The 54,803-nt window shown below is 49.9% G+C and carries 68 protein-coding genes, 7 tRNA genes, 1 rRNA gene and 1 other RNA gene (1 of these 77 running past the window's edge); 70 read left to right on the forward strand and 7 right to left on the reverse strand.

Annotated features, from left to right (window positions below):
* The 30 genes from H581_RS0105585 to H581_RS0105735 all read left to right on the forward strand — a co-directional run.
* A 23S ribosomal RNA gene (locus tag H581_RS0105585) occupies nt 1–231 on the forward strand; the annotation flags it as partial.
* Between the two features lie 216 nt (nt 232–447).
* A tRNA-Met gene (locus H581_RS0105590) sits at nt 448–524 on the forward strand.
* 24 nt (nt 525–548) lie between these two features.
* Nucleotides 549–624 (forward strand) — tRNA-Val (locus H581_RS0105595).
* Nucleotides 625–644: 20 nt separating this feature from the next.
* Nucleotides 645–721 (forward strand) — tRNA-Asp (locus H581_RS0105600).
* A gap of 16 nt (nt 722–737) precedes the next feature.
* Nucleotides 738–813, forward strand: a tRNA-Phe gene (locus H581_RS0105605).
* Between the two features lie 36 nt (nt 814–849).
* Nucleotides 850–934, forward strand: a tRNA-Tyr gene (locus H581_RS0105610).
* Nucleotides 935–948: 14 nt separating this feature from the next.
* Nucleotides 949–1,021 (forward strand) — tRNA-Lys (locus tag H581_RS0105615).
* A gap of 433 nt (nt 1,022–1,454) precedes the next feature.
* Nucleotides 1,455–2,402: an MraY family glycosyltransferase gene (locus H581_RS0105620; protein WP_028609160.1), complete on the forward strand. Its 948-nt coding sequence runs from the start codon at nt 1,455–1,457 to the stop codon at nt 2,400–2,402.
* A gap of 123 nt (nt 2,403–2,525) precedes the next feature.
* A complete protein-coding gene (locus H581_RS0105625) occupies nt 2,526–3,668 on the forward strand; it encodes a PucR family transcriptional regulator (RefSeq protein ID WP_028609161.1) in 1,143 nt (380 codons plus the stop codon).
* A gap of 89 nt (nt 3,669–3,757) precedes the next feature.
* Nucleotides 3,758–4,879 carry an ABC transporter ATP-binding protein gene (locus tag H581_RS0105630; protein WP_028609162.1) on the forward strand — a complete coding sequence of 374 codons (1,122 nt, stop codon included), beginning with the start codon at nt 3,758–3,760 and terminating at the stop codon, nt 4,877–4,879.
* A 241-nt stretch (nt 4,880–5,120) separates the two neighbouring features.
* Nucleotides 5,121–6,059, forward strand: coding sequence for an HPr(Ser) kinase/phosphatase (gene hprK, locus H581_RS0105635; RefSeq protein ID WP_028609163.1), 939 nt, complete (start codon nt 5,121–5,123; stop codon nt 6,057–6,059).
* Between the two features lie 33 nt (nt 6,060–6,092).
* Nucleotides 6,093–7,118 (forward strand): prolipoprotein diacylglyceryl transferase, encoded by a 1,026-nt coding sequence (lgt, locus tag H581_RS0105640; protein ID WP_028609164.1) that lies wholly within the window; start codon nt 6,093–6,095, stop codon nt 7,116–7,118.
* 18 nt (nt 7,119–7,136) lie between these two features.
* Nucleotides 7,137–7,802, forward strand: a complete 666-nt coding sequence (gene ppaX / locus H581_RS0105645; protein ID WP_028609165.1) for a pyrophosphatase PpaX — start codon at nt 7,137–7,139, stop codon at nt 7,800–7,802.
* Nucleotides 7,795–8,328 (forward strand): acyltransferase, encoded by a 534-nt coding sequence (locus H581_RS33185; RefSeq protein WP_051250488.1) that lies wholly within the window; start codon nt 7,795–7,797, stop codon nt 8,326–8,328. The genes ppaX and H581_RS33185 overlap by 8 nt, the downstream gene beginning before the upstream one ends.
* 190 nt (nt 8,329–8,518) lie before the next feature.
* Nucleotides 8,519–9,748, forward strand: coding sequence for an ATP phosphoribosyltransferase regulatory subunit (locus H581_RS0105655; RefSeq protein ID WP_028609166.1), 1,230 nt, complete (start codon nt 8,519–8,521; stop codon nt 9,746–9,748).
* Entirely contained in the window at nt 9,745–10,389 is a 645-nt protein-coding gene (gene hisG, locus H581_RS0105660; RefSeq protein ID WP_028609167.1) for an ATP phosphoribosyltransferase, read from the forward strand. Before H581_RS0105655 ends, hisG begins: the two co-directional genes overlap by 4 nt.
* 324 nt (nt 10,390–10,713) lie before the next feature.
* Nucleotides 10,714–11,991, forward strand: coding sequence for a histidinol dehydrogenase (gene hisD / locus H581_RS0105665; protein ID WP_425414584.1), 1,278 nt, complete (start codon nt 10,714–10,716; stop codon nt 11,989–11,991).
* A gap of 98 nt (nt 11,992–12,089) precedes the next feature.
* Nucleotides 12,090–12,248 carry a hypothetical protein gene (locus H581_RS37680; protein WP_156889504.1) on the forward strand — a complete coding sequence of 53 codons (159 nt, stop codon included), beginning with the start codon at nt 12,090–12,092 and terminating at the stop codon, nt 12,246–12,248.
* A gap of 28 nt (nt 12,249–12,276) precedes the next feature.
* On the forward strand, nt 12,277–12,876 hold the full coding sequence (hisB, locus tag H581_RS0105675) for an imidazoleglycerol-phosphate dehydratase HisB (RefSeq protein WP_028609169.1): 600 nt from the start codon (nt 12,277–12,279) through the stop codon (nt 12,874–12,876).
* Nucleotide 12,877: 1 nt separating this feature from the next.
* Nucleotides 12,878–13,486 carry an imidazole glycerol phosphate synthase subunit HisH gene (gene hisH, locus H581_RS0105680; RefSeq protein WP_028609170.1) on the forward strand — a complete coding sequence of 203 codons (609 nt, stop codon included), beginning with the start codon at nt 12,878–12,880 and terminating at the stop codon, nt 13,484–13,486.
* A gap of 334 nt (nt 13,487–13,820) precedes the next feature.
* Nucleotides 13,821–14,579 (forward strand): imidazole glycerol phosphate synthase subunit HisF, encoded by a 759-nt coding sequence (gene hisF, locus H581_RS0105685; protein WP_028609171.1) that lies wholly within the window; start codon nt 13,821–13,823, stop codon nt 14,577–14,579.
* Nucleotides 14,576–15,262, forward strand: coding sequence for a bifunctional phosphoribosyl-AMP cyclohydrolase/phosphoribosyl-ATP diphosphatase HisIE (hisIE, locus tag H581_RS0105690; protein WP_028609172.1), 687 nt, complete (start codon nt 14,576–14,578; stop codon nt 15,260–15,262). The genes hisF and hisIE overlap by 4 nt, the downstream gene beginning before the upstream one ends.
* Nucleotides 15,263–15,710: 448 nt before the next feature.
* Complete coding sequence (locus H581_RS0105700; RefSeq protein ID WP_028609173.1) at nt 15,711–16,661, forward strand: ribose-phosphate diphosphokinase; 951 nt, start codon at nt 15,711–15,713, stop codon at nt 16,659–16,661.
* A gap of 165 nt (nt 16,662–16,826) precedes the next feature.
* The gene (locus H581_RS0105705) at nt 16,827–18,578 is read left to right on the forward strand and encodes a tetratricopeptide repeat protein (protein WP_028609174.1); all 1,752 of its coding nucleotides are present in this window, start codon (nt 16,827–16,829) and stop codon (nt 18,576–18,578) included.
* Nucleotides 18,579–18,599: 21 nt separating this feature from the next.
* Nucleotides 18,600–19,547, forward strand: a complete 948-nt coding sequence (gene trxB / locus H581_RS0105710) for a thioredoxin-disulfide reductase (protein ID WP_028609175.1) — start codon at nt 18,600–18,602, stop codon at nt 19,545–19,547.
* Nucleotides 19,548–19,757: 210 nt separating this feature from the next.
* Entirely contained in the window at nt 19,758–20,708 is a 951-nt protein-coding gene (locus H581_RS0105715) for an ROK family glucokinase (protein WP_028609176.1), read from the forward strand.
* Nucleotides 20,709–20,799: 91 nt separating this feature from the next.
* Entirely contained in the window at nt 20,800–21,687 is an 888-nt protein-coding gene (gene rapZ, locus H581_RS0105720) for an RNase adapter RapZ (RefSeq protein WP_028609177.1), read from the forward strand.
* A 12-nt stretch (nt 21,688–21,699) separates the two neighbouring features.
* Nucleotides 21,700–22,686 (forward strand): gluconeogenesis factor YvcK family protein, encoded by a 987-nt coding sequence (locus tag H581_RS0105725; protein ID WP_028609178.1) that lies wholly within the window; start codon nt 21,700–21,702, stop codon nt 22,684–22,686.
* Nucleotides 22,687–22,692: 6 nt separating this feature from the next.
* A complete protein-coding gene (gene whiA, locus H581_RS0105730) occupies nt 22,693–23,622 on the forward strand; it encodes a DNA-binding protein WhiA (RefSeq protein ID WP_028609179.1) in 930 nt (309 codons plus the stop codon).
* A gap of 106 nt (nt 23,623–23,728) precedes the next feature.
* Complete coding sequence (locus tag H581_RS0105735) at nt 23,729–23,998, forward strand: HPr family phosphocarrier protein (protein WP_028609180.1); 270 nt, start codon at nt 23,729–23,731, stop codon at nt 23,996–23,998.
* A 393-nt stretch (nt 23,999–24,391) separates the two neighbouring features.
* Here H581_RS0105735 and clpP read toward each other — a convergent pair whose 3' ends face one another.
* Together clpP and H581_RS0105745 are read right to left on the reverse strand one after the other, a co-directional pair.
* A complete protein-coding gene (clpP, locus tag H581_RS0105740; RefSeq protein ID WP_028609181.1) occupies nt 24,392–24,976 on the reverse strand; it encodes an ATP-dependent Clp endopeptidase proteolytic subunit ClpP in 585 nt (194 codons plus the stop codon).
* 164 nt (nt 24,977–25,140) lie between these two features.
* Nucleotides 25,141–25,215 (reverse strand) — tRNA-Arg (locus tag H581_RS0105745).
* A 233-nt stretch (nt 25,216–25,448) separates the two neighbouring features.
* Here H581_RS0105745 and H581_RS0105750 point away from each other — a divergent pair.
* The 11 genes from H581_RS0105750 to ssrA all read left to right on the forward strand — a co-directional run bounded on the left by H581_RS0105750 (nt 25,449) and on the right by ssrA (nt 37,866).
* Complete coding sequence (locus H581_RS0105750; RefSeq protein ID WP_028609182.1) at nt 25,449–26,486, forward strand: sugar-binding transcriptional regulator; 1,038 nt, start codon at nt 25,449–25,451, stop codon at nt 26,484–26,486.
* A gap of 117 nt (nt 26,487–26,603) precedes the next feature.
* Nucleotides 26,604–27,608 carry a type I glyceraldehyde-3-phosphate dehydrogenase gene (gene gap, locus H581_RS0105755; protein WP_028609183.1) on the forward strand — a complete coding sequence of 335 codons (1,005 nt, stop codon included), beginning with the start codon at nt 26,604–26,606 and terminating at the stop codon, nt 27,606–27,608.
* Nucleotides 27,609–27,760: 152 nt separating this feature from the next.
* Nucleotides 27,761–28,945, forward strand: coding sequence for a phosphoglycerate kinase (locus H581_RS0105760; RefSeq protein WP_028609184.1), 1,185 nt, complete (start codon nt 27,761–27,763; stop codon nt 28,943–28,945).
* Nucleotides 28,946–28,971: 26 nt separating this feature from the next.
* The gene (gene tpiA, locus H581_RS0105765; protein WP_028609185.1) at nt 28,972–29,730 is read left to right on the forward strand and encodes a triose-phosphate isomerase; all 759 of its coding nucleotides are present in this window, start codon (nt 28,972–28,974) and stop codon (nt 29,728–29,730) included.
* 1 nt (nt 29,731) lies between these two features.
* A complete protein-coding gene (gpmI, locus tag H581_RS0105770) occupies nt 29,732–31,270 on the forward strand; it encodes a 2,3-bisphosphoglycerate-independent phosphoglycerate mutase (protein ID WP_028609186.1) in 1,539 nt (512 codons plus the stop codon).
* Nucleotides 31,271–31,312: 42 nt separating this feature from the next.
* On the forward strand, nt 31,313–32,605 hold the full coding sequence (eno, locus tag H581_RS0105775) for a phosphopyruvate hydratase (RefSeq protein WP_028609187.1): 1,293 nt from the start codon (nt 31,313–31,315) through the stop codon (nt 32,603–32,605).
* 343 nt (nt 32,606–32,948) lie between these two features.
* Nucleotides 32,949–33,185 (forward strand): preprotein translocase subunit SecG, encoded by a 237-nt coding sequence (gene secG / locus H581_RS0105785; RefSeq protein ID WP_028609188.1) that lies wholly within the window; start codon nt 32,949–32,951, stop codon nt 33,183–33,185.
* A gap of 170 nt (nt 33,186–33,355) precedes the next feature.
* A complete protein-coding gene (gene rnr, locus H581_RS0105790; RefSeq protein WP_036717918.1) occupies nt 33,356–36,142 on the forward strand; it encodes a ribonuclease R in 2,787 nt (928 codons plus the stop codon).
* A gap of 260 nt (nt 36,143–36,402) precedes the next feature.
* Nucleotides 36,403–36,603: a cold-shock protein gene (locus tag H581_RS0105795; protein WP_028609190.1), complete on the forward strand. Its 201-nt coding sequence runs from the start codon at nt 36,403–36,405 to the stop codon at nt 36,601–36,603.
* 179 nt (nt 36,604–36,782) lie between these two features.
* A complete protein-coding gene (gene smpB / locus H581_RS0105800; protein WP_028609191.1) occupies nt 36,783–37,256 on the forward strand; it encodes an SsrA-binding protein SmpB in 474 nt (157 codons plus the stop codon).
* Between the two features lie 244 nt (nt 37,257–37,500).
* Nucleotides 37,501–37,866: a transfer-messenger RNA gene (gene ssrA / locus H581_RS36945) on the forward strand.
* A gap of 71 nt (nt 37,867–37,937) precedes the next feature.
* On the opposite strand, the gene H581_RS0105805 is transcribed toward ssrA, so the two are convergent.
* A complete protein-coding gene (locus H581_RS0105805; protein WP_028609192.1) occupies nt 37,938–39,362 on the reverse strand; it encodes a recombinase family protein in 1,425 nt (474 codons plus the stop codon).
* A 35-nt stretch (nt 39,363–39,397) separates the two neighbouring features.
* Entirely contained in the window at nt 39,398–39,583 is a 186-nt protein-coding gene (locus H581_RS0105810; protein WP_028609193.1) for a hypothetical protein, read from the reverse strand.
* Nucleotides 39,584–39,666: 83 nt separating this feature from the next.
* Between H581_RS0105810 and H581_RS39580 the strand changes: the two genes are divergently transcribed.
* Nucleotides 39,667–39,984, forward strand: coding sequence for a LytTR family transcriptional regulator DNA-binding domain-containing protein (locus H581_RS39580; RefSeq protein ID WP_028609194.1), 318 nt, complete (start codon nt 39,667–39,669; stop codon nt 39,982–39,984).
* Nucleotides 39,985–40,188: 204 nt separating this feature from the next.
* Here the strand turns inward: H581_RS39580 and H581_RS33190 are convergent, their stop codons facing one another.
* Together H581_RS33190 and H581_RS39245 are read right to left on the reverse strand one after the other, a co-directional pair.
* Nucleotides 40,189–40,410: a helix-turn-helix domain-containing protein gene (locus tag H581_RS33190; RefSeq protein ID WP_036717921.1), complete on the reverse strand. Its 222-nt coding sequence runs from the start codon at nt 40,408–40,410 to the stop codon at nt 40,189–40,191.
* A gap of 221 nt (nt 40,411–40,631) precedes the next feature.
* The gene (locus H581_RS39245; RefSeq protein ID WP_051250489.1) at nt 40,632–41,027 is read right to left on the reverse strand and encodes a helix-turn-helix domain-containing protein; all 396 of its coding nucleotides are present in this window, start codon (nt 41,025–41,027) and stop codon (nt 40,632–40,634) included.
* 163 nt (nt 41,028–41,190) lie between these two features.
* Between H581_RS39245 and H581_RS0105830 the strand changes: the two genes are divergently transcribed.
* From H581_RS0105830 to H581_RS0105900, 14 genes are all read left to right on the forward strand, one after another.
* Nucleotides 41,191–41,424: a helix-turn-helix domain-containing protein gene (locus H581_RS0105830; RefSeq protein ID WP_028609195.1), complete on the forward strand. Its 234-nt coding sequence runs from the start codon at nt 41,191–41,193 to the stop codon at nt 41,422–41,424.
* Between the two features lie 49 nt (nt 41,425–41,473).
* Nucleotides 41,474–42,247, forward strand: coding sequence for a phage antirepressor (locus tag H581_RS0105835; protein WP_245599934.1), 774 nt, complete (start codon nt 41,474–41,476; stop codon nt 42,245–42,247).
* Nucleotides 42,248–42,345: 98 nt separating this feature from the next.
* Nucleotides 42,346–42,525, forward strand: a complete 180-nt coding sequence (locus tag H581_RS0105845; protein ID WP_028609197.1) for a hypothetical protein — start codon at nt 42,346–42,348, stop codon at nt 42,523–42,525.
* The gene (locus H581_RS33200; RefSeq protein ID WP_036717924.1) at nt 42,501–42,704 is read left to right on the forward strand and encodes a sporulation protein Cse60; all 204 of its coding nucleotides are present in this window, start codon (nt 42,501–42,503) and stop codon (nt 42,702–42,704) included. The genes H581_RS0105845 and H581_RS33200 overlap by 25 nt, the downstream gene beginning before the upstream one ends.
* Before the next feature lie 253 nt (nt 42,705–42,957).
* Complete coding sequence (locus tag H581_RS0105855; protein ID WP_028609199.1) at nt 42,958–43,188, forward strand: hypothetical protein; 231 nt, start codon at nt 42,958–42,960, stop codon at nt 43,186–43,188.
* Nucleotides 43,185–43,433 carry a hypothetical protein gene (locus H581_RS0105860; protein WP_028609200.1) on the forward strand — a complete coding sequence of 83 codons (249 nt, stop codon included), beginning with the start codon at nt 43,185–43,187 and terminating at the stop codon, nt 43,431–43,433. The genes H581_RS0105855 and H581_RS0105860 overlap by 4 nt, the downstream gene beginning before the upstream one ends.
* Nucleotides 43,430–43,741: a hypothetical protein gene (locus tag H581_RS0105865; protein WP_028609201.1), complete on the forward strand. Its 312-nt coding sequence runs from the start codon at nt 43,430–43,432 to the stop codon at nt 43,739–43,741. The genes H581_RS0105860 and H581_RS0105865 overlap by 4 nt, the downstream gene beginning before the upstream one ends.
* Nucleotides 43,742–43,856: 115 nt before the next feature.
* A complete protein-coding gene (locus tag H581_RS0105870; RefSeq protein ID WP_028609202.1) occupies nt 43,857–44,489 on the forward strand; it encodes an ERF family protein in 633 nt (210 codons plus the stop codon).
* Nucleotides 44,486–45,289, forward strand: coding sequence for a PD-(D/E)XK nuclease-like domain-containing protein (locus H581_RS0105875; RefSeq protein WP_028609203.1), 804 nt, complete (start codon nt 44,486–44,488; stop codon nt 45,287–45,289). Before H581_RS0105870 ends, H581_RS0105875 begins: the two co-directional genes overlap by 4 nt.
* A 5-nt stretch (nt 45,290–45,294) precedes the next feature.
* Complete coding sequence (locus H581_RS0105880) at nt 45,295–45,621, forward strand: hypothetical protein (RefSeq protein WP_051250490.1); 327 nt, start codon at nt 45,295–45,297, stop codon at nt 45,619–45,621.
* Nucleotides 45,622–45,975: 354 nt separating this feature from the next.
* A complete protein-coding gene (locus tag H581_RS0105885) occupies nt 45,976–46,191 on the forward strand; it encodes a hypothetical protein (protein WP_028609205.1) in 216 nt (71 codons plus the stop codon).
* The gene (locus tag H581_RS0105890; protein WP_028609206.1) at nt 46,188–46,586 is read left to right on the forward strand and encodes a hypothetical protein; all 399 of its coding nucleotides are present in this window, start codon (nt 46,188–46,190) and stop codon (nt 46,584–46,586) included. Before H581_RS0105885 ends, H581_RS0105890 begins: the two co-directional genes overlap by 4 nt.
* A 141-nt stretch (nt 46,587–46,727) precedes the next feature.
* Nucleotides 46,728–46,907 (forward strand): hypothetical protein, encoded by a 180-nt coding sequence (locus H581_RS0105895; protein WP_028609207.1) that lies wholly within the window; start codon nt 46,728–46,730, stop codon nt 46,905–46,907.
* Between the two features lie 24 nt (nt 46,908–46,931).
* On the forward strand, nt 46,932–47,672 hold the full coding sequence (locus H581_RS0105900) for a DNA-methyltransferase (protein ID WP_028609208.1): 741 nt from the start codon (nt 46,932–46,934) through the stop codon (nt 47,670–47,672).
* Between the two features lie 8 nt (nt 47,673–47,680).
* Here H581_RS0105900 and H581_RS0105905 read toward each other — a convergent pair whose 3' ends face one another.
* Complete coding sequence (locus tag H581_RS0105905) at nt 47,681–47,899, reverse strand: helix-turn-helix domain-containing protein (RefSeq protein WP_028609209.1); 219 nt, start codon at nt 47,897–47,899, stop codon at nt 47,681–47,683.
* Nucleotides 47,900–48,036: 137 nt separating this feature from the next.
* Here H581_RS0105905 and H581_RS37685 point away from each other — a divergent pair, with 137 nt between their 5' ends.
* The 14 genes from H581_RS37685 to H581_RS33210 form a co-directional block, all read left to right on the forward strand.
* Nucleotides 48,037–48,198 (forward strand): helix-turn-helix transcriptional regulator, encoded by a 162-nt coding sequence (locus H581_RS37685; RefSeq protein WP_169507472.1) that lies wholly within the window; start codon nt 48,037–48,039, stop codon nt 48,196–48,198.
* An 11-nt stretch (nt 48,199–48,209) separates the two neighbouring features.
* Entirely contained in the window at nt 48,210–49,049 is an 840-nt protein-coding gene (locus H581_RS36280; RefSeq protein WP_028609210.1) for a hypothetical protein, read from the forward strand.
* Nucleotides 49,027–49,566, forward strand: coding sequence for a replicative helicase loader/inhibitor (locus H581_RS0105920; protein ID WP_028609211.1), 540 nt, complete (start codon nt 49,027–49,029; stop codon nt 49,564–49,566). Before H581_RS36280 ends, H581_RS0105920 begins: the two co-directional genes overlap by 23 nt.
* Complete coding sequence (locus H581_RS0105925; RefSeq protein ID WP_028609212.1) at nt 49,544–50,302, forward strand: hypothetical protein; 759 nt, start codon at nt 49,544–49,546, stop codon at nt 50,300–50,302. The genes H581_RS0105920 and H581_RS0105925 overlap by 23 nt, the downstream gene beginning before the upstream one ends.
* Nucleotides 50,303–50,428: 126 nt before the next feature.
* Entirely contained in the window at nt 50,429–50,824 is a 396-nt protein-coding gene (locus H581_RS0105935) for a BC1872 family protein (RefSeq protein ID WP_028609213.1), read from the forward strand.
* A gap of 58 nt (nt 50,825–50,882) precedes the next feature.
* Nucleotides 50,883–51,086, forward strand: a complete 204-nt coding sequence (locus H581_RS0105940; RefSeq protein ID WP_028609214.1) for a hypothetical protein — start codon at nt 50,883–50,885, stop codon at nt 51,084–51,086.
* A 206-nt stretch (nt 51,087–51,292) separates the two neighbouring features.
* Nucleotides 51,293–51,526: a hypothetical protein gene (locus H581_RS0105945; RefSeq protein ID WP_028609215.1), complete on the forward strand. Its 234-nt coding sequence runs from the start codon at nt 51,293–51,295 to the stop codon at nt 51,524–51,526.
* Nucleotides 51,523–51,672: a hypothetical protein gene (locus tag H581_RS37690; protein WP_156889506.1), complete on the forward strand. Its 150-nt coding sequence runs from the start codon at nt 51,523–51,525 to the stop codon at nt 51,670–51,672. Before H581_RS0105945 ends, H581_RS37690 begins: the two co-directional genes overlap by 4 nt.
* The gene (locus H581_RS0105955; protein WP_028609216.1) at nt 51,669–52,022 is read left to right on the forward strand and encodes a RusA family crossover junction endodeoxyribonuclease; all 354 of its coding nucleotides are present in this window, start codon (nt 51,669–51,671) and stop codon (nt 52,020–52,022) included. Before H581_RS37690 ends, H581_RS0105955 begins: the two co-directional genes overlap by 4 nt.
* Before the next feature lie 248 nt (nt 52,023–52,270).
* Nucleotides 52,271–52,594, forward strand: a complete 324-nt coding sequence (locus H581_RS0105965; protein WP_028609218.1) for a BC1872 family protein — start codon at nt 52,271–52,273, stop codon at nt 52,592–52,594.
* Between the two features lie 249 nt (nt 52,595–52,843).
* Nucleotides 52,844–53,080 (forward strand): hypothetical protein, encoded by a 237-nt coding sequence (locus H581_RS0105970; protein WP_028609219.1) that lies wholly within the window; start codon nt 52,844–52,846, stop codon nt 53,078–53,080.
* A gap of 36 nt (nt 53,081–53,116) precedes the next feature.
* Nucleotides 53,117–53,257 (forward strand): hypothetical protein, encoded by a 141-nt coding sequence (locus tag H581_RS37695; protein WP_156889507.1) that lies wholly within the window; start codon nt 53,117–53,119, stop codon nt 53,255–53,257.
* 379 nt (nt 53,258–53,636) lie between these two features.
* Entirely contained in the window at nt 53,637–54,659 is a 1,023-nt protein-coding gene (locus tag H581_RS0105980) for an AAA family ATPase (protein ID WP_028609220.1), read from the forward strand.
* Nucleotides 54,659–54,803, forward strand: the 5' portion of a protein-coding gene (locus tag H581_RS33210) for a hypothetical protein (RefSeq protein WP_051250491.1). Its footprint extends 191 nt past the window's final position; only the first 145 of its 336 coding nucleotides appear in the window; the start codon lies at nt 54,659–54,661; the stop codon falls past the right edge of the window. The genes H581_RS0105980 and H581_RS33210 overlap by 1 nt, the downstream gene beginning before the upstream one ends.

The following is a 54,803-nucleotide window of genomic DNA, read 5'->3' on the forward strand; positions in this document are numbered from 1 at the left end:
GAGGACCGGGATGGACGTACCGCTGGTGTACCAGTTGTTCCGCCAGGAGCACCGCTGGGTAGCCAAGTACGGACGGGATAAGCGCTGAAAGCATCTAAGCGTGAAGCCCCCCTCAAGATGAGATTTCCCAGTATGTAAGACCCCTTGAAGACGACGAGGTTGATAGGTTCGGGGTGGAAGCGCAGCAATGCGTGCAGCTGACGAATACTAATCGGTCGAGGGCTTATCCTAAGAAGATCTGCATGGACCCATACATCCGGCAGACAAACAGCTAAAGTTCAGCAGCAATTTCTTTCGTATCCGGTTTTCAGGGCGCAAACCCTGGCTGACAAGTTATCTAGTATGACTGCATCAGCTGGATTGCGAAGACATTTGGCGATGTCATATTACCTGATCTTGCATGCGTCCCCGAACGCTGCAAGCGACATTTATTCGGGGGACAAGCGTGGCGGTGTAGCTCAGCTGGCTAGAGCGTACGGTTCATACCCGTGAGGTCGGGGGTTCGATCCCCTTCGCCGCTACCATTACCTTTCTTTATAACCCAATTTGGAGGATTAGCTCAGCTGGGAGAGCATCTGCCTTACAAGCAGAGGGTCGGCGGTTCGATCCCGTCATCCTCCACCATGAACTTTATTCGGTATTTTGGAGCTGTGGTGTAGAGGCCTAACATGCCTGCCTGTCACGCAGGAGACCGCGGGTTCGAATCCCGTCAGCTCCGCCATTTTTCTTCAATGTTAGGCTCGGTAGCTCAGTCGGTAGAGCAGAGGACTGAAAATCCTCGTGTCGGCGGTTCGATTCCGTCCCGAGCCACCATTTCATTTTTTTGCTTAGGCAAAAAGAGTTCTATATGGAGGGCTAGTGAAGTGGCTAAACACGGCAGACTGTAAATCTGCTCTCTCTGAGTTCGGTGGTTCGAATCCATCGCCCTCCACCACTTCTTTACAATAAGAGCCATTAGCTCAGTTGGTAGAGCACCTGACTTTTAATCAGGGTGTCGAAGGTTCGAGTCCTTCATGGCTCATCACTTTACACAATGTTACCGCGGATCAGCCGATCTTCGGTTTTTTTGTTTTATCCACTAGTCTGCTGCAATCGCTCAATGAATAATCCTTTTTTTATTTACAGCGAAGAGCAAGCTCTTGAACCAATTCATTCACGGTATCCGTAAGTCGCTGGATCAAGTCATCATTTAATTCGAATATAGGCTCATCATTTGGCCCTTGCGAACGGTTGATCTGGGAATCGACCGCATACACGCCGCTGACGTAATGCTTAGCGCCTATGGAGGCCAGTAAAACGACTGTTATCAGACTGGAGGGAAATTCTTGTTCAGCTAACTTCTGTTGGACGTAACATAAAAGGGGTAGCCGGTCAATCGGTTTGAATTGATCCTTGTATTTTCACGATAAAAGGGAACAATATAGGCATACCGAACATAAAAAGGGGTAATTGTTATGGTTTACGCACTAGCGGCTTTAATCAGCTTTGCAATTGTATTTGCATGTGTTCCGCCGCTCCGTAAGCTTGCGCTGAACCTCGGTTTTGTCGATCGTCCGAATACTCGCAAAATACACAATAAGCCGGTTCCCCTTATGGGGGGAGCGGCTATTTTTGCCGGCTGTGTCCTAGTCATGTTTCTGTTCCTTGGGTTTACTCCGCTGACCGGCACCATTGCCGCAGGCGGTTTAGTGCTTGTAACGGTCGGCTTGGTAGACGATGCGGCTAAGTCGAAAGGCAAGGATTTTCCCGTGTGGCCGCGGGTCATACTCTATATGGGGGCAGCATCCATTCCGAGTTTGTTCCAAATTAAGATCGCCGGCATTGCGAATCCGATTAACGGTTTATTTATTTCCTTCCCGGATTGGTTCTCGTGGTTAATGACCATGCTTTGGGTGTTTGCCCTTATCAATATGATCAATTTTATCGACGGCGTCGACGGTCTTGCCGCCGGCGTAAGCATGTTATCGGCCCTCACTCTGCTTACGGCCGCTTTAATAAAGGGACAGCCGGAAACGGCTATTTTGGCCATTATTGTAGCGGGTGTTTCTTTTGGATTTCTGGTACATAACTTTTATCCGGCCAGGATATTTATGGGGGATGCGGGAGCAACCTTCTTGGGGTATACGTTAGCGGTTATCGCGGTACACGGCACGTTCAAGAAAGCGACATTTATAACGGTGCTAGTACCGCTGCTTGCCCTTGGCCTGCCTATTTTGGACACGACTTATGTAATGCTTCGCAGATTGATAAGCGGTAAGGGCTTGCACCGCGCAGATAAGCTGCACACGCACCATACCCTCATGAAATGGGGCTTAAATCAGGTGCAAACGGTCTCCTTTATGTACTTGATAGCGGCCCTGTTCGCGCTGATGTCGATCATTCTTTTATTGGCTGTAGGCTGAATTAGGCAAGCGCTTATGGTACAATGACGAAAAAAAAGCGTTAACATGATGCTGCGAATCGTCATCTGGGAAGCCTTTCAGAGCAGTAATCATTTAACGCTGTGGAGAATGGAGACCTGAGAAATGAGCACGACAGACTGGTTAAAGCCGCTGCAGCACATTTTGAATTGTCCTGTACATGTAGTTACGAAATCGTTAGCGGACTGGAATGACTTCGTCAAGGACGCCGATAACGTATGGCTGGGAGATAAGAAAAATTCCATTCCCGCAGAAGGCGCGCGAGTAGAGAAGAACGGAAAAACCTCTATTGTTTTGACGAGTACGGATTCCACAGTTGATTTGATTGAAATTGATCATCCATCGCTGCAAATCTCCGAGAAGGAGCTAATAAGTTGGACGCTACAATTAAACCGGGGCCAGTTTGCGCAGAAAGCGTCAACGGCAGTCTCGGAGACGGAGCGTAATTCACTCAAGCTTAGCGAGTGGATACAAAAGCAGCTTGAAGCGGATGAGCCCGCGTATTCGCTGCCTGATCATTTGACGGTTGGCAGCCGTCTGTTTAATGAAATGATTCCATTTTTACTGGTAACCGAGCAAACCAATACGAAGCAAACTGCTTTTACGGAGCTGGAGAAGCTTCTTCGCTCTTTTTTATCCGATGATATTATTCTTATCCCTCTCAAAAGCCAGGAATGGCTTATATGGGGCTCCATCTCGCTGCTGCGCGACGAGGATGTCGAAGCCTTCGAGGAACAAGAAGATGAGACGCTGGAGGACAGCCTGGCTTCGATAGGATCAGGATTGCATGAGATGCTTGCAAGCGAATGGATCGGGGAATGCCATCTGGCAGTCGCCTATCCGGCGGCACCGGCCAAAGGCATGGTGGAAACAACGATTCTGCTGCGCGAAACCTTGAATCTCGGCCGTAAGTTTCACGTCGGAACCAATATCCATCTGCCGTGGATGCTCCAGCTGGAGCGGCTGTTAAACGCGATTCCAGAGGCGCAGAGGTCGAAATATTTGGAGCAATCCCTAAAGCGGGCGGATTTGTTCGTAGAATCGGAGATGCTCAGTACGATCGAAACCTTCTTTGCGCTCGATTGCAATGTTAGTGAAACAGCGAAGAAATTATATATACACCGTAATACGCTTTTGTATCGCTTGGACAAGCTAAAACAAGAAACCGGACTGGATGTTCGGCAATTTCGCGATGCGGTTTTAGTGAAAATTATATTACTATTGTACAAAGTTACGAAAAGAAATTAGTTTTTTTGTAAAGTATGTGCATAGTCACAATCCCTTGTGTGGGATAAGATATAGGCATATCGAAATTTCTATCTAGGGGGAAAATTATCATGGCAGGCGTACGTTTAGAAGGCATTTACAAAAAATACCCGGGTTCCGACAAAGCATCGGTTACTGACGTTAACTTAGACATCAAGGACAAAGAGTTTCTCGTTTTGGTTGGACCATCCGGTTGCGGTAAATCGACAACTCTTCGTATGATTGCAGGTCTTGAAGAAATTTCCGAAGGTAAATTGTTCATCGGCGACCGTCTTGTAAACGACGTTGCTCCGAAGGACCGCGACATCGCGATGGTTTTCCAATCCTACGCGTTGTACCCGCACATGAACGTTTACCAAAACATGGCATTCGGCCTTAAACTACGCAAATTTAAAAAAGCAGACATCGACAAACGCGTTCGTGAAGCTGCTAAAATTCTTGATATCGAGCATTTGCTTGACCGTAAACCAAAAGCGCTTTCGGGCGGTCAACGTCAGCGTGTCGCTCTAGGACGCGCAATCGTACGTGAGCCGCAAGTATTCTTGATGGATGAGCCGCTCTCCAACTTGGACGCGAAACTTCGTGGACAGATGCGTGCGGAAATCTCCAAGCTTACCAAGCGTCTTGAAACAACTACAATCTACGTAACGCATGACCAAATCGAGGCTATGACGATGGGTGACCGTATCGTAGTTATGAAAGACGGTTTCATTCAACAAACGGCTTCCCCAGAAGAGCTTTACAACCATCCGGTTAATATTTTCGTTGCAGGCTTCATCGGCGCTCCTTCGATGAACTTCATCAGCGGAACGCTTGCTGAACAAGGCGGAGCACTTCGCTTCAAAGCTAGCGGCGTAGACGTTGTTGTTCCTGAAGGCAAAGCGGCTTCGCTTCGCTCGAAAGGTTACATCGGCAAAGAAGTTATCCTTGGCATTCGTCCAGAGGATCTTCACGAAGAGCCGGTATTCCTGGAAGCTTCTCCTCAAACGATCGTTAACGCGAATGTAGAGGTAGCAGAGAATCTTGGTCACGAAATGTACCTGTACTTGAACGGCATCGGCAATGACACGGTTATCGCTCGTGTTGACGGCCGCTCCGGCGTTCGCGACGGCGTAAGCGTGAAGCTTGCTCTTGACATGAACAAAGTACACCTGTTCGACAAAGAAACAGAACTTAACATTTTCGAAGCTTAATCTATAGTATGGCGAAAGAGCTGCTGGTTAATTCCGGCGGTTTTTTTGTGTTCGGAAAACCGTTTTGGCCGTTCGGGCGTCTAACCGTTAATGCCGATTAGCATCCCGATTAAATAAATGAGGCGCCGGGCGACGGAGGAAACGTTGCGTTCGGCGCCTTTTTCCTTTACGATGAAGACATTGGGAAAAAAAGCATACATACACGCAAATATAAGCAGTTGCCCTATGAGGAGGCCGTACGATGGCTAAAAAAGTGAAAGTGTCTGAGCTCGTCCAGCAATTTCAGCTAGAGATTGTCGCCGGTGAGGACGGACTGAAGCGCGCAATTACGGTCGACGATTTGTATCGTCCAGGCCTGGAGATGGCGGGTTATTTCCATTACCATCCAAGCGAGCGGGTACAACTGCTCGGACGGACGGAAATATCTTTCTTGCATATGCTGGGCAGCGAAGAACGGAAAGACCGCATGGTACGGCTTTGCAACGAAGATACGCCATGCGTTATTTTGACCAGGGGATTGGAAGCGCCTCAGGAGCTCATCGATCAATCGAATGAGACGAATATTCCGGTGCTGCGCAGCCAGACGGCAACGACCATCCTATCCAGCCGCATTACGGACTTTCTGGAGAGAAAGCTCGCCCCGACGGCAACGATACACGGCGTCCTCGTCGACGTCTACGGCGTAGGCATGCTCATTACCGGCGGAAGCGGCATCGGTAAGAGCGAGACGGCGCTCGAGCTTGTGAAGCGCGGACACCGGCTGGTCGCGGACGATGCGGTTGAAATTCGGCAGACATCGGATGGGCAGCTGCACGGCAGCGCTCCGGAGCTGATTCGGCATTTGCTCGAGATCCGCGGGCTGGGCATTATTAACGTGATGACGTTATTCGGTGCCGGCGCCGTACGCACGCAGAAGCGGATAGGCCTTGTTATCAAGCTGGAGAATTGGCAGCAGGATAAGCAGTACGACCGTCTCGGTCTCGACGAAGAGACAACGCGCATTATTGAAACGGATATCCCGCTCGTGACGGTTCCCGTTCGTCCGGGCCGGAACTTAGCGGTCATCATCGAGGTAGCGGCCATGAACTTCCGTTTGAAACGGATGGGCTACAACGCTGCGCTGCAATTTACGAATAAGCTGACTGAGACGATCGCCGACGATATGGACGATTACGATTGAGATTTGAGATTGAGCCAAAAGGGGATATAAAGAATGAAGACATTGATACTAAATCCAATTGCCTTCACGCTCGGTTCGATTGAGGTGCATTGGTACGGCATTATTTTGGGAACGGCGGCGCTGGTTGGGCTGCTGCTTGCGGTGCAGGAAGGAAAACGGTTCGGCATTAAGCCGGACTTCTTCATGGATTTGCTGCTGCTTGGCGTTCCTTCCGCAATTATCGGGGCGCGTATTTATTATGTAGCGTTCAAATGGGAAGATTACAGGGGAAGATTTCTCGATGTGTTTAAAATATGGGAGGGCGGTATCGCCATCTATGGCGCGCTGATCGGGGCATTTATTTGCGGGTTCTTCTATTTCCGCTATAAGGGCTACAATTTCTGGCGAATCGTAGATATTTGCGCGCCGTCGCTGCTTGCAGGCCAGATGATCGGACGATGGGGCAACTTCATGAATCAGGAAGCCTACGGCGGCGAAACAACAGAATCGTTTCTTCGTGATTCGCTTCACCTGCCATCATTTATCGTGGATCAAATGCTGATTGACGGCATCTATCGTCATCCTGCGTTTTTGTACGAGTCATTATGGAGTCTGGTTGGGATCGCGATCTTGTTCGTGCTGCGCAGACAGCGTTTCTTACGCGCGGGCGAGCTGGTAGCCAGCTACTTTATTTGGTACTCGATCGGCCGGTTCTTTATCGAAGCGCTTCGCACCGATAGTCTGGCTTTCATAGGACCGCAGTGGCTTGCATCATTTATCAATGCATTATGGTCACCGATGGAGCTCGTATTCCAGCAAGGATATTTGGATCCGGCTTACGGGAACGTTCGTATCTCTCAGGCGCTTGCCTTGCTCCTCATTATCGGGGCTATCGTTCTTATTATCGTTCGCCGCAAGACAGGCCTTGCATCCGCTTATTACCATGACCCGATTGTGTCGAGCAAGCCGGAGCGCAATGACGGCAAGGATGATACGGCTGCAAGCGAGAAGGAAGCGGCGAAGGCCATTTCTAAGACGGAGAGCGACCTAAGCACGGAGACTGGGAAAGGGAAAGAGTAACTTAGGAGGTCTTTAACAATGACGGGCAAAATCAAAACGATGCTGTTCGATTTGGACGGTACGATCTTAGACACCAATGAGCTGATTATCCGCTCGTTCATCGAGTCCTTGAAAGGTTATACGCCGGATGATTTCGGAAGAGAGCATATTATCCCGAGCATGGGTGAACCGTTGACCGACCAGATGAAGCGGTTCTCCGGACTCGAGGATGTAACGCATCTGGTGGCCGCGTATCGCGAAGTAAATCTTCGTTTGCATGATGAGTATGTCAAACCGTTCGAATACGTCAATGAAGTCATAGCCAAGCTGCATGATAACGGCATTCAAATCGGCGTTGTTACGACCAAAATGCGCTTAACGACGGAGCGGGGGTTGAAGTTTGTCGGATTGTTCGACTACGTCGATTCGATTGTAACGATTGATGACGTCAAAAATCCGAAGCCGCACCCGGAGCCGGTCAGCAAAGCGATCGAGCTGCTTGGCGCAGAGCCGGGTATGACGATGATGGTCGGCGACAGCATCGTAGATATTCAATCGGCTGTTGCGGCAGGCGCTATCGCGGTCGGCGTAGCCTGGTCGCTGAAGGGCGAGAAGATTTTGAAGGAAGCGGGAGCGGATCATGTCATCGATGATATGCGCGACCTGTATTCTTTTGTCGGATTGGAGCGGGAGACGCTTGCGTAAGGTTGAACGGTATCCGGTGGAAGGACCCAATGCGCTTTGGCAGGTGTATTCAACGGTGAGCCGGGTAAAGGCGGTTCGTAATTTCGTATTTATACAGCTGACCCGCTATTGTCCGAGTCTTCCGCTCAAAAATTGGATTTACCGCCGTATTCTCGGCATGAAGGTTGGAAAGCACACCGCATTCGCTTTAATGGTCATGGTTGATGTTTTCTTTCCCGAGCGCATCACGGTCGGCAACAATTCCATTATTGGATATAATACAACCATATTAACGCATGAATACCTGATCAAGGAGTATCGGCTCGGCGACGTCAAGATTGGATCTAACGTCATGATCGGCGCGAATTCGACGATTTTGCCTGGCGTATCGATCGGTGACCATGCCGTTGTGGCAGCCGGCTCCCTGGTCCACAAGGATGTGCCGGCTTATGCTTTCGTAGGCGGCAATCCGATGAAAGAGCTTAGGCGGGACGAAATAGCGGTGACAACTGGGCTTGACGATCATGTGAGCAATTTGTTGAATTAATGCGGCGAACGGCCTCATCCCAATCGAGTGCGGAGCACCTGGGATGGGGTTTCTTTGTGCCCGGTTAAGATCGATTAGCTGCTTGACGGAGGAGCGAATTTCATGCTAATATTACGACTAACTCTTTAATTTGTTAGTATGGTAACTTGGTAGTACTTTAATATACTAAAGCAATCGAAGGTGATAACGAATGTCCAAACCGAAAGTATTTGAGAAGCCGATAGGCGTTAAAGATTATTTGCCGGGCGCGGTGGCGAAGCTGCGTCATATTGAACGTCAGGTGCTCGCCTGCATGCAAGGCTGGGGCTACGAGCAGATTATGACTCCGACGATGGAATACTACGATACGGTAGGCGTTGCGAGCTCGACGTCTGACCAAAAACTGTTCAAGCTGCTGAACAACCGCGGTACGACGCTGGTGCTGCGGTCCGATATGACGGCTCCGATCGCGCGCGTGGTGGCATCGCTGCTGAAGCAAGCCGATTTCCCTCAGCGGCTGTCCTATCATTCGAACGTGTTCCGCGCGATTGAAGAGGAAGCCGGCCGCGAGGCGGAGTTTTTCCAAACGGGCGTGGAGCTTGTCGGCGATTCATCGGCTGAGGCCGACGCTGAGGTAGTCGCGCTTGCGATAGCGTCCTTGAAGGCGTCAGGCGTCGAGCGCTTCAAGATCGCGATCGGGCATGTCGGCTTCTTAAACGGCTTGCTGGAGGAGACGCTTCCGGGCCGCATCGAAGCGCAGGAGCAGCTCAAGGGCTGCTTGCTCGGACGCGATTACGTCGGCTACCGCCAGAAGCTGCGCGAGCTTTCTCTGGAGGAGCCGGTACAACGCGAGCTGGAGGGAATCCTCCGTCTGCGCGGCGGCCAGGAGATATGCGATCAGGCGCTGCAGTTGAGCGCTGACGTGACGGCACGGGCATCCATCCGCCATTTGTGCGAGATTTGGGATGTGCTGAAGGCATATGGCATAAGCGAGTACGTATTGATCGATCTGACGATGATCGGCGATTTCTCCTATTATACGGGCATGACGTTCGAGGGTTATGCGGCTGACCTTGGATTTCCGGTCGTAAGCGGCGGACGATACGATAATTTACTTGCTCAATTTGGCCGGCCGGCTCCGGCGACGGGGTTTGCGCTGAAGACGACGCGCATTCTGGAGCTCCTTGGCGATGACACGGAAGCCGCAGCGGAACGGACGCTTGTCATCTACAATGCTGCCGGGCGGTCAGATGCGCTGGCAAGAGCGCAGGAGCTGCGTTCGCAAGGCGTTCATGTTGTGACGGAGCGCGTGGATGGCACGCGCAGCACGCTGGAGACCGCAGAGATTGGAACGGATATACCATTCACGCATAAAGGGTTAACCTATACGTCATTGGTGTCTTTTCTTGGGAATGGAATGAAAGGAGGCGGTACCGAATGAGCGGAACGACGAAGGACATATTGAAAGTGGCGATGCCGAAAGGCCGCATTTATAAGCAGGCATCGAAACTGTTCCGTGAAGCCGGATTGCCGATTCCAAGCGATTTCGACGATACGCGGAAACTGATTATCGAGCTGCCCGAGGCAGGAATGGAATTTATTATGGCGAAGCCGGTCGATGTGCCGACCTACGTCGAGTATGGCGTGGCGGATATCGGAATTGTCGGCAAAGACGTCCTCATGGAGGAGAACAAGGATGTCTACGAGCTGCTTGATCTCGGGATCGCCAAATGCCGGATGTCGGTCATCGGCCTGCCGGACTGGAAGCCGACGATTCATCCGCGCGTAGCGACGAAGTATCCGAACGTTGCTTCGGCCTATTTCCGCGAGCAGGGGCAGCAGGTTGAGGTTATTAAGCTGAACGGCTCGATCGAGCTGGCGCCGATGATCGGACTTGCGGATCGGATCGTCGATATGGTGGAAACGGGACAGACGCTGCGGGAGAACGGACTTGTGGAGATGGAGTCCATCTTCGGCATCACGAGCCGGCTAATCGCGAACCGGGTGAGCTACCGGATGAAGAATGAAGCGATTCAGAGCTTGTGCGATCGGCTGCAGGAGACGCTGGCTGCCAGGGTGTAACAATCAGGCTCGCCGGGATGTAATGACAGTGGAGTTTGAAATAGGTTCGTAGAAACGGATTGACAGTGGGATTAGAAATAGGTTCGTGGGGACGGGAAATAACGGTAATCTGGATTAGAAATAGGTCCCGCAGAGACGGATTGACAGTGGATTAGAAATAGGCTCATAGAAACGGGATATGAAGGTAAATTCGGATTAGAAATAGATCCCGCAGGGACGGATTGATACAAAACGGTAATTTGGATTTGAAATAACAAAGCAGTTGCTTGATTCACGGTGATGGAACCAGGCAAGAAATTGGAAGGAGTGGGCAGTGTGCGGATAATGCGGGCGGAGCAGTTTGGTTTAAAGCGCGAGGTGGAGTATGGGACACCGGAGCAAAATGAAGCGGCCCTTCGAATCGTTGCAGATGTGAAGGCCGAAGGGGATGCGGCGCTGCTGCGATATACGGAGCAGCACGACCGGGTGAAGCTGGATGCGTCGTCGCTTCGCGTGACGCAGCAGGAGATCGAGGCGGCGTACGGGCAGGTCGACGCCGCGTTCCTTACGGCGATCCGCGAGGCGGCCGTGAACATTAGGGTGTTCCACGAGAAGCAGATGCGCACCTCGTGGATGGATCTGCAGCCGGACGGGACGCTGCTCGGGCAAATTATGCGGCCGCTGAAGCGGGTCGGCGTCTATGTGCCCGGCGGCAAGGCGGCGTATCCGTCGTCCGTGCTGATGAATGTGATTCCGGCACAGGTGGCCGGCGTACCGGAGATTGTGATGGTGACGCCGCCCGCTACCGGCGGCACGGAGGGCATCGACCCGTATATTCTCGTAGCCGCCGCCGAGGCGGGCGTGAAGGAGATGTACCGGGTCGGAGGGGCTCAGGCGATTGCCGCGCTTGCGTACGGCACCGCCTCGATTGCTCCGGTCGATAAAATATGCGGACCGGGCAATATTTATGTGGCGCTGGCGAAGCGCGCCGTGTTCGGCGCCGTCGATATCGACAGCATCGCCGGCCCAAGTGAAATCGTCGTGCTAGCCGACGATTCGGCAGATCCCGCGTACGTAGCCGCGGATCTGCTGTCGCAAGCCGAGCACGACGAGATGGCGTCGGCGATTCTGGTCACGCCGTCGCAGCAGCTTGCGGAAGCGGTCTCGGCGGAGGTGGAGCGGCAGCTGTCCACGCTGCCGCGTCAAGCTATCGCGCGCAGCTCCATCGACAGCTATGGCGCGGTATTGCTAGTCGACTCGCTGGAGGCGGGCATCGATGTGGTAAACCAGTTGGCACCGGAGCACCTGGAGGTGCTGACGGTTGATCCGATGCGTCTTCTCGGGCATATTCAGAATGCGGGAGCCATCTTCCTCGGGCCGTACAGCTCTGAGCCGGTCGGGGACTATTTTGCAGGTCCTAACCACATCATCCCGACGAACGGGACGGCACGCTTCTCCTCGCCTGTAAACGTGGATGACTTCTTGAAGAAGTCCAGCCTGATCTACTACAGCAAAGAAGCGCTCATGGCAAACGGCGATAAGATCATGACGCTGGCGCGTCACGAGGGACTGGAAGGCCACGCCCGAGCAATCGAGGTGCGATTGGAGAAGGAACGCGGATAAAGCTTACCTGGTGTAACACATGTAGTACGATAAGTTGCATTGCTCAAGTGAAGAGTGGAAATGCTCTTGAATTGACGGTATAAGGCGTATTAAGTGAAATGAAGGGCAAAAATGCTCTTGATTTGATGGTATGCGGAGAATCGAGCGAAACGAAGAGCAAATATGCTCTTGAATTGAACAAATGCGGCGCATCGGACAAAATGAAGAGCAAAAATGCTCTTGAATTTTTGATAAAAACGCGAAATGCGGCGGAATGAAATTTACTGAAGGAAGAAGGAAAAAAAATTGGCGGAGAATAGAGTGCGCAAAGCATCGGTGGCGCGGAAGACGAACGAGACGGATATTAAGCTTACATTTGCGGTTGACGGTACGGGCGAGGCGAAGTTCGATACGGACGTGCCTTTTCTGAATCATATGCTTGATTTATTTACGAAACACGGCCAATTTAACCTGGAGGTCGAAGCGCGCGGCGATATCGATATCGACGACCACCACACGGTGGAGGATATCGGCATTTGCATCGGGCAAGCGCTTCGCGAGGCGCTCGGCGACAAACGCGGCATTAAACGTTATGCCAGCGTATTCGTGCCGATGGATGAGGCGCTTGCGCAGGTTATCATTGACGTGAGCAATCGTCCGCACTTCGAGTACCGTGCGGAATATCCATCCGCGCAGGTCGGCAGCTTCTCGACGGAGCTCGTTCATGAGTTTTTGTGGAAGCTGGCGCTTGAATCGCGCATTACGCTTCACGTCATCGTCCACTATGGCATGAACACGCACCATATGATTGAAGCGGTGTTCAAGGCGCTGGGACGTGCGCTGGATGAAGCAACGAGCATCGATCCTCGCGTGCAAGGAGTGCCTTCGACGAAAGGGGTTCTCTAGTATGATCGCAATCATCGATTACGGCATGGGCAACCTGCACAGCGTTAGCAAGGCGGTTGAACGACTCGGCTGCGAGGCGGTCATTACGGCTGATCCGGGGACAATTGCGCAGGCGGACGGCGCCATACTTCCCGGCGTCGGCGCTTTCGGCGATGCCATGCAGAACCTGCGTCATACGAAGCTGGACGAGGTAACGAAATCGTTTGCTGCTTCGGGAAAGCCGATGCTCGGCATTTGTCTCGGCATGCAGCTGCTATTCAGCGAGAGCGAGGAGTACGGCACGCATGGAGGGCTTAACCTCTTGCCCGGTAAAGTCATCCGATTCAGCGGCGACTACAAAATCCCGCATATGGGCTGGAACAAGCTTTCGTTCCACAAGGCGCAATCGCCGCTTTTTGACGGCTTATCGGAAGGCCATGTATACTTCGTGCACTCGTTCCATGCGAAGCCCGAACAAGAGAGCGATTTGCTCGCCACAACCGATTACCATCAGCAGGTGACGGCTATCGTGGGACGCGGCAATGTGTACGGCATGCAGTTCCACCCGGAGAAAAGCGGGGAGCTTGGCATGCAGCTGCTGGGCAACTTTTTATCTCTCACGAAAAATTAAGGGATATGCTAAGTAATTTGGTTTTCACGAATAATCTATATAAGTTGAACGAAAGAAACGAAAGCGTGGAGCAGAGAGAGCAAATCGTTCCGGAGAAACGAAGTGGTCGCTTTTTGCAGTCCAAATGGTTACACAACAGGGTTTACCTATTCAGAACATTTGGCTGGAACAGCGATCGTAAGAATGATTTGCTCTCGCAGCGATAACAGCTAATGTAAATCAATCGTTCAACTTATATAGCTATATATTAAGCAAGTTGTCCCCACAGACCATCTGTTTCAATAAAATGAATATACAGTAAGCCCGGCATGACGGGGAAAAAGGAGAGGGTTACATGCTGGCGAAACGTATCATCCCGTGTCTCGACGTGAAGGACGGACGCGTGGTGAAGGGCGTTAACTTCGTTAACCTGCGCGATGCGGGCGATCCGGTCGAGCTCGCGGCGACGTATGATCAGGAGGGGGCGGACGAGCTCGTATTTCTGGACATATCCGCCTCGGTAGAAGGACGCGCCACGATGATTGAAGTCGTCAAGCGGACGGCGGGCGAGATTACGATTCCGTTCACGGTAGGCGGCGGCATATCGCATGTCGATGACATGAAGCGGCTGCTGCGCGCGGGCGCCGACAAGATCGGCATTAACACGGCGGCGATCAAGAATCCGGGGCTCGTCAAGGACGGAGCGCGCAAATTCGGCTCGCAGTGCATCGTCGTTGCGATTGACGCGAAATTCAATCCGGAATGGGGAGAGTGGGAGGTCTACACGCACGGCGGACGCCAAACGACGGGAATAAAAGCGTTGGAGTGGGCCCGCGAGGCAGAACGGCTGGGCGCAGGCGAAATTTTGCTCACGAGCATGGATGCGGACGGAACGAAGGACGGCTTCGATCTGAAGCTGACCCAGGCGGTTTCGGATTCGCTCGGGATCCCGGTTATCGCTTCCGGCGGAGCGGGACGGATTGGGCACTTTAACGACGTATTCCAATACGCGCATGCGGATGCGGCTCTTGCAGCGACCATTTTCCACTATAAAGAAATGACGATACGCGAAGTGAAGGATGATTTGCGGCGGAAAGGAGTAGAGGTGCGATGACGGATAACATTCAAAGCGAGCTTATTTCGAAGGTGAAATGGGACGACAACGGGCTGGTTCCCGCCATTGTACAGGATGCGCAAAGCAAAGAAGTGCTGATGATGGCCTACATGAATAAAGTATCGCTGCAGCTGTCCGTTGAGAGCGGGGTAACCTGGTTCTGGAGCCGTTCGCGGAACGAGCTTTGGAACAAAGGGGCGACGAGCGGAAATACACAGCGCATCGTCTCGATGACTTATGATTGCGACGGCGACACGCTGCTCGTGAAGGTGGAGCAGAAGGGGGCCGCTTGCCATACGGGAAAATACTCCTGTTTCTTCAATCCGGTCGAAGTGAACGGCAGCGCGCCCGCCGAATCCGCCGAAGCGTCCGCGGACCGTTTCGGTACGCTCGGCCAGCTGGAGGGCGTGATCGCCGAGCGTTACGCCGAGCGTCCGGAAGGGTCGTATACGACTTATTTGTTCGAGAAGGGCGTCGACAAAATTTTGAAGAAGGTCGGCGAGGAAGCGTCCGAGGTGATCATCGCTGCGAAGAACAAAGACAATGACGAGCTCCGCAGCGAAGTCAGCGATCTTATCTTTCACCTGATGGTGCTCCTCCGCGAGCGCGGGCTTCCGCTGGATGACGTGATCCGCGAGATTAACGGCCGTCACGGCAAGCCGACGACGAACAAAATGCGATAGCATAAGCTTCTACGCGGGCAGCCGACTTCTGTTGACATAGGATGGCGGCTGCTTCGCCATATTTTTTCAAAGAAAGGCCGGTATGCACATGTTAATCGATTATCATACCTACCATTCCCGCTGCGGCAATGCGGTCGGCAAGCTTATAGATGGAGAACGAGATCGGGCTCGTGCAGACCGGCTTTTCCGCCCGTATGCCGCTGCTTCATGCGGCTCCTGCATCCTATGACCCGGAGATAACCATGCCTTTGGACGCGCGCGGTGCTGCAAGAAGTCGTATATACGCGGCAGTCGACATGTAATTGTCGAAAATTATTGCTAATCAATTTTTGAATTATCGTAAATTCAATGTATAATATAAATGGACAAAACAAGCTTTGTCGAATGATGTGACAAGGACGAGGACACAGGTTCAAAATTAATTGGTTTTAACGCTCAGGAGGGTATCATGTTAAGCGACAAGGTGCGTATTTTTTCGGGTTCGTCAAATCCGGTATTGGCTCAGAAAATTAGTGCGGAACTTGGTCTGACGCTAGGTGCGATCAAGATGTCCCGTTTCAAAAGCGGAGAGATTTATGTGCATTACGAGGAAACGATCCGGAATTGCGACGTATTTCTCGTTCAGTCGTTCTCGCATCCGATTAACGAGCATTTTGTCGAATTGCTGGTCATGATCGATGCGGCGAAGCGCGCTTCCGCCCGGACGGTCAACATCATCATGCCGTATTACGGCTATGCGCGCCAGGAGCGCAAAGCGGCGCCGCGGGAGCCGATCTCCGCGAAAATGCTGGCAGACGTACTCACGACGGTCGGCGCGAACCGCGTCATTACAATCGACCTGCATGCACCGGCCATTCAAGGCTTCTTCAACATCCCGGTCGATCATATGACTGCGCTTGATCTCATCAGCGACTATCTGAAATCGAAGAACATCAAAAATCCGGTTGTCGTATCGCCGGACGCCGGACGCGCTTCCACTGCGGAGAAGCTGGCAAACTATTTAGATACGTCGTTCGCGATCATGATCAAGAAACGCCCTGCGCATAACGAATCGGTCATTACGCATGTTATCGGCGATGTCGAAGGCCAGACTCCGATTATCATCGAAGACTTGATCGACACAGGTACAACGATTGTTAACGTAGTGGAGAGCCTCAAGGAACGCGGCGCGGAGGATGTATACGTATGCGCGACGCACCCACTGTTCTCCGGTACGGCCATTGAGCGTTTGGATCATCCGAATATTAAAGAGGTTATCGTTACCGACTCGATCAGGCTGCCGGAATCAACGCCGGAGCGCTTCAAGGTTTTATCGGTAGCGCCTCTGCTCGCGGAAGCGACACGCATTATTTTGGAGGGCGGCTCCATCAGCACCTTGTTCAAAAGCAGTGGTGTCTAAGCGGAATCATATATGCCGTGCAAGCGAATAGAATAGTCAGGCTGCGGGAAATCGCGGGCGGTTCGTATGCCGTTCGCGATTTTCCCACATATTCTTTCGTGTTAGGATTGGCGTTGCTATGGTATAATCGTAGAAAAATCGGAAGTAACGGGAGGTGCCTTGCCAATGAAGGGGAAGAAACGTGTTGCCGTAGACCAACAGACTAAAGTCATACCGATTCAATGGGATGCAACGTTTTTTTTCGAGCGTGCGGTTCGGTCGCTGGATCGATTCCATTATGACAAGGCACTGAAATATTTTCGTCGCGCCGTCGAATACGAGCCGGAAAACCCGGTAAACCATTGCAATATGGCCGGCATCTTATCGGAAATGGGCAATTACGAGGAATCGAACCGGATTTTGGATTGGGTCGTGCAGGAGCTTGACCCGACGATGACGGAATGCCATTTTTATATGGCGAACAACTTCGCCAACATGGAGCAATATGAAGCGGCTGAGGGTTCGCTTATTCAATATTTGGAGAAAGACGAGGAAGGCCAATTTCTGGATGAAGCGGAAGACATGATGGATCTGCTCCATTTCGAATTGGAAAGGCCTACCCGTCTGACGAATATTAAGTCGCGCGAAGGTTTGGTCGAGCATGACCAAGCCCGTACGCTGCTGGAGGAAGGCAAGTTCACTGAGGCGGTACGCATTTTGGAGCAAATTATCGAAGGCCAGCCGGAATTCCTGGCGGCGCGCAATAATTTGGCGCTGGCTTATTATTATATGGGCATGTTCGACAAAGCGATGGAGACGATCCAAGAGGTGCTTCAGCTGGAAGCGGGCAATTTGCACGCGCTGTGCAACCTTGCGATTTTCTATCAGCATGCGAACGATGAAGAAAGCCTGCAGCCGTTAATCGAGCTGCTCTGCAAGACCGTGCCGTTCCATCAGGAGCATGTGTTTAAACTGGCAACCACAATGGGCATCTTAGGGAAGCATGGCGCCGCCTACAAGCATTTCATTCGTTTGCTGAAGGACAGCGAGCTTCATCAGGATCCTTGCCTCTACCATTACGCCGCGGTCGCGGCATGCAATATCGGCAGATGGCAGGAGGCGGAGCGGCTGTGGAAGCAGACGATTAAGCTGGATCCGGACTCGGGCATTCCCCACTATTATATGGACCAGCTTGAGCTCTTGCGGAGCGGAGAGCCATCGGCACAGATCAGCTATCACTACCATTTGCCGTTTGAAGAGCAGTTCAAGCTGTGGGAGAAATCGTCGGACGGCATTCCCGATCATTTGAAACGCGATCCGCTGGTCCGTTCATCCTTCTTCTGGGCGCTGCGCCACGGCGATCAGCATACGAAGCTTCAGGTGATCCAGGCGCTGGGCATGATTGCCGACAGCGAAGTGAAGGACGTGCTGCGAACCTTCCTGCTTGAGAAGGATGAGGATGACTATTTAAAGCGCATCGCGATTTTCGTTCTTCGGACGATCGGCGTTCAGGAGCCCCTTCATGTCATATTGGAAGGTAAAGGGACGATCATAGAGCCGAAGCGGGTCCCGTCGAGACTTCCCGTATGGGAGGATAAATGGCAGGCCGTCGTCGAGACTGCGCTTAGCAGCATGAGCAAGCAGTACGACCTCGTGCAGCAGCATGATTTAATGACGCTTTGGGTAGAGTTTCTATCGCGGGTGTACCCGGATGTTCCGAAGCTGACGAAGCCTGAGGGCTGGGCAGCCGCGCTTGAATATTTGACGGCCAAGATGCATCGGCGGGCGATTTCCTATCACGAGGTATCGGTCCGGTACGGCACCTCGATCGCAACCGTCAGCAAGTACGTCAAGACGATTGATGAGGTTTGCGGCATTAAGGAAAAAATGAAGTCGATCAGCTCCGTTTTTGCCGCGTCAGAGCTGAAGGGCGAATAACTTTAGTATGAGGTGAAAGATATGTACAAATCGATTATTATCGGTACCGGCCCTGCCGGACTAACCGCAGCCATTTACTTGGCGCGTGCCAACATGGAGCCGCTTATTATTGAAGGTCCCGAGCCGGGCGGGCAGCTTACGACGACAACGGAGGTCGAGAACTTCCCGGGCTTCCCGGAAGGAATAATGGGACCGGAGCTTATGGAGAATATGCGCAAGCAGGCTGAACGCTTCGGCGCCAAATTCATAACCGGCTGGGTGAACGGCGTGGATTTATCCGAGCGTCCATTCAAGCTGCAGGTGGAGGGCCATGGCGAGTTGATCGGCGAGAGCGTCATTATCTCAACAGGCGCATCGGCGAAGTACCTGGGCATTCCGGGCGAGAAGGACAATGTCGGACGAGGCGTAAGCACGTGTGCGACCTGCGACGGCTTCTTCTTCCGCGGCAAAAAAATTATCGTGGTCGGCGGCGGCGACTCGGCGATGGAAGAAGCGAACTTCTTGACCCGTTTTGCAACCAACGTGGAGCTCGTTAACCGGCGCGATGAGCTTCGCGCTTCGAAAATCATGCAGGACCGCGCCCGACAGAACGAGAAAATCGGCTGGAGCCTGAACCGTACGCCAATTGAGGTTGTTGCGACCGGCATGGGCGTAACCGGCCTTAAAGTTCGAAACAACGCGTCCGGCGAGGAAGAAGTCATCGACACGGACGGGATATTCATAGCCATCGGCCATACGCCGAATACGAAGTTCCTGAACGGCCAGATCGATACCGACGAACACGGCTATATCCGCGTAAAGCCGGGAACTTCCGAGACGAATGTCCCAGGCGTATTCGCTTGCGGAGACGTGCAGGACAGCAAATACCGCCAAGCGATTACGGCTGCAGGCAGCGGTTGCATGGCGGCGCTTGATTGCGAGAGATTCCTTGAAGGAAGCATCACGCATGATTGGAGCAAATCGAAGTAAATGGTTGGGGCAAGCATCATAAGTTTGCAGAAAGGGGCTATACCGGCAGAGCGTATGCTTGAAGGTATAGCCTTTTCAACTGATAAGCGGGATGGGTCTACGGCCTGCCGTTTCACTTGATTTGCCCGTTTTTCGCGATCTTGACCGCAAGGTAAAGGAAAGCTTATAGTGTTACAGAGAAGATTAACATATCGATGAGGTGGAATAGTGATGTCTGAGAAGATTTACGTTGGTGTCGATGTCGGCGGAACTGCTGTTAAGGTAGGCATTTGCAATGCGGATGGACAGCTGCTCCAGACGTACGAAGGGCCGACGGAAACGAGTAAAGGAACGGACACTATCCTTCAAAATATTGCAAAATACGCGAAGCAAATCGTAGTCGAATCCGACTATGAATGGGAGCAGGTTGGCGGCGTCGGCGTCGGCATAGCGGGATTCCTCGACATTCCGAACGGGATTGTCAAATTCGCGCCAAACTTGAAAATTGAAAACGTTAATTTAAAGGCCTATCTGGAGCAAGAGCTGAACACCACGGTGAAGGTCAACAACGACGCCAACGTGGCTGCGCTCGGCGAGGCTTGGGGCGGCGCGGGCAAAGGCATTGCCCACTGCGTCTGCTATACGCTTGGAACAGGCGTCGGCGGCGGCATTATTATAGATGGCAAGATCGTAGAGGGCTATGCGGGCATGGCCGGCGAACTCGGCCATATGGCGATCGTGCCCGATCTGGAAGCGATCCAATGCGGCTGCGGCAAGATGGGCTGCTTGGAAACCGTATCTTCGGCAACCGGCATCATCCGCATGGCGAAGGATGCCGTAAGCCGCGGCGACCGTACGTCGCTGTCGCAAGTAGAGAACATTATGGCGAAAGACGTGCTCGATGCAGCCAAAGCTGGAGACGAAGTATCCATTCGCATCGTTAACCGCGCCGCCTATTATTTAGGCAAATCGCTTGCGATGATCGCGATCGTGTTGAATCCGCAATATTTTATCATTGGCGGGGGCGTATCGAAGGCAGGCGACTTCCTGTTCGACCAAATTCGCGAGGTGTTCGAGAAGTATACGCAGGATCAAGCGAAGGAAGGCGTTAAGATCGTTGCGGCAACGCTTGGCAATAACGCAGGCGTAGTAGGTGCTGCCGGCCTTATTCTACGAGGCTAGCTTCATCTGAATCGCCGTTATTATCACCGCGGAACCGGCTCATGCCGCAAGGAGAGGGCTGCAGCCGTTCACGCAAGTGGGGGGATTATTCATGGAAACGGGAGCAACTGTAGCGAAGCTTGTCATCATTACCGGGATGTCGGGTGCGGGCAAGACCATAGCTGTCCAAAGCCTGGAGGATCTCGGCTTCTTCTGCGTCGATAACTTACCCCCGGTACTTATTCCGAAATTCGCCGAATTAATCGAGCAGTCGAACGGTAAAATAGGGAAGGTAGCGCTCGTAATCGATTTGCGCGGACGGGAGTTTTTTACGGCGCTTTCGGAATCGCTATCGTACATGAAAGAGCATTCTACAATTAGCTGTGAGATTTTGTTCCTCGACGCAACGGACGAGGTTCTCGTGCAGCGTTATAAGGAGAGCCGCCGCAGGCATCCGCTTGCGCCGGAAGGCTTGCCGCTTGAGGGAATCCGCAATGAACGCCGCCTTCTGGAGGACTTGAAGGGTTCCGCATCCCAGGTGATCGACACCAGCATTTTGAAGCCGGTGCACTTGAAGGAACGGATTATTACGCATTTCACCAATCAAGAGCAGAACAGCCTCTCGATCAATGTGACCTCCTTCGGCTTCAAGTACGGCATTCCGATTGACGCCGATCTTATCTATGACGTACGGTTTTTGCCAAACCCGCATTACGTAGAGCATCTGCGCCCGAATACGGGGCAGAATCCCGATGTGTATGACTATGTTATGAAATGGCCTGAAACCCAGCAATTTCTAACCAAGCTGTTAGACATGCTGCAGTTCCTTATTCCTCTCTATCGCAAAGAAGGGAAGAGCCAGGTTGTTATCGGTATTGGCTGCACAGGCGGGAAACACCGCTCCGTCGCCATAGCCGAATATTTGGGCCGCATGCTCGGGAGCAGCGATACGGAACGTGTCCGCATCAGTCATCGTGATTCCGATCGTGACAAGCATTAACGGGGTGAAACGATGCAGACAAGACACAAAATATTGAGGCGTCCCAAAATCGTCGTCATCGGCGGCGGAACGGGACTTTCTGTCATGCTTCGCGGACTGAAGGAGAAGCCTCTCGATATTACGGCCATCGTAACGGTCGCCGATGACGGGGGCAGCTCCGGCATTCTGCGCAATGAGCTGCAGATCCCGCCGCCGGGCGATATCCGCAACGTCTTAATGGCGCTGGCCGATGCGGAGCCGCTGCTTACGGAGGTGCTGCAGTACCGGTTCAAAAGCGTACCCGGACTCGCCGGCCACAGCTTGGGCAATCTTATGCTTGCGGCGATGACCGACATTTCGGGCGATTTCGTTGCCGGCATTCGCGAGCTTAGCCGGGTGCTTGCGGTACGCGGAAGGGTGCTTCCGGCGGCTGAGAAAGCGATTGTGCTGAAGGCGGAGATGGCGGACGGCTCAATCGTAACGGGCGAATCCATGATTCCGAAGGCAGGGCAGGCGATTAAGCGTGTCTTTCTGGAGCCAGCCGACGTAGAGCCGCTGGAGGAGGCGGTCGAAGCGATCGAACAGGCGGATGCGATTCTGATCGGTCCCGGCAGCTTGTACACGAGTATCATTCCGAATCTGCTCGTGCCGAAGCTGGCGAGCGCGATCGTCGGTTCGGAAGCGGTTAAGCTGTTCGTATGCAATGTGATGACGCAGCCGGGCGAGACGGATAACTACTCCGTCGGCGATCATCTGGATGCGATCCATGCCCATATCGGCCATCATTTGTTTGATTACGTGATCGTGAACGACGGTGAAATTCCGCCTCAAATTGAGAGCAGGTACGCGGAGATGGGCGCGAAGGCGGTTCATCTCGATTTGGATGCGGTGACGCAGAAGGGCTACGAGGTCATCGCGGACCGGCTTGTGCTGTTCCGGACTTTTTTGCGGCATGATGCAGAACGATTAAGCCATCATATATATAAACTGGTAGAGAACTGGATGTTAAGAAAGAGGTGATAAACGATGTCATTTGCGGCGCAAACGAAGAAAGAGCTGACCCTAATTGAAGCGGATAGCTGCTGCGAGAGAGCGGAGCTGTCGGCGTTGATCCGGATGAACGGCTCTGTCAGCGTATCCAGCCGCAAAGTCGTTTTGGACATCTCAACGGAAAATGCAGCCATTGCCAGAAGGATTTATTCACTGCTCAAAAAGCATTATAAGGTGCATGTCGAGCTGCTCGTCCGCAAAAAGATGAGACTCAAGAAAAACAACGTCTATATCGTCCGTATTCCGGTCGGCGTTCAAGAAATTCTGAGCGAGCTCAAAATCGTATCGGAAGGCTTCATGTTCAACCTCGGCATCGACAAGGAGATTATTCGCAAGCCCTGCTGCAAGCGCTCCTACCTGCGCGGCGCGTTCCTGGCGGGAGGCTCCGTTAATAATCCGGAGGGCTCTTCTTACCATTTGGAAATCTCGTCGATGTACCAGGAGCATTGCGAGGCGCTCGTCGAGCTTGCGAACAAATTTGATTTGAATGCAAGATGCATCGAGCGGAAGAAGGGGTTTGTTTTCTACATCAAAGAGGGTGAGAAAATCATTGAACTTCTTAATATCGTTGGCGCGCATCAAGCGTTATTCAAGTTCGAGGACGTTCGAATTATGCGGGATATGCGTAATTCCGTCAACCGGATCGTCAACTGCGAGACGGCTAACCTGAACAAGACGATAGGCGCGGCCGTCCGGCAAATCGAGAATATCAAGCTGCTGCAAAGAGAAATCGGTCTCGACAATCTCCCGGAGAAATTGAAGGAGGTGGCCGAAATTCGGCTGCAGCATCCCGATATGAATCTGACGGAGGTCGGCGAGATGCTCCGGGGAAAGGTCAGCAAGTCGGGCGTGAATCACCGTTTGCGCAAAATCGACGAGCTTGCGGAAAAAATCCGCGGAGGTTGACCTTTTATCCTAGTGCATCGGCATGTATAATGTTATAATATTTCTAAACGACTTTATTTTAGGGTATACGCTAATGAATCAGTAAAATATAGGGGGTATGGTTTCCATGACAAGGCTTCCGGTTGTCGTTCGTCTTAAGACGGGACTTCATGCAAGACCTGCAGCATTATTCGTACAAGAAGCGAACAAATTTTCCTCCGAAGTTTTTGTAGAGAAGGACGATAAGAAAGTGAATGCCAAATCAATTATGGGCATTATGAGCCTTGCGATCAGCTCCGGCACGGAAGTATCGATAAGTGCAGAGGGTTCAGACGCAGAACAGGCTGTAAACGCTTTAGTCGCACTCGTCAGCAAAGAAGAGCTGGAAAACCAATAAACAAGATGCTTCTGGGAAGAAAGGGCAGTCGGGCAGGTTCGTTACGAGCTTGCGATGGCAGCTCTTTTTTTGTGCCGCTTATGAGACTGTGGGAGGAAGGCAGTGCGCTACTTGTTCCCATGGAAGAGCGCAATTACATCTATAATCAGTGGTGTCGCGTGAGCGGCATGGATGCTAACGGGAAAATCACCAGCTAATTTAATTAAAAACGTCTCGATTTTGAGTATAGTGGGGAAACCTCCGGTTACATACAATCGGATCTTGCGAAGAGACGAATTAGAGGGAGGTTTTTCCTATTAGGTGACTATTAGGAGCATATCAGGAGCAGTGAAAATGCAAAAAAACAGCAGGCGGAGTCTCCTCCGGCCTGCTGTTTCTGCGTTCATACGGCGATTAGCCCAGCTTCTCGATGACCTTATCGACAAGACCATACTCTCTCGCTTCTTCAGCGCTCATGAAGTAATCGCGATCGGTATCCTTCTCGATCCGTTCAAGCGGCTGTCCGCTGCGCTCGGCAAGAATGCCGTTCAGCTTGTCGCGCATCTTCAGAATGCGGCGCGCGCGAATTTCGATATCGCTCGCCTGTCCTTCGGCGCCGCCAAGCGGCTGATGAATCATGACCTCGCTGTTAGGCAGCGCATATCGTTTGCCCTTCGCTCCTGCGGTCAGCAGGAAGGCACCCATAGAAGCGGCCATGCCTACGCAAATCGTGGACACGTCCGGCTTGATGAATTGCATCGTATCGTAGATGGCCATACCTGCTGTGATCGAACCGCCCGGGCTGTTGATGTAGAGAGAAATATCCTTCTCCGGATCATCGGCGGCCAGGAACAGCATCTGAGCGATGATGGAATTTGCCACCACGTCATTTACGCCCGTACCGAGAAAAATAATGCGGTCTTTCAATAAGCGGGAGTAAATGTCATAGGCGCGTTCACCCCGATTGCTCTGCTCAATAACCATAGGCACGAAATTCATATCCAACGTAAGCCCCCTCCTCAACAACAATGAATGGTTAAAACGTAATCCTATAATAACGGATGAAAAGTCAAAAGTCAAAGATAGTCAAACTATCCTTCGCAGCGAAAAACAAAAAACCGTTCCAGCGAATAGGAACGGTTGGTATGTATCAATATAAAGGTTGGCGCGCCCGCTAGGAATCGAACCTAGATCTCAGGCTCCGGAGGCCTACGTCATATCCATTGGACCACGGGCGCAAAAACAGTAGCAAAAATGATTGTATAACATTTCGTAATCGAAAGCAAGTAGAGATAGAAAATTAAATTTGTGAAAATTGTGGCAGAAACCGTTTTCATCAGCAAAACGGCTCTTGCGTCCCATATGTATTTCCGCTAAACTAATGGTGGGACTTGAAATGATACCGCGGGACATAAACGGTCCAGGTCAATGCACCGAATACGCCTGAAGTCGATGGAGTGAAGGATGAGAGATGCGACAGATCGTTGAACTGCAGCAGCAGCTTGTGCCGGATCTGCTCGACGCCATGAAGAAACGGTATTCGATCCTCCACCAGGTGATGCTGTCAGATTTGATCGGACGGAGAACGTTGGCGGCGAATTTATCGATGACGGAGCGTATGCTTCGGGCGGAAACCGATTTTCTGAAGGCGCAGGGACTTCTCGAGACCCATTCGGGAGGCATGCGAATAAGCGATTCAGGCAAGCTTTTATTAGAGCAGCTTGAGCCCTTCTATAAGACGCTGTTCGGTTTATCCGAGCTCGAAGAGACGATCCGCAGTCATTTTGGATTATCGCAGGTCGTGGTCGTGGCAGGTGATTCCGATACGTCGCAGCAGACAAAGCGCGAGCTTGGCCGCGCCGGCTGTCAGGCGTTTATCAGGTACCTGCAGCCAAACGACGTAGTCGCGGTAACAGGCGGCTCTACGATCGCGCAGGTGTCGAGCCAGCTGGTGACGTCAGCTCCGCTGAAGACGAATTGGTTCGTGCCGGCAAGAGGCGGTCTGGGCGAGAGCTTGGATTATCAAGCGAATACGATCGCATCCACTATGGCGAAGAGGACGGGAGCGCATTACCGGCTCTTACACGTACCGGACCATTTGGGTGAAGAGGCTTTCGCCTCCATCATGCAAGAGCCGAATATCCGAGAAATTGTGGACGTTATCCGCAGTGCCCGCATCGTGATACACGGGATCGGAGACGCAATGGTGATGGCTAGACGAAGAAAGCTGGAGCAAGAGGTCATCGAGGCGATGCAGGCGGAGGGCGCGCTGGCGGAGTCATTCGGTTTTTACTTTGACCGGAACGGCGAAGTCGTGCACAAAATGCAAACCGTAGGGTTACGACTTGAGGATATTGTTAAAACTGAAGTTGTTATAGGCGTTGCCGGCGGAAAGAGCAAGGGCGAAGCTATAGCGGCGATCATGCGGTTCGGTCACAATGACGTGCTCGTAACGGACGAAGCTGCGGCTTTGGAAGTGGCGGCAATCATCGGGAATAATAGACCGTAATTTTTAAAACCGGAGAGCAGGGCAGGCATCATGATGGGATGCCGGCGGCATAAGCCGTTCCGGCAAAACATCTTGAAATATATATAATCTTTTAAAAACGCTTAGGAGGAAACAACAATGGTTAAAGTTGGTATTAATGGTTTTGGCCGCATCGGCCGCAACGTATTCCGCGCTTCGCTGGGCAACCCGAACGTAGAAATCGTAGCAGTAAATGACTTGACGGACACGCAGACACTGGCTCACCTTCTGAAATATGACACAACTCACGGCACGCTTGACGCTACAGTTGAAGCTAAAGAAGGCGCGTTGATCGTAAACGGCCGCGAAATCAAAGTATTCGCTGAGCGTAACCCTGCAGATCTTCCTTGGGCTTCCGTAGGCGCTGAAATCGTTGTTGAATCGACTGGTATTTTCACGGCCAAGGAAAAAGCCGAGCTTCACCTTAAAGGCGGCGCAAAAAAAGTGATCATCTCCGCTCCTGCTACTAACGAAGATATCACGATTGTTATGGGCGTTAATGAAGACAAATACGACGCTGCGGCCCACACCATTGTTTCCAACGCTTCCTGCACAACCAACTGTCTTGCTCCTTTCGCAAAAGTATTGAACGACAAATTCGGAATCGTTAAAGGTATGATGACAACGACTCACTCGTACACAAACGACCAATCCGTGCTTGACGTTCCGCATAAAGACCTGCGCCGCGCACGCGCCGCAGCTGAGAATATCATTCCTTCCTCCACAGGCGCTGCGAAAGCCGTTTCCCTTGTATTGCCTGAGCTGAAAGGCAAATTGAACGGTATGGCAATGCGTGTTCCTACGCCTAACGTTTCCGTTACCGACCTGGTAGCTGAACTGAAAGTAAACGTTACGGTTGAGGAAGTTAACGGAGCATTCAAAGAGGCTTCCGAAGGTCCTTTGAAAGGCATCTTGAACTACAATGAACTTCCGCTTGTATCGAGCGACTACAATAGCGACCCTGCTTCCTCCACAATCGACGGTCTGTCGACAATGGTTGTTGAAGGCAACATGGTTAAAGTCATTTCCTGGTATGACAACGAGTGGGGCTACTCGAACCGCGTAGTTGATCTTGCTGCTTACATCGCAAGCAAAGGTCTGTAAGCAAAGAAGGCCGATGGACCGCGGCTCTGCATGTAGAGCTCAGGTCCTTGGTCCGGCGGCTCAGATGAGACCGCGGGCCTGAAGGTCGTTCCTTCTTTGAAGGAACGACCTTCTTTTTTTGAATTCCAACAATATCCGGGAGGTCTTCATCGATGAATAAGAAAAGCGTGCGTGATGTGGCAGAATTAGCGGGTAAACGGGTATTCGTTCGCGTTGATTTCAACGTGCCGCTCGAAAATGGTAAAATTACCGATGACAAACGGATTCGTGAAACGCTGCCGACGATCAATTACTTAATTGAGAAGGGCGCAAAAGTCATTCTTGCGAGCCATCTGGGCCGTCCGAACGGTCAAGTCGTGGAAGAGCTTCGCCATACGGCTTCCGCAGCGCGTCTGTCCGAGCTGCTAGGCAAGCCGGTCACTAAGGCTGACGAAGCTATCGGCGCGGCGGTAGAAGCGCAAGCAGCTGCTCTAAACAACGGCGATGTATTGCTTCTTGAGAACGTTCGTTTCTACGAGGGCGAGGAGAAGAATGATCCGGCTCTTGCGAAAGAGTTCGCCAAGCTTGCCGACCTGTTCGTCAATGACGCTTTCGGCGCCGCGCACCGCGCGCACGCTTCGACGGAAGGCATCGCGCATCTGCTGCCGGCCGTATCCGGTCTTTTAATGGAAAGAGAGCTCGAAGTACTGGGCAAAGCTCTTCACAATCCGGAGCGTCCGTTCACAGCGATCGTAGGCGGTTCTAAAGTGAAAGATAAAATCGCGGTTATCGACAAAATGCTTGAAATTGCCGACAATATCATTATCGGCGGCGGCCTTTCTTATACCTTCTTCAAAGCGCAAGGCCATGAAATCGGCAAATCGCTGGTGGATAACAGCAAGCTGGATCTGGCGCTTGAATTTATCGAGAAAGCGAAGAAGCTGGGCAAAAACTTCCTGATTCCGGTTGATATTGTCGTCACGGACGATTTCAGCGCTACGGCGAACACGAAGATCGTTGACGTCGACAGTATCCCTGCCGAATGGGAAGGCATCGACATCGGACCGAAGACTCGCGAGCTATACGCCGACGTTATTAAGAGCTCCAAGCTGGTCGTATGGAACGGACCGATGGGCGTATTCGAAATCGAGCCATTCTCGCACGGTACCAGGGCCGTTGCGCGCGCATGCGCAGATACAACAGGCTACACGGTAATCGGCGGCGGCGACTCTGCTGCGGCAGCCGAGAAATTCGGCCTTGCCGACCAAATGGACTTCATCTCGACAGGCGGCGGCGCTTCCCTGGAATTCATGGAAGGCAAAGTGCTTCCCGGCGTTGTAGCTCTTAACGATAAATAAATCCGATCCCATAGGAGGAACTATACATGAGCACGAGAACACCTATTATTGCAGGTAACTGGAAAATGTTTAAAACGGTGTCCGAAGCGGTATCCTTCTTCTCCGAAGTAAAAGGAAAAGCTGAGGTTGCCGGCGTGGAGAGCGTTATCTGCGCGCCGTTCACAACGCTTCCTGCGCTTGTTGAAGCGGCAAAAGGAACTCAGATCGCAATCGGAGCGCAAAATGTCCACTTCGAGGACAACGGCGCTTTCACGGGTGAAATCAGCGGCGTTATGCTGAAGGATCTCGGCGTTAAATACGTCATCATCGGTCACTCCGAACGCCGCGCTTATTTCACGGAAACCGACGAGATCGTAAACAAGAAGGTTCACGCTTCGTTCAAGCACGGCCTGCTGCCGATCGTCTGCGTAGGCGAGAAGCTGGAAGAACGTGAAACCGGCCAGACGAAGGCTGTATGTAAGGTGCAAACGGAAGCTGCTTTCGCGGGTCTGTCTGCGGCTCAAGCGGCTGAGGTTGTAATTGCTTATGAGCCGATCTGGGCGATCGGAACGGGCAAATCTTCGACTTCCGAGGATGCGCAGGATGTTATCGGCTACATTCGCAGCATTGTTGCAGCCCTTTATGATCAAGCGACCGCAGATGCGGTACGCATTCAGTACGGCGGCAGCGTGAAACCGGGCAATGTAGCGGAATATATGGGCCAAACGGATATCGACGGCGCGCTTGTAGGCGGCGCGAGCTTGGAGCCTGCTTCGTACATCGCTCTGGTCGAGGGGGCCAAGTAAGATGGCTTCAAAAAAACCTGTAGCGCTTATCATATTAGACGGTTTCGGCTTGCGCGACGATGTAACGGGCAATGCCGTTGCTCAAGCGAAGAAACCGAACTATGACCGTTACTGGTCAACCTACCCGCATACGACGCTCACGGCTTCCGGAGAAGCGGTCGGCTTGCCGGAAGGCCAAATGGGCAACTCGGAGGTCGGTCACTTGAATATCGGCGCCGGCCGTATCGTTTATCAGGATTTGACGCGGATCAGCAAATCGATTCGCGACGGCGAGTTCTACGATAACGAGACACTTCTCGGAGCGGTCAAGCATGCGAAGGTTAACAGCAAGAAGCTGCACCTGTACGGCTTGCTGTCCGACGGCGGCGTGCACAGCCATATTGAGCATTTGTTCGCCTTGCTTGATCTGGCGAAGAAGGAAGAGCTTGAGGAAGTGTATATTCATGCCTTCCTCGACGGACGCGACGTGTCCCCGGACAGCGCGAAAGGCTACCTGGAACGGCTTCAAGCGAAGATTGAAGAGGTTGGCGTAGGGCGTATCGCAACGGTACAAGGCCGTTATTACGCAATGGACCGCGACAAGCGCTGGGAACGTACGGAGAAATCTTACCGCGCCATGGTTTACGGCGAAGGGCCGCAGTATACGAATCCGGTTCAAGCGGTAGTTGAATCCTACGAGAAATCGGTTTATGATGAATTCGTTATGCCAACGGTTATCGTGGATGAAGACAACAAGCCTGTAGGCCTTGTGGAGTCGGAGGATGCGGTTATCTTCTTCAACTTCCGTCCCGACCGTGCGATTCAATTGTCGCAGGTGTTTACGAACACGGATTTCCGCGGCTTCGACCGCGGCGAGAAGTGCCCGGCGAACCTGTACTTCGTCTGTCTGACGCTGTTCAGTGAATCCGTTGACGGCTTTGTTGCGTATTCTCCCAAGAATCTCGATAACACGCTTGGCGAAGTGCTTGCACAGAACAACAAGACGCAGCTGCGTACGGCCGAAACGGAGAAATATCCGCATGTCACGTTCTTCTTCAGCGGCGGCCGCGATCAGGAGCTTCCAGGCGAGACGCGCGTGCTGATTAACTCGCCTAAGGTTGCCACCTACGACCTGAAGCCGGAGATGAGCGCGTACGAGCTTGCGGAATCCACCGCTCGCGAGATCGAAGCAGACAAGTATGACGCCATTATTCTGAACTTTGCCAATCCTGATATGGTTGGGCACTCCGGCATGCTGGAGCCGACGATCAAGGCGGTTGAAGCGACGGATGAGTGTTTGGGGAAGGTTGTGGAAGCTATACTTGCCAAAGGCGGCGTATGTATTATTACAGCCGATCATGGCAACGCGGATATGGTATTCGACGAGAACGGCCGTCCTTTCACCGCGCACACCACTAATCCGGTTCCGCTTATCGTGACGAAAGCGGGCGAGACGCTGCGCGAAGGCGGTATTCTAGCCGATATCGCGCCGACGTTCCTGGATTTGATGACGCTGGCCAAGCCTGAAGAAATGACTGGCAGCACCTTAATTAACAAGTAAATCCAACTATTAAAAAAACCATCTAAAAGGAGTGTTTTCCTCATGTCAATGATCGTTGATGTTTACGCACGCGAAGTGCTCGATTCCCGCGGGAATCCAACTGTTGAAGTAGAGGTTACCCTGGAGTCCGGCGGCAAAGGCAGCGCAATCGTTCCTTCCGGCGCTTCCACAGGCGCTTACGAGGCTGTTGAGCTTCGTGACGGCGACAAATCCCGTTTCCTGGGCAAAGGCGTTCTGAAAGCCGTAGACAATGTGAACTCGGTAATCGCTCCGGAAATTATCGGCCTGGACGCGCTTGATCAAGTATTGATCGACCGCAAAATGATCGAGCTTGACGGTACGCCGAACAAAGCGAAATTGGGCGCAAATGCGATTCTGGCTGTTTCGATGGCTGTAGCACGCGCTGCGGCAGACGCGCTTGACGTACCTCTGTATACTTACCTTGGCGGTTTCAACGCGAAGACGCTTCCGGTTCCAATGATGAACATCATCAACGGCGGCGAGCACGCGGACAACAACATCGACGTACAAGAGTTCATGGTTCTTCCGGTCGGCGCAGCCGACTTCAAAGAAGCGCTTCGTATCGGCGCTGAAATCTTCCACAACCTGAAAGCTGTATTGCATGACAAAGGCCTTAACACTGCTGTAGGCGACGAGGGCGGCTTCGCACCGAATCTTGGTTCCAACGAAGAAGCGATTACGACGATCATCTCCGCGATCGAGCGCGCTGGTTACAAGCCGGGCGTAGACGTATTCCTCGGTATGGACGTTGCTTCGACGGAATTCTTCAAAGACGGCAAATACGTGCTTGCGGGCGAAGGCAAATCGTTCACATCGGCTGAGTTCGTCGACCTTCTCGCTTCGTGGGTAGATAAATACCCGATCGTATCGATCGAAGACGGCTGCTCCGAAGATGACTGGGACGGCTGGAAGCTGCTTACTGACAAGCTTGGAAGCAAAGTGCAGCTCGTCGGCGACGATTTGTTCGTAACGAACACAGAGCGTCTGTCTGACGGTATCGATAAAGGCGTAGGGAACTCCATCCTTGTAAAAGTTAACCAAATCGGTACGCTTACCGAAACATTCGACGCGATCGAAATGGCAAAACGCGCCGGTTACACAGCGGTTATCTCCCACCGTTCCGGCGAGAGCGAAGACAGCACAATCGCTGACATCGCGGTAGCTACAAACGCCGGCCAGATTAAAACAGGCGCTCCGTCCCGTACGGACCGCGTTGCGAAATACAACCAATTGCTTCGCATCGAGGACCAGCTTGGTTCGACGGCTCAATACGGCGGTAAACAAGCATTCTACAACCTGAAAAGCTTTAAATAAACCGGAATAAGCGCTTTATGAGAAGAGCATCCCTCCTGACAGGGCATGCTCTTCTTTTTTTGGTATTGACCGCCTGATATTGAGGTTCTAGTAAGGATAGACCGGCGGCATCTGAGAACCTGATTGATGCGTTGGAGCCGGCTGACGTGAAGTACGTCATCGTGGAGCAGGAGCAGTTCCAAAAGAGCTCGCTTGAGAGCGCGGCGAACAATTATCGGTTTTTGAAGGAGCACGGAATCGTTTGAATGAGGGAATTACTGGTTGTCCTATTGAAAAGTGAATCCGGCTATGGTACAATCGGTTTACGTGTTTTTACGGAGCTCCTATGCTGGAGGTGGAATAAATGGAAATCTTTTTGAAGATCTTGCTCGTTGTATTCTCGGTCGGCCTAATTGCGGTTGTATTGCTGCAAAAAGGGAAAAGCGCAGGCCTATCCGGAGCGATTACGGGCGGTGCCGAGCACTTGTTCGGCAAAACGAAGGCGCGCGGATTGGATTTGTTCTTGCAACGTCTGACAGTTGGACTTGCGGTGGGCTTTTTCGTTTTGGCGCTAGTTGTTTCTTACTTCGTGCAACAATAATGCGTATGACATGCGGAAAGCGGGGCGAACCCCCGCTTTTTTTGTATTTTAGGCATAATCGCGGATGCGCTGCATCCATTTCGTGTATACTACATGGTATATGGTAATCTATCAACCTGCCGCAAATGAAGATAGGCTCGGCCGCAGGCGAATGAGGAGAAAATGCGATTATGATAAATAACGAGCAGGAACTGCTTGATTTCATGCGTGAAACGGCATATAAGCCGATGACTTATCAAGAACTGGAACGGCATTTCGGCATCGAGGATGCGCAGGAATTTAAGGAGTTTCTCAAGCTGCTGAACAAGCTGGAGGACGAAGGGAAGATCATCCGGACCCCAAATGAGCATTACGGCGTGCCTGAACGGATGAACCTGCTCAGAGGCCGGCTGCAGTCGCACGCGAAGGGCTTCGGGTTTCTTATTCCCGACGTGAAAGATCATCCGGACGTCTATCTGCATGCCAATGATTTAAAAAGCGCAATGAACGGCGATACCATTCTCGTTCGCGTGACGTCGAGGAGCGAGCACGGCGGACGAATGGAAGGCGAGGTTGTCCGCATCGTGGAACGGGCTGTTACGCAGATCGTCGGGACCTTCGAGGATCATGAGGCGTATGCCTTTGTCATGCCGGATGACAAACGGATTAATCGGGATATTTTTATCCCTAAAGGCGGCTATCAGGGAGCGGTTTCCGGCCAAAAGGTTGTCGTGCGAATCGTGTCGTATCCGGAAGGGCGTTCTGCGGCCGAAGGAGAAATTGTCGAAATTTTAGGACATAAGAACGATCCCGGCGTCGACATTTTGTCGATTATCCGCAAGCATCAGCTGCCTGAGGGCTTCCCGGACGAAGTCATGGCCGAAGCGGAGTCGGCTCCCGATTCGATCACGGAAGAAGAGATCGTCCAACAGGGCAGGAGGGATCTGCGCGGCGAGGTCATCGTGACCATCGACGGCGAGGACGCCAAGGATCTGGACGATGCGGTGCATGTGAAACGACTGGAGAACGGCAATTATTTATTGGGCGTTCATATCGCGGACGTCGGTTATTACGTCAAGGAGAATTCGCAGCTCGACCAGGAGGCGTTCCGCCGAGGCTGCAGCGTTTATTTGGTCGACCGGGTTATTCCGATGCTGCCGCACCGGTTGTCGAACGGGATCTGCTCGCTGAATCCGAAGGTTGACCGGTTGACGCTCTCCTGCGAGATGGAATTTGACGCGCAGACGTTGAAGCGGGTGCGGCATGATATTTTTACAAGCGTCATACGCACGAAGGAACGCATGACCTATTCCAACGTGCGGAAGCTTCTGACGGCGACAGAGGAGGAGCCTCACACCGAGCTGAAAGAGCGTTATGCCGATCTGCTGGATATGTTCGGCATGATGGAGAACCTCGCCATGCGGCTTCGTTCGAATCGGATGAAGCGGGGCGCAATCGATTTCGATTTCCAGGAGTCGAAGGTTCTTGTTGACGAGAACGGCAAAGCCGTCGATATTGTGAAGCGCGAGCGGTCGATTGCGGAGCAAATTATCGAAGAGTTCATGCTGGTGGCCAACGAGACGGTGGCGGAGCATTTTCATTGGCTGCGCGTACCGTTCCTCTACCGGATTCATGAGGATCCGGATCAGGAGAAGCTGCTGAACTTCATTCGGTTTGCCGCTAATTTCGGCTACGCGGTGAAGGGAACAGGCAATTCGGTACATCCCCGGGCGCTGCAAACGCTGCTGGAGGAGATCCGGGGGACGAAGGAAGCAACGGTGATCTCCACCGTTATGCTGCGCTCCATGAAGCAGGCGAAATATGATTCGGAAAGCCTAGGCCATTTCGGACTTGCGGCAGAGTTTTATTCGCACTTTACGTCGCCGATCCGCCGTTATCCCGATCTGGTCATTCATCGGATCATTCGCGAGGTGGTTGAAGGCGGCGGACAGCTGACGGAAGCGCGTCACGATTACTTGGCTTCGCGGATGGCGGATATCGCTCAGGTCTCCTCGGAACGCGAGCGCGTGGCCGTCGATGCCGAACGCGACGTGGAGCAGCTGAAAAAATGTGAGTACATGCTCGATAAGGTCGGCGAAGAATTTGAAGGCATCATTAGCAGCGTGACGAGCTTCGGCATGTTCATTGAGCTCGATAATTCGGTTGAAGGCCTTATCCGGCTGAGCGACTTGACGGATGATTATTATCACTTCCATGATCAGCACATGCAGCTCATTGGCGAACGCACGTCGCGCGTGTATAGGATCGGCGACGAGGTGAAGATCCGCGTGTCGCGGGTCAGCATGACCGATCATACGATCGACTTCGAGATGGTCGATATGAAGCCGCGCAGCGGCTTTAAAGGCGCTGGCGACGCCGGCGTCGGCGGCGGACGCGGAGGCAAGGCGCGCGGCGGAAATGGCGGCCGCGGGGATGAGCGCGGCGGTCGCGGGCAGGGCGGCGCGCAGCGCACTGCCGCGGGACGCGGCGGCAAGGGCGGAGGCGGGCGCGGAAGCGCGGGACGCGGCGCTGCAGGCGGAGGCGGGCAGGGGAACCCGTGGCTCGCGGACGCGCCAGGCGGGCGCGGCGGAAAGCGACGCGGCCGTGGCGGCGCCGGCGGTGGCGTGGGCCGTGCCGGCGGAGCCGGGGCTGGAGCGGCCGCAGGCGGCGGGAACGCGCCTGCGGAGCAGGGTCCCGGGCCGGAGGCGGCGGCCGATGCGGCGCCGGGCCAAGGCCGTGAGCAGCAGCGCGGCGGCAGCGGCGGGGCACGCACGGATATGTGGGGCCTGCCCATCCGCGGCGGCGGCGGGGCTGGCGGTGAGGGCCGCGGGTCGCGGCGGAAGAACGCGACGCCGAGCGGCGTTTTCACGGCGCCGGACAGCGGCGGCGGAGGCCGGGGGCCTGTTAAGCCGAAGAAGAAGAAAAACGGAGGCGGCGGGAACGCTACGGCTGCTTTTGTAAGGAAAAAACGGAAATAACCCGTCACGGCGGCGGTTTCTAAAACGGAATCGAAATAGAAACCGCCGCATTCAGGGTGATTTGACAAAATATATTTTAGGCTTGTCGCTTGCTTTTTAATTGCGGGTATAGTAAACTCAAGGCAATCGATAATATGAACCTGAATTCACATATTGAAAAGGGTGTCATTATAGTCATGAAACCCTTTCCAATGTGTGAATTTTTTGTTTAAAGACAAACCAGGCGCATATTAATATTATTTTTTTGGAGGTTTTTACACATGCAACAAGGTACAGTGAAATGGTTTAACGCAGAAAAAGGTTTTGGCTTCATCGAAGTTGAAGGCGGCAACGATGTATTCGTACACTTCTCCGCAATCACTGGCGAAGGCTTCAAAACTCTTGAAGAAGGCCAACGCGTTGAGTTCAACGTTGTTCAAGGCAACCGTGGACCACAAGCAGAAAACGTAGTTAAGCTGTAATAGCTTACCATCGTTGACGAAACCGCTCTTGACCCTTTGGGTTGAGGGCGGTTTTTTTGCTTATGGTAAAGCTGACATCGGCCTGATCTTCTTGATTTTCAAGCCTAAAGTTGTTACAATGAGTTTCTGTAAAGTCTGTTTGAAGCGTAAAATTAAGCTGTAAGATTGAGGTGATTAGCATGGCGAAGAAAAATGACGGCAAGCAGCTCGCCCAGAACAAAAAGGCTTCCCATGACTACTTCATCGAAGAAACGTTCGAGGCAGGCATGGTGCTTAAGGGGACGGAGATCAAGTCGCTTAGAAACGGCAAAGCCAATATAGGCGATGCGTTTGCGACTATAAGGAACGGCGAAATCTTCATTCATAACATGCACATTAGTCCGTTCGAGCAAGGCAATATCCATAATCCTACCGATCCGACACGGGCACGCAAGCTTCTCCTGCATAAGCAACAAATTCATAAGCTGCTCGGGCTGTCCAAGCAAGAAGGATATGCCATTGTTCCCTTGAAGATTTATGTGCGTAACGGCTATGCAAAGCTGCTGATTGGACTTGGTAAAGGGAAGAAGCAGTACGACAAGCGGGACACTGCCGCTAAACGAGATGCGCAGCGGGACATTCAGCGTGCGCTTCGGGAGAAGCAGAAGGTCTGATGATTTCCATGGATGAGAGCATCCAACGCTGGCAATAACAATTACGCGCAATAGATTGGGTTTCGTGTTATACTAAGACAGTAGCAACGCAGTACAAGTTAGGTAATAAGCAAGCGTGCTGTAACATTCCGGTAGCGGCTTTATCTCATGAGTTATGATGCTCATTTTGCTGCTCCTTAATCCTGAGGCTTCATTTGATGCTAAACATTAGTGCCGCATGGCAGCTAATCGTTTATGCGAGAATGGGGGCGTTTATGGATTCGACGGGGATTGGACGAGCGCGGGTTGCGGGTAGCAGGGAGTCGTCTGCTTCATCAACGCTAAAGCCAATTAAATGGCAAACAACAACCAACTTACGCTTTCGCAGCTTAATAACCTGTGAGCGTGCTCCTACCTAGCATCGCCCATGTGACTAGACTAGGGGCTAACAAGTAGTGGGATACGCCGCTTCGGTCTCCGCCTGGGGTCGACGGAAGAAGATAATCAGGCTGACCCAACGCAGAGCCGGTTACGGGGCGCTGCTCGGGTGACATCAAAACTGTGACTACACCCGTAGAAGCCTGTGTGGCGTGATCTTCGGACAGGGGTTCAAATCCCCTCGCCTCCACTTAAATACAGACATTCTGTATATGGGAATGCCTTTATCTAAGTGGAGAGTGAAGGATTAAGAATCGTAAGTCCCTAAACGGTTAGTAGGTCGTTGACCTGCCAGCCGTTTTCTTTTTTATCTATCGTGATTTTTCGGAACATGGATTGAATCAATTCCTTCTGTGTTCCTTCCTCAAGCAAGCTCCAATGCTCCTTAAGCGTGATTAGCATCTGAATGAGATCCTCTGCCGGTATTTCGCTCTCATAAACATCCTCTTGCTTCGCCTTCGAGTAAATGTCGTTCATGCGCTGTTCTTCTTCCTCGATCAGCTGCGCGTAGTCTCCGGATGAAAGGTTTCCGTCTCCTAATGCGATCATCCAGTTCTTACGCCGGCGGTTGGATATCTCAACTTCCTTCTGCAGATCAAATTGCTCCTTTCGCTTCTTCTTGCGCTCCTGGACCGAGTTACCACTTACCATTACCCGTTCAAATACCAATTGATTAAGTGCGGGTTCCGATATCGTAGGCGTATCGCAAGTCTTATATAGATAGTTGTTGTGGCATCGGTATCCCTTGTACACCTGATAAGATCCATCGGCCATTCTCTTTTTTGAGCTATTCCCATTGAAGTTAGCTCCACATTTCGCACACTTCAAAATACCGGAATAGGCGTATGCGTAGCTGTTATTGCTCATTTCCCCAGCTTTGCGACGGTTGACCATTTTTTGCACCTTTTCATACTCTTCGATGGTTACTATCGGTTGGTGTGCCCCTTGTGTGAGGATCCGCTTACTATCATCCCAATGCGATGGCTTGAAATGGTTATAGCCGGCATAGGTGGGATTCATGACAAGCGTTTTAATCTCCTTAGCGCCCCATTTGCCGCCTTCCTTCATGCGAGAGTGTTCATTCATCATCTGCGCTATCTTGTTGCGTCCTAGGCCGCTCAGATACAGCGTGAATACCTCTCTGACGAGCTTTGCCTCTTCCTCGACTACAATTAGGTTCAAATCGCTATCGAACATGTAGCCGAGCGGTGGACGGCTCATATGCCTGCCGCCATTCTGCGCCTTCTTGGTCAATCCCTTTAGTGTTTCTTCGCGCAGGTTGTCCAGGTAAATCTCGGCCCATATACCGGAGAACATGAGGAACGCTTTACCCATTGGAGAACGTGTGTCGATTTCCTCTGATCCTTGAGCTGCAATTATCAGACGTACATCTAGCTTATTGATGAGGTTGATAAATCCGTATAAGTCACCTTGGTTTCGGGATAACCTGTCTAACTTGTGGATAATTACAGTGTCAAACTTTCCATCCTTCATGTCCTGCAGCATCATTTGTACACCCGGACGCTTGAATGTCTTACCGCTGACTGCTGGATCCGAATACACCTTATAGAGCTGGAGTCCCTTTCTCTCAATGACACTCATGAGAATGTCATGCTGGGCCTCCATAGAAAATCCTTCCTCGGCCTGCATCTTGGAGCTGACGCGTATGTAAAGTGCTGCTCTGTTCATGCTTACCTCCTAATAAATAAGCCCCGATAGAGGGGCTAATTGATTTCATTCCACTTAATATCAGGGTTTGCTTTCATTATCTCAGTTTTTCCAGTTATCCAATTATCTCGTACTGGGTATTTACCATTATACATGGAATAGTGGTACGGATTATAAAAAACAATAACTGCGGTTAAGCAAACAAAAAAGGTACAAATAACAGCTGCCCACCACTTATTCATTAACCTCACACTCTCCCTTTTATTATATATGTATTCTATCGGCGTCACATTGGAAATAATGAACATTGAGAAAGGAGTTCATTATGCCTATAGATGTATTCGACAATTTAAATAATTTGCACCATTTCCAAACTTGGGAAGTGTTCAGTATCTGTAAAGATGTGAATTCGAGACGGCATATCGCCCGGGTCGGGAATGATGAATATTACTTTCCGCATACGATTGAACAAAGAAGAATTATGACGGAGCCTTCAGGCTTTTATCAAATAAACCAAAATCAAATTGTGAATACGACACTAATCGACAAGTATAAAAATGGGAAAATTACCATTGGGGGAAGGGATTATTACCTTTCTGATCGAAGAATACGTGGGTTTGAGTCTTTTTATTTCCCATATTGAGAATCATTCGCGTAACGTCATCGCTTAAAATTACTTGCAAAAATCGACAGACAGATGAGAATTATGAGTTTATTATGAAAACTAAGACGAATGGATTATTGTTTGCCTGTCAAATGTGACATACAATGACAGTGATAGCGCTTCCAGCGTCATTATTTTGAGTAAAAAGTACGTAAATTTATGTACTCAATCCCGAGAGTAGAGTCATCTACTCCGCTGCCAGTTCCATTCATATAGGTCATCTATCACAACCTTGAGCGGGACTGCAATCCTTTTTGCAACAACAATGCCCATAATATGGCGCATCTTTATGTAATCATTTAATTGTTGCTTCGGGATTCCAGTTTGGTCGGACAACCATTGCTGAGATTGTTTTAGACGCTCTAAGTGTTCTGGAATTCGGCAGCTTATGGGTTTGAGATCCATAAACGTGCCACCTTATTTATTAGTAAAATAAAAACCCTTGTACGCGAACGTCCGTTCGTATAAAATGTTCGTATATCAACTTAGAGACAGGACGGTGTTGCTCATGGAAAAACGAGAGTTGATTATAGATGTTGCACTATTTAAGAAATACGGTATAGAATCTCAAGAAGTTATCGAATATCTCGAAAAAAAACAAGCAGTAACATTAAAACCTATACACGTTAACGCTTATCAGTATTTGAAGAACCAGACTGTTGTGTCTTCATGAATCTTTTGGCGCGTACAAATGCAATAAATTCCTTAACATCGTCCTCATCTAGTATCATATTATCAATTTTGAATGTCATTCTTTCTATTATTTCCTCATCAGTTAATTCCATTTCTAAGTAATCAAGAAATAAGTCCGCACTATCTTGTTCCTCTTTTCCAAGTAACCAATTTGGTGTAACTTCATACAGATCAGCAAGTTTTTTTAGGGTAACGGTATCTGGATCCCTATAGTCCCTTTCATATCCAGAGATAGCACCATTAGAAATATCCAACTTTTTCGCAACTTGAATTTGAGTATATCTTTTCTTCACCCTCGCGTGTTTTAATCTCTCTCCAAGCGTCCTCATTTTGATTAACACCTCCTTCTTACTAATAATCAATATACCAACATTAAGCGTTACGAATAAGTTGTTTAGCGATAAGCGCAAATTTGTTGTTGACTAAGCGTAACGCTTAATGTATATTTAACCCATAACTAAGCGTAACGCTTAATTTGAGGGGGTGAAGAACATGAATATAGTGGTTGCAAGAATGGAGCAATTACGGAAACAAAAAGGAATAACAAAGACTCATATTGCTAAACGGTGCGGCCATTCAGTATCTTGGTATGCTGATATCGCAAAAGGTCGCAGACGCGCATATTTGGATGATGTGTTCCTGATTGCTGAAGCGATGGACGTGCAGATAGAAAATTTTTTTGACTCCAAACTAAGCGTAACGCTTAATTCGGTACAAACTGCTTAACAGTCCTATTTTAATGGATTAACCAAATTTAGGGAAGGTGGTAATGAAAATGAAACTATTCAGCTTCGGTCAGAAAGAAATGAGGATTGTCGAGAAAGATGCAGAACCGTGGTTCATTTTAAAAGACGTGTGCGAAGTTTTGGAGATTGATCAAGTGGCCGGCATTAAACGGAGGTTGTCTGATGATGTGATTTCAAATCACCCCATCCCTGACTCACTTGGCAGAATGCAGGATACAACAATCGTAAATGAAGATGGCCTATATGATGTAATCCTTGAAAGTCGCAAACCTGAAGCACGAGCCTTTCGCAAATGGATCACAAGTGAAGTCATCCCATCCATCCGTAAGAATGGCGCATACATGACACCGGAAACAATCGAAAAGACGCTTACAGATCCGGACTTCATTATCAACCTTGCGACACGCCTTAAAGAAGAAACGGCACGAGCTGAAGCAGCAGAACGAGAACGTCAATTCATCCAGGCTCAAAGAGATGCCGATCGTCCTCTAATCGCCTTTGCCGAAACGTGCATGGACAGCGAGAAGAACATGCTTGTTCGTGAAGTGGCCAAGCTTGCTAGTAAAAACGGCGTGATGGTTGGCGAGAAACGACTTTACGACAAATTGCGGTCATGGGGTTTAGTGTGCCAGAACAGTACAGAACCAACGCAGCGCGGTATTGAAATGGGAATCTTCGAAGTAATCAAGGGCGTTCGACAGACGCCAAAAGGCGCGAGGGATTGGGAGACTACGAAAGTCACTCCAAAAGGACAAGCCTACATTATTGATCGCCTGCAGCGCGAACTCAAGAAAGGAGCATAACCCATGCAAAAAGCAATCATCGACCCATCGAAAATAAGCCGTGATCTCCTAGAGAAAGCATTCAAAGAGATCGAGAGCAAGAAGAAAGCAAAAGGCGCGTGAAATTCGCTTATTACGCCCATCATTACGCCTTACTAAGGGTGCTTAACGCTAAAACGATTGAAGAGAAGAAGGAAATAGCGCTCAACTACTTCCTGGTGGATGGCCGGATCGTGGACGAGGAAATGAAACGAAAAATAGAGGAGGAAACGCAATGTACGGAAGCGCAAAGCGAGTAAGAACCTTGTTTGTGCAAGAAAAACCAGACAAGAATCTAAGCATGGTGATTAACGAAATGTTGGAGGAATTGGCAAGTATCTCTGATGTTGATGTTATCGACATTAAATATGCTTCTGCAAATGATGAAAACGGATATGGCTGGCATTCGGCTCTTATCATATACAAAGGTTCTGAGTGATATGGACGAACTCCTACAACTCATCCTCCAAGAGCGCTCACAGCTAGAGGACCACATAAAGGACGGCGAACTCCACACCTACATTGAAGAGAACGCCGACGACCTGATGCACCTATTCAACCGCTTTATCCAAATCGCAAGCAAAGGAGCTGAGCAAGATGCTGCATAGAATACAACCCGTAAATGGTCCGCAGCCAATCGTTCGCAATCCCCAGCAAGGCCAACCATTTGAGCGTAAAGGAGAGGTTCGAGTATGACCTACTATCCAAATCCGGACAAGCCGGTAGAAGCAGACGAAATCAATCAGCACATTAACGTGCTCATGCAATGCAAGAAAACGGGAGTATGGGACATGGAGGGAGTAATGAAGTGGCTCCGCACTAACCTTCCACAGATGGCAGATGCAGCGGATTGCATGGCAGGGTACATCGATGATCAGTTCCCAGGTATGGAGATCAGTAAGAAGGAGAGTGACGCAGCGTGAGGTTATGGATTGAAGTATGGCGTAAGGACAACGAAGAGCAATATTACGGTTTAGACAGGGATGAAGTGAACGGAATCATTAACCATTATGAGAATGCGCTTTACGAGATCGAGGAACTACGCAAGGCGCTAGAATGGGCAAATCGCATTATTGGTAGTGGTTTAGATAACGGTTCCCAACTTCTCTATGATCCCATCGCATGGAATATTAAATACCACACTGAATGGAAGGAGCAAACGACATGACCGAACGCTACCGTTTCGATGAGTGGCTAAACATCTCAGCTAACGCCGACTTGTGCGCCGAGGAAATCCTATCATCCATTCGCTCCCGTGTCCGCATCTGGGCCGATAAAGAGATAGGAAATCTTGATACGCCAATCTATTACAACTTCATTCGGGAGTATCCGGAGTACATCCATGACGGTTGGAAATCAACTATTGAGAAAGAGATAGAACGGGCGGTGGAAACACATGAGAGTGAAAAACGAGGACGTGTACCGGGAATTGGCAAAGCTGTCCTCATCATCAGGAGCACGCTGGGTCTACGCTAAGAATCACGCTAGATGGTACAAGCAGGGAAAGAGAAAAGGCACGGTTGCACCCGCGCCAGTTAGATGAAGAAGAAAGGTTATACGGACAGTTTAAACCAAAAGGAGCGATTAGGCAATGAACATATATCAGAAATTGATTGAGGTACGTAAGGCTGTTCCATTCCTGCAAAAGGATGCTTCAGGTGGTCAGTACAAATACAACTCTAGCAGCCAAGTAATAGCAGCTGTACGAGCAAAACTGGATGAAATGGGATTGCTACTGATTACCGAGTTGGTAAGTCACAATCTGCTGAGCGAGACGATTGAATTTGTTGACAAGGACAAACCAAAGAAAACAACCACTTATTTCACCGAAGTTGATTTGCTTATGACATGGGTCAATGCGGAAAAGCCAGACGAACAGATTAAAATCCCATGGTACGCACAGGGCGTGGATATAGCTGGTGAGAAGGGTGTAGGAAAGGCACTCACATACGGTGAGAAAACATTTATGCTCAAGCAATTCAATATTGCTACGGATCAAATGGACGTTGATGCCTTCCAACAGCGCATGGAGAAATCGGTCGGTCGGATTACCTCTAATGCCATTTCTCAGCTGAAGTCTGCATGGATCGGGGCTGGGTACAACATAAATCAATTAGCTCCACGCATTAAGCAACTTTACAACTGTTCAATCAACGAGCTATCGGAACCACAGGTGGACGAGCTGTTGGCTAAGATTAAAGAGAAACGGAGTGAGCCGGCTTGAAGCTGACAGAAGAAAATTACTATTCAAGAGAAGCAAATCAGCATTATATGAGCGTCAGCCAGTTCAAGGACTTCGATAAATGCGAAGCAGCTGCACTTGCAAAGTTAAACGGGGAATACAGCGAACCAAAGGCTGATTGCTTCTTAATCGGTTCATATGTAGGAGCAACAATTGAAGGCGATTATGCCTTGCAAAAATTCATAGAAGATCACCCTGAGATTTTTTCGTCTCGGGGTGTCAATAAAGGCGAGTTGAAAGCTGAATATAAGCTAGGAGACAAGATGGTAGAAACATTACTAGACGATCCAGTTTGCCGCCAGATGCTTGAGGGAGACAAAGAGGTAATTGTAACCGCTGAACTATTTGGAGTGCTGTGGAAGGTGAAACTGGACGTTTACAACCCTGATGAGGGACGGATCATTGATCTCAAGACGGTAAAAGGCATTCATGAACGGTACTGGAAGAACGGCAAGTGGGTATCATTCGTTGAAAATTTCGGTTATGTGCTGCAGATGGCAGTTTATACAGAGCTTGAACGGATAGAGCATGGACGATTTACGACACTTGAACCTTTGATTGTTGCAGTCAGCAAGGAAGAAACGCCTGATAAGGCCGTCATTTGCTTTGATGAAGAATCTCTCAACTACGAATTATTGATGGTGAACGATAAATTGCCACGAATAATCGCAGTTAAAGAAGGAATCGAAGAACCAAAGCGATGCGAACGCTGCCGGTATTGCCGCTCAACAAAGAAGATTGACGGACTCATTCACTATCTCGAATTAACAATGGGGAGCTGATTGATATGGAAATCACACAAGTAACACAAGAAGTATATACCGCTTCTAAGCGCCTTGAGAAGGCCGCTAACGAGCTGTACAAGCTGGGGGAAGCTAAGGCTTCCTCTGAGCAAGTATACCGCGTAAAACTCGCTCAGGAGATTCTAAAGCTAAAGGCTGAGCATATGGCTGTCGGGATGATCTCAGACGTAGCGAAAGGCAACGTGGGAGATTTCCTTTTCAAACGCGATTACGACGAGGTACGGTTCAAAGCAGCTCTTGAATCAGTAGACGCAATTAAAAGCCAGCTAAGCGCCCTACAATCCATTTTAAAGTACCAGGTGGACGTATGACTATGAATCTATCATCCCAACCATTGCGATCCGTTCCAAAGCCAACGTTTAAACGGAATGCACCCACAGCCAAGCAGCGCGGAGACATATCCACCAAAGTGCGCCGACAGCTCAGAGATCGCAGCAACGGGGTATGTGAGAGGTGCCTTTACGAACTAGCAGTTCAAGCAGCGCATTCAATCAGACGGTGGAAGGTGAAGGGTGAAACGACAGTCAATGATGTCGCTCACCTTTGCCTTGAATGCCATACGCATTGTGACAATACGCACGATGGCCGATTGTTCCTTAAACAGTTTCGCATAGCACGATATAAAGCTGCTGGAGCAGCATATTACGAGTGATGGAGGAAATGAAATGATTGAGTGGATAGAATACGACAGTAACAGCCGGGAGATTGAGAGCCACAAAGACCATTTGATTACAGATGGACGTCACGTCTGGATTGCTCACCACGCTAAACTTCTAAATGCAACGGGGTATGGATGGCATGACCGCTATACTGGAAAGCCGCTTCTGCTACCTGTAACCCATTTATCAAAAATAAATCTACCTGCGGAGGAAATGAAATGATCGAACTTGAGCAAGTCGTACAGAGAGCAAAATCGGATATCGCTAAACAATATGTTTTCGTGCATATGCCTATTCCGCAGTTAGAAACCCTCCTATCAGGACTCGAAGAGGCACAGAGGGAGATAGAAAGGCTGAAGAAATCCAATAACGACATGTGGGATTGTCCGGACTGCGGTTTTGCATTTGATTCTTGCCATGTTGACGTAGACACCAATGAACACTCTTGCCCAGTGTGCTGCGAGGCAGAATTGACTAAAGAGAACAATCAGCTCCGTACCGAACACACCGCCATGAAGGAAGCGCTGGAATGGTATACACAACATTCAGAATTACCACTTGCGCATATTGTGCTTGCTTCTCTCACAAAGGAGCAATCCAATGAGACACCCAAATGAACAAGGTGTTGCCCAGTACCACAAAGTAACGCTACGTGACACTATGCGAATCCAATTTAAAGCAATCATTCTACGTGTTAAAAACTGGGATGCCGAGCGATGGTATCGCAGATACGGGAAATAAGACCTGGGAGGTGCAACGTGGATCAAGAAATGTTCCATATCTTCGCAATAGCTAAACGGCTACACGATTTAGAAGGCTTGCCTAAGCATCAACGTGACGCGTTAAAACGCAAGTATGATGCGTTGGATGAAGAGACAAGAGAAGAGATTACGTGTTATCTGCTGGGTACGAGGTTTGTCGAATCGGTGCTTAGTTAACTAATTTTAGGAGGAACAGAGATCATGCTAAACACCATAATTCATGGAGATTGCTTAGATGTCATGGAAGAAATAGATGCAGCTTCAATTGATATGATTCTCTGTGATTTGCCTTATGGTACCACTCAAAACGATTGGGATTCAGTTATCCCACTGGAAAAATTATGGACGCAGTACAAGCGGATAATTAAAGACAATGGCGCTATTGTTCTAACAGCACAAACGCCATTTGATAAGGTTCTAGGGTGCAGCAACCTTTCCATGTTGCGTTATGAGTGGATATGGGAGAAAACATCAGCAACAGGCCATTTAAACGCCAATCGGATGCCGTTAAAGGCGCATGAAAACATACTTGTGTTTTATAAAAGTCTACCGGATTACAATCCTCAAATGACAACAGGGCACAAGCCAGTAAACAGCTATACCAAGCATCAAGACGATGGAAGTAATTACGGAAAAACAAAAATAGGGATTAGCGGAGGAGGTAGAACGGATCGCTATCCCAGGAGTGTCATTTGTTTCCCGACAGATAAGCAAATCGAAGCACTGCATCCCACTCAAAAGCCTATCGAATTGTTCAAATACCTAATCGAAACATATTCGAATGTAGGTGACACGGTTTTAGATAATTGTATTGGATCGGGAACAACGGCAGCTGCAGCTTTGAGTTGCGGAAGGAACTTCATCGGGATAGAAAAGGAATGGAAGTACGTTCAGATCGCTAGAAACAGAATGGAGTATGTCCAACCAGTGATCAATTTCTAGCCGAGTTTCTACTCCCCTTCCTTATCCGGCACATATTCCAACAATTCGTCAACACGGCAGCTGAAACGTTTGCAGAGGGCGTTGAGGGTATCGTAGTCGATGCCGCCGCCCTCACCATTGTAAATCTTAGCCAGCGTTTTACGAGATATGCCGGTTTCCTTCTCAAGCTGAGAGAAGGATTTCACCTTATGTTTACCCATCATTTCAGACAATAAAGGACGTATCATATCAATCACCCGTTCACTTATTAGTTAATTCTATAATACCCATACTACGCTATAAGTAAACGATATAAGTCTAATTGGGAATTATACTTACCAAACTGTGAAGTTTATAGTACAATAGAGTCAAGGAGGTGCTTACAGTGTTAGTAGGAGTAAAAGATATAGCAACAAGGTTGAATGTGAGCAGACCAACGGTGTTCGAACTCATCAAAGAAGGCATGCCGACGATACGCATTTCCGAACGCATACTTCGATTCGATCCTGACGAAGTTATGTCATGGATTAAAAATAAGGCTTCCTAGGCGGTGATCACATGGCTTACATCGGTTTAGATCGAGGCATTGTGGATCACTGGATATACCAGGACGCTGAATATTTTAAAGTTTGGTTTGAAATGTTGTATCGTGCGAGGTTTTCAAAAGAACCGCATACAGAGCTTGTAGATGGTGAAATGGTCGTTGTTAATTACGGTGAATTCATCTACGGGCGTATCAAATGGAGCGAGCGTTTGAAGATTAGCGAACAGAGGTTGAGGACGCTAATTAAGAAACTAAAAGCACAGGATATGATCGAGGTTGTTTCGGAACATCGCAAGTGCACGCTATATACAATTAAAAATTACGCAAAATTCAACCAGCAGAGCAACCAGCAGGAAGCCCAGTCAGATCAAGGGTTTGAGGGGAATGCCAACCAGCAAAGCAACCAACCATCAACCAGCAGTCAACCAGCAGCTAACCAGCAGCCAACCACTAAAGAAGAAAGAAAGAAAGATAACAATGTTAAGAAGGTAATAAAAGAGCATAGTCAAAACACCGTCGAATTGACCAATCACTTAATTGCTCTCATGCAGATTAATAATCCAAACGTAAAAATTCCAGCGAACTTAGAAAAATGGAGAGACGAAATAGAAAAGCTGGAACGGATCGACAAATACGATTACATGCAAATACGGTCCGTTATCGATTGGTGTCAGAATGACTCGTTTTGGAAGTCCAATATTCTATCAGCTCCAAAATTAAGAGAGAAGATAGGAACGCTAGTTATGCAGATGCAGCGGAATAACGTTACACCAATCAAGAAAATGAGTGCTTTCGAAAGATTGCAACAAATGTCGAGGGAGGAATCAGAACGTGAAGCGAGCGGAAATTATTAAACTGGTAGGAATTTGCTCATTGAACTACCGAAACTGGCCGGAAGCAGGGAAAGAAGAAGCTCTTATCTCCCTTTGGGAAACGATGCTTGATGATATTGATTACGAGATCGGCAGGATCGTTATCAAGAAATTCATGAGCGAATCCGTTTATCCGCCGACAATAGCGGACATTCGGGCGAGAATAGCAGACGTTACCACTGTCCGGAGTAAACCGGGGATAGAAGCTTGGGGAGATGTAAAACTGGCAATCCGAAAATATGGCAGCTACAACGAGAAGAAGGCAATGGATTCGCTAACCGGCGTGACGAGAAAGGTTGTCGATTCGATTGGATTCAGAACATTATGCCTTTCAGAAAATGAGATGGCCGACCGCGCTCACTTCCTGAAGGTGTACGACACGATGCAAAAACGAGAACGCGAAGATGCACTGCTAATGCCGGAGCTTAGAGACAGCATGACGAGAATCCAAAGTAATAGCGGTAGGATGCTGACATTTGAGGAAGATCAAGGGGCTTAAGACCAAAATTAGAGGAGCGATAGACATGTACGACTATGATGAGGAATTTTTTTACGAGCCAAGTGAGTTTGAAGCAAAAATTGATGAATTCAAGCAATCTCTGTTGGATGTAGTTAGAACTGATTACAAAACTGAGATGGAGCGTCTGAGAACTGAAAACGCGGAACTACAGGAAGTCAAAAAGAACTTTGAACAGATAAAGAACGATTACAAACATAAAGAACAGCAACTCCAGTATGACAGGAATAACATGGAGCAAAAAATCAGGGGTGCTAGGTTGGCGGAACTGATGAAAAACTTGGAAGTAACCCTATACAGGGCAGATTATAAAACTGTTTTGGGGAATAAATGCGACAAATGCAATAGCAACCGGCAAATCGAATTCATAGCTCCATCAGGTAAAACGATGGCAGAACCTTGTGAGTGCGCAACGAAAAAAATTGTTTATCGGCCAGGTGAACAAATATTAAAAGAATTCAGGACGTACAGGAATAATGATCGAGAATTAATCGCATGGTACAGCCAGTATCAAGACGATGGAGAGGGATTTACGTTAAACAGCAGCACTGTTGTCAAAGTTATTTACTCCGATGGAATGAATTTCAGCGATTTAGAACGCTATAGTACCTTCTTCAGATCCGAAGAGGATTGCCAAAAGTATTGCGATTGGCTGACGGAAAAGGAAGAGAATAAAACGGTTTCTGCACCCGTTGCAAAGAAGGAAAAGACATCGTGACCGAAATGGATGAACAGAACGAACAAGACTTTTACGAATGGCTGCGAAGAGGTAGAAAATCCTTTGAACTGGAGTTGATCGACGATGATCATCCGGGACAGGAAGGATACAAGAGGGGGAAACAACGTGACTGAAAAAATAACGCGTGAGCAGATACTGGCGATGGAGCCGGGGAGAGAGTTGGATGCGCTGGTAGCGGAGAAAGTTATGGGTTGGACGAACAAGATTTTGCCCGTCACACCATTTGATAGCCATTCAGCACCTTACTGGTGTGTATACGGAGTAAAGGTAAATCCGGTTTTGAACTGGTCGCCATCATCGAACATATCCGCATCATGGGAAGTGGTGGAACACCTTAGAGGTGTGCATGGCTTAAAGATATTGATCTCGCCGCAAAACCACGAAGGATTCTATCTTCATGTAAGAAACGAGATGGGAGGGAATATCACTGGTGTATATGAATTTGATTTTGCTCCTGTTGGTATTGCAAAGATTGCTCTATTAGCAGTAATGGATGAATGAACGCCATGAGTAGGTTGCAGTATAGATTAGACCAAATGAGAGACGGGGAGAGATGAGGATGGAAAACGAGTATGCAATTAATCAAATGATTGAGCTAGTCGAGGAAGATAAAGCTACGTTCTTCTGGACTGTGAGGGAGAAAACTTGGAATCCCGAGACGAATGAAATTATTTATTATGCGACACGTCCAGGACATCATGGATGGTTCACGCACGAGTATTTAAAAGCGCATAGCGCCATCGGAACGACCGAATCCGCTTAGCTTGCGGGGGCCGTATATCGGGGTTGGGGTAGGACAAGGGATATAAAAGACTGATAAGGAGCTGATCACATGTCAAAGGAAAACCGAGCAAGCCGGCCGGCAGTAACGCCATATAAAAAGCCGTACAAGCCGCTAATGTCGAAAGAGGAACGCAATCGGCAAGCAAAGTCACTGATTACATACAGACCCGGGGGAGGTGATGCCTCTTGAAGGCCACAATATTATTCTCATGCAGAATGTACGGAATTAGCTTTTGGGAAGCCAATATTGAGCATGACGGCAAGGTGCACAGAAAAGACATATCATTCCGCCACTTGAAGAAACTTGGAGCGGTAAAAAGTTTTAACGGTCATAAGAAAGCTGAAACGTGGCTCAACGATACAGAAGAAGGACAAGCGTACCTGCGGGATCTAATCGGAGTAAAGGAGGATGCATCATGACAAGAATCGCCTATCGAATCAAAGTAGGCAGCTGGGAAAGCAAGATCCAGCGTCCATGGATAGAGGCAGAATACCTCAAACGCAAACTATCCAGACACGTTAGAAACGTGGAGATCATTACTGAGAGGGAGGTGGAGAGCGATTGAAGCTGATTATCGAGGGTACATTGCCGAGCCTAAACGAGATGATCAACGCCTCCAAATCTAACAAATACAAATACGTGCAGATGAAAGATAGAGCAATCCGCATGGTCGCATGGTCAGCAGTAAAGCAGCTAGGCAAGATCAAGATTGCGAAAGCGGACTACACCATAACCTGGTACTGCCCCAATAAGCGCCGAGACAAAGACAATGTTATAGCCGGTCAGAAGTTCATATTCGATGGTCTGCAGGAAGCCGGCATTATATCCAACGATGGATGGTCACAGATCGGGAAGATCACGCATGACTTTGGTGTAGATAAGGACAATCCTAGAATCGAGGTGCTTATAGCATGAATCGAAAAGAGCTGATGGACGAAAGAGAGCGACTACAACGTAAATTGGATTGGCTCGGGGTACGTTCAAACAGCTACGAAAGAATGGAAGATCGCATCAAGGAGATTAACACGAAGCTTGGGCACTCCCACGAACGCTATCTAGAGCGCGTAGGAGGCTCGCATAGGCGTTTTGGTAGATTAATAGGGCAAATACTAGAATGAAACATAGAACGTCTCAGAGAGGCGTATAGAAAGCGAGAGGTTGATATGGAATTGACGAGAGAGAAAGTGTTGGCGATGAAACCGGGGAGAGAGTTGGATGCTCTTGTGGCTGAGAGGGTAATGGGAATCATTCTTCCCAATATTCATAACGCAAATTTCTATTCCACCGATATAGATGCAGCCTGGGAATTGGTGGAGAAGATGCGGGACAACAAAATATACTTGGACATTCGAGTATGGCCTGATGAATACCAAGTTCTGCCTCATGAAAACGAGAATAATAAACTGGTGTATGAATGGATTGTTAAGCGGAAGTCATTAACCGAGGCTATCTGCAAGGCGGCACTCTTAACCACGATAAAGGAGTAGAGGGAAGCTGTCGGAATTGTTTGGGGAGATGCCGGGGTGAGAAGGAATGAAAAGGCGGTGAACATGGTGCGAAGGGTCTATGTCGGTCTTGATTGGAATAATTGGAACATCGGACTAGCGTTCCATAGTTCTTCATTACTCGGGTATAGGGTGATGGAGATTACGATGCTCCCCTTAAAAATTTATTGCCGAGTAACAAAATGAATAGTGAATAGTTGATCCATATTGCGTAAGGAAGGTGTGAAAGAAATGGACATTGTAACATTGGATGCGACGGGGCTACTCATACAACTGCACGACGTTTTGATAAATGAAGAAACCGGAGAAATGGTGATTGTTGTCCAAGGGGCGAACAAGAGAGGTGTGCGGGGGCTGGGCGTTGTCAATGACGTTACTGGGGTAAAAGACTGGTTGGGCGTATATCCTGATGGAGTTTGGACAATCGTCGGAAACCTGGCGACAACGACATATAGGACGAAAACATGAGACAAAATGAATACGGAAGGACATGAGGTGATAGTCTTGTCGAAAAAAGTTAAGGTAATTTGGTTAACTGACAGTAATCGTAAGGAGCAAGTTTTTGATTCCCGCGAAGAAGCTGAACCACTTATGAAAGAACTAAACGAAAAAGGCGAACTATGGGTTTTGACGGACAAGTTTTGAATATTAAGAACTTAGGAGATGAGTAAGGATGAATACTTGTTGTAGCAAGCAAGAGCTGTTTGATAACGGCACATACCAGTACTGCAAATCATGTGGAGTTGTTCAAAAAGGTGATCCTGTATTCACTCCAACAGGATTCCACGCTTGCCCTAGATGTGGATGTCCTACAGTGGCACAAGGGCAGTATTGTAGTGTTGAGTGTGCTACTTCTGGATATGATAAATAGCACTATTTTGTCAATTAATTAAGCAGAAACACAACTTGTAAAATCGTTGTAAAAGTGAGTAAAAATCCAGTATTGGCGCGGTTTATGGCTAGTATTTGTGGGTGGAAAATGGTATAATGACGGTAACACAAAATTGATATCGGAGGCGAGAAAATGAGTGAGAGAACACTACAAGATCAGCTTGAAGAAGTGGAAGCGGAATTGCGAAATGAACACCAGCGCGGGGCTTTGATGGATTCGGGAAAAGTAGCAGAGTTGGCAGAGCGCCGGCAGGAACTAAACACTAAAATTAGTGTTCAAGCACAGGCAGAACGCGAACAAGCTATCGAAGAGCGCGTACATAGTGAAATCACTTTCGCTATTCCAGGCGTGGATTTTACCAAGCTGCCGGTTGAACTCATAAACGTCATTCATCTAGTCGTAAAGTCGGATCGTCGTCGGATTATTGCTGAGCATGCGATTGAGTTGGAACAGATCGAGAATGAATTTGACGCATACAAGCAAAACGCTGAAGGGAATTACAATGGCCTTCTTGCTAACCACAATCAGCTAGAGCAAGAATACGAAGCTTGCGCTCGTGAGCTGAAAGAGCAGACGGAAGAAACGGTCCGTTTGATCGCAGAACGGGACGATGCGAGAAAGAACCGGGATAACGCTGCAGCTCAGTACGAGGAAGCTAAAGCTGAGATTGAGCGCCTTAAAGGTCAGATTGACGATTACCAGAAGGCGAAGGTATACGGCGAGCGTGAAGCACAATCCATAATCGACGTTACGCCGAATGAAGCGGAAGAAATCAACGAAGCTATTAAGCTATTCGTTTCTAGCGAAAACTGGGGATCGACAGAGAAGCTGTATCTGCCAGACGGAACATTCAAAGTTGTGAAGCGGTCTGAGTTGTCAGAATGGCAGTTGAGCACTCCTCCAACTTTAGGAGGTAGCGAAACACTGCCAGAAACGTTTCAAGGCGAAACTGCTGAAGGTGACGTTAGCGACAGTGGGGTTTCTGATTCCGAAGCGGCGGGCATAGACTTTCGTCAAGAAGAGGAAAGCACAACCGCTGGATTGGATGAACACGAATCTGTATCAGAAGGCGATGCGCCGGTTACTCGCCGGGAGTTCCAAGAGCTCAGTGCAAGAGTCAGCCAGCTTGAACAGTCGCAAAGGATCGTAGCGTAATGGCGAAGTATCGAAAGAAGCCGGTTGTGATTGAGGCGTTTAGATATGGAATAGACGAATGGCCAGACTGGTTCCATGACAAGCACATCGCGGATGAAATCAAGACGTTTAGAAACAGTCTGGATCGAGGGCCATTTCATCATT

The sequence above is a fragment of the Paenibacillus harenae DSM 16969 genome, assembly GCF_000422465.1.
Taxonomy (GTDB): Bacteria; Bacillota; Bacilli; order Paenibacillales; family Paenibacillaceae; genus Pristimantibacillus; species Pristimantibacillus harenae.

What these genes read in the sequence shown, in the direction of transcription:
- H581_RS0105620 (WP_028609160.1), top strand. Translation starts at nt 1,455, where the DNA reads ATGGTTTACGCACTAGCGGCTTTAATCAGCTTTGCAATTGTATTTGCA.
- H581_RS0105625 (WP_028609161.1), top strand. Translation starts at nt 2,526, where the DNA reads ATGAGCACGACAGACTGGTTAAAGCCGCTGCAGCACATTTTGAATTGT.
- H581_RS0105630 (WP_028609162.1), top strand. Translation starts at nt 3,758, where the DNA reads ATGGCAGGCGTACGTTTAGAAGGCATTTACAAAAAATACCCGGGTTCC.
- hprK (WP_028609163.1), top strand. Translation starts at nt 5,121, where the DNA reads ATGGCTAAAAAAGTGAAAGTGTCTGAGCTCGTCCAGCAATTTCAGCTA.
- lgt (WP_028609164.1), top strand. Translation starts at nt 6,093, where the DNA reads ATGAAGACATTGATACTAAATCCAATTGCCTTCACGCTCGGTTCGATT.
- ppaX (WP_028609165.1), top strand. Translation starts at nt 7,137, where the DNA reads ATGACGGGCAAAATCAAAACGATGCTGTTCGATTTGGACGGTACGATC.
- H581_RS0105655 (WP_028609166.1), top strand. Translation starts at nt 8,519, where the DNA reads ATGTCCAAACCGAAAGTATTTGAGAAGCCGATAGGCGTTAAAGATTAT.
- hisG (WP_028609167.1), top strand. Translation starts at nt 9,745, where the DNA reads ATGAGCGGAACGACGAAGGACATATTGAAAGTGGCGATGCCGAAAGGC.
- hisD (WP_425414584.1), top strand. Translation starts at nt 10,714, where the DNA reads ATGCGGGCGGAGCAGTTTGGTTTAAAGCGCGAGGTGGAGTATGGGACA.
- H581_RS37680 (WP_156889504.1), top strand. Translation starts at nt 12,090, where the DNA reads ATGAAGGGCAAAAATGCTCTTGATTTGATGGTATGCGGAGAATCGAGC.
- hisH (WP_028609170.1), top strand. Translation starts at nt 12,878, where the DNA reads ATGATCGCAATCATCGATTACGGCATGGGCAACCTGCACAGCGTTAGC.
- hisF (WP_028609171.1), top strand. Translation starts at nt 13,821, where the DNA reads ATGCTGGCGAAACGTATCATCCCGTGTCTCGACGTGAAGGACGGACGC.
- hisIE (WP_028609172.1), top strand. Translation starts at nt 14,576, where the DNA reads ATGACGGATAACATTCAAAGCGAGCTTATTTCGAAGGTGAAATGGGAC.
- H581_RS0105700 (WP_028609173.1), top strand. Translation starts at nt 15,711, where the DNA reads ATGTTAAGCGACAAGGTGCGTATTTTTTCGGGTTCGTCAAATCCGGTA.
- H581_RS0105705 (WP_028609174.1), top strand. Translation starts at nt 16,827, where the DNA reads ATGAAGGGGAAGAAACGTGTTGCCGTAGACCAACAGACTAAAGTCATA.
- trxB (WP_028609175.1), top strand. Translation starts at nt 18,600, where the DNA reads ATGTACAAATCGATTATTATCGGTACCGGCCCTGCCGGACTAACCGCA.
- H581_RS0105715 (WP_028609176.1), top strand. Translation starts at nt 19,758, where the DNA reads ATGTCTGAGAAGATTTACGTTGGTGTCGATGTCGGCGGAACTGCTGTT.
- rapZ (WP_028609177.1), top strand. Translation starts at nt 20,800, where the DNA reads ATGGAAACGGGAGCAACTGTAGCGAAGCTTGTCATCATTACCGGGATG.
- H581_RS0105725 (WP_028609178.1), top strand. Translation starts at nt 21,700, where the DNA reads ATGCAGACAAGACACAAAATATTGAGGCGTCCCAAAATCGTCGTCATC.
- whiA (WP_028609179.1), top strand. Translation starts at nt 22,693, where the DNA reads ATGTCATTTGCGGCGCAAACGAAGAAAGAGCTGACCCTAATTGAAGCG.
- H581_RS0105735 (WP_028609180.1), top strand. Translation starts at nt 23,729, where the DNA reads ATGACAAGGCTTCCGGTTGTCGTTCGTCTTAAGACGGGACTTCATGCA.
- clpP (WP_028609181.1), bottom strand. Translation starts at nt 24,976, where the DNA reads ATGAATTTCGTGCCTATGGTTATTGAGCAGAGCAATCGGGGTGAACGC.
- H581_RS0105750 (WP_028609182.1), top strand. Translation starts at nt 25,449, where the DNA reads ATGCGACAGATCGTTGAACTGCAGCAGCAGCTTGTGCCGGATCTGCTC.
- gap (WP_028609183.1), top strand. Translation starts at nt 26,604, where the DNA reads ATGGTTAAAGTTGGTATTAATGGTTTTGGCCGCATCGGCCGCAACGTA.
- H581_RS0105760 (WP_028609184.1), top strand. Translation starts at nt 27,761, where the DNA reads ATGAATAAGAAAAGCGTGCGTGATGTGGCAGAATTAGCGGGTAAACGG.
- tpiA (WP_028609185.1), top strand. Translation starts at nt 28,972, where the DNA reads ATGAGCACGAGAACACCTATTATTGCAGGTAACTGGAAAATGTTTAAA.
- gpmI (WP_028609186.1), top strand. Translation starts at nt 29,732, where the DNA reads ATGGCTTCAAAAAAACCTGTAGCGCTTATCATATTAGACGGTTTCGGC.
- eno (WP_028609187.1), top strand. Translation starts at nt 31,313, where the DNA reads ATGTCAATGATCGTTGATGTTTACGCACGCGAAGTGCTCGATTCCCGC.
- secG (WP_028609188.1), top strand. Translation starts at nt 32,949, where the DNA reads ATGGAAATCTTTTTGAAGATCTTGCTCGTTGTATTCTCGGTCGGCCTA.
- rnr (WP_036717918.1), top strand. Translation starts at nt 33,356, where the DNA reads ATGATAAATAACGAGCAGGAACTGCTTGATTTCATGCGTGAAACGGCA.
- H581_RS0105795 (WP_028609190.1), top strand. Translation starts at nt 36,403, where the DNA reads ATGCAACAAGGTACAGTGAAATGGTTTAACGCAGAAAAAGGTTTTGGC.
- smpB (WP_028609191.1), top strand. Translation starts at nt 36,783, where the DNA reads ATGGCGAAGAAAAATGACGGCAAGCAGCTCGCCCAGAACAAAAAGGCT.
- H581_RS0105805 (WP_028609192.1), bottom strand. Translation starts at nt 39,362, where the DNA reads ATGAACAGAGCAGCACTTTACATACGCGTCAGCTCCAAGATGCAGGCC.
- H581_RS0105810 (WP_028609193.1), bottom strand. Translation starts at nt 39,583, where the DNA reads ATGAATAAGTGGTGGGCAGCTGTTATTTGTACCTTTTTTGTTTGCTTA.
- H581_RS39580 (WP_028609194.1), top strand. Translation starts at nt 39,667, where the DNA reads ATGCCTATAGATGTATTCGACAATTTAAATAATTTGCACCATTTCCAA.
- H581_RS33190 (WP_036717921.1), bottom strand. Translation starts at nt 40,410, where the DNA reads ATGGATCTCAAACCCATAAGCTGCCGAATTCCAGAACACTTAGAGCGT.
- H581_RS39245 (WP_051250489.1), bottom strand. Translation starts at nt 41,027, where the DNA reads ATGAGGACGCTTGGAGAGAGATTAAAACACGCGAGGGTGAAGAAAAGA.
- H581_RS0105830 (WP_028609195.1), top strand. Translation starts at nt 41,191, where the DNA reads ATGAATATAGTGGTTGCAAGAATGGAGCAATTACGGAAACAAAAAGGA.
- H581_RS0105835 (WP_245599934.1), top strand. Translation starts at nt 41,474, where the DNA reads ATGAAACTATTCAGCTTCGGTCAGAAAGAAATGAGGATTGTCGAGAAA.
- H581_RS33200 (WP_036717924.1), top strand. Translation starts at nt 42,501, where the DNA reads ATGTACGGAAGCGCAAAGCGAGTAAGAACCTTGTTTGTGCAAGAAAAA.
- H581_RS0105855 (WP_028609199.1), top strand. Translation starts at nt 42,958, where the DNA reads ATGACCTACTATCCAAATCCGGACAAGCCGGTAGAAGCAGACGAAATC.
- H581_RS0105865 (WP_028609201.1), top strand. Translation starts at nt 43,430, where the DNA reads ATGACCGAACGCTACCGTTTCGATGAGTGGCTAAACATCTCAGCTAAC.
- H581_RS0105870 (WP_028609202.1), top strand. Translation starts at nt 43,857, where the DNA reads ATGAACATATATCAGAAATTGATTGAGGTACGTAAGGCTGTTCCATTC.
- H581_RS0105880 (WP_051250490.1), top strand. Translation starts at nt 45,295, where the DNA reads ATGGAAATCACACAAGTAACACAAGAAGTATATACCGCTTCTAAGCGC.
- H581_RS0105885 (WP_028609205.1), top strand. Translation starts at nt 45,976, where the DNA reads ATGATTGAGTGGATAGAATACGACAGTAACAGCCGGGAGATTGAGAGC.
- H581_RS0105890 (WP_028609206.1), top strand. Translation starts at nt 46,188, where the DNA reads ATGATCGAACTTGAGCAAGTCGTACAGAGAGCAAAATCGGATATCGCT.
- H581_RS0105900 (WP_028609208.1), top strand. Translation starts at nt 46,932, where the DNA reads ATGCTAAACACCATAATTCATGGAGATTGCTTAGATGTCATGGAAGAA.
- H581_RS0105905 (WP_028609209.1), bottom strand. Translation starts at nt 47,899, where the DNA reads ATGATACGTCCTTTATTGTCTGAAATGATGGGTAAACATAAGGTGAAA.
- H581_RS36280 (WP_028609210.1), top strand. Translation starts at nt 48,210, where the DNA reads ATGGCTTACATCGGTTTAGATCGAGGCATTGTGGATCACTGGATATAC.
- H581_RS0105940 (WP_028609214.1), top strand. Translation starts at nt 50,883, where the DNA reads ATGGAAAACGAGTATGCAATTAATCAAATGATTGAGCTAGTCGAGGAA.
- H581_RS37690 (WP_156889506.1), top strand. Translation starts at nt 51,523, where the DNA reads ATGACAAGAATCGCCTATCGAATCAAAGTAGGCAGCTGGGAAAGCAAG.
- H581_RS0105965 (WP_028609218.1), top strand. Translation starts at nt 52,271, where the DNA reads ATGGAATTGACGAGAGAGAAAGTGTTGGCGATGAAACCGGGGAGAGAG.
- H581_RS0105970 (WP_028609219.1), top strand. Translation starts at nt 52,844, where the DNA reads ATGGACATTGTAACATTGGATGCGACGGGGCTACTCATACAACTGCAC.
- H581_RS0105980 (WP_028609220.1), top strand. Translation starts at nt 53,637, where the DNA reads ATGAGTGAGAGAACACTACAAGATCAGCTTGAAGAAGTGGAAGCGGAA.